Origin of the sequence: Agrobacterium sp. CCNWLW32 (genome assembly GCF_037083425.1) — a bacterium.
Classification (GTDB): Bacteria; Pseudomonadota; Alphaproteobacteria; order Rhizobiales; family Rhizobiaceae; genus Agrobacterium; species Agrobacterium radiobacter.
This window is the reverse complement of record NZ_JBAOJM010000018.1, coordinates 1-52,123: the sequence shown is the minus strand read 5'-3', so window position 1 is coordinate 52,123 and position 52,123 is coordinate 1. Positions and strand designations below refer to the sequence as shown.

Here is a 52,123-nt window from a genome sequence, read left to right as displayed (position 1 = left end):
AGTCCTTGAGTGCTCGGTAGATCGTTGCCCGGTGTACCCCCAGCAATCGCGCCACCTCGGTCGCTGTCTTCGTCTGGCGCAGCTCCCTTGCGTGGGCGATCTGCTCCGGGGTTAATGCAGGCGGTGGCCCGAACTTGACCCCTCTGGCCTTGGCTGCCGCCCTCCCGGATGAAGTCCGGTCGAGGATCAGCGATCTCTCGAAGTCTGCCAGCGCCGCGAAGACAGTGAGGATCATCTTCCCTGCCGGGGTCGTAGTGTCGGCCCATGGCTCGGCCAACGATCTCAGACCAGCTCCGGCCGCCGCGATCCTCTCCCCGATGTTCAGGAGATCGATCGTTGATCGGGCGAGGCGATCCAGCCGGGTGACGATGATGACGTCTCCGGGCCGGATGTGATCGAGCATCTTGCCCAGTTCCGGCCGATCCTTGTTCGCCCCCGAGATGTTCTCGGAGAAGATCCGCGAGCAGCCTGCGGACGTCAGCTCTGCCCTCTGCTGAGCGGTGTCCTGTCCCGATGTCGAAACGCGAGCGTAGCCGATCTCCATAGCCGTCCTTCTTGTCGCAAATCATGTCGCAAGTATTGATAACCTGCGACAGACTTGTGCGACAGCCCAAGGGACTTGAAAACATGTTGCCGAGCCTGTGTCGCACAACTTCCAAATTATGCGACATCATCCCCAGTCCTCCGTCTCGAGAAGTTTGGCGAGCGTTTGTCGACTGGCTTCGCTCAGAGACGGCACGCTCTCCATACGTTCAACCTCTTCTCGACCGATCTCGCTTATCGGCTGAGCGGGTCCGCTCTCTGGAACAGGACCGTATTCGTCCTTAATAACTTTCCCGAGCGTGCCGCGCAGCGCCCACCGGAACATCATGTCGTGTGTCTTCCTGCGGAGATCGGCTTCCGTTGAAGCGTCGTCATCCCAGCATCCGCCCAAGCGATCCATTGCCATGTTCGAGAACGTTAGTGCGCGTCGCTCCTGAGCGATCCTCAGCAGGAAGTCGCTTCTGGCCTCACCCGGCAACTTTGGAAACTTCAAAAGCCAGTCGTAGAAGATCGCATTGGTTTCGACGAACGACATCTTTTCTATGTCCTTCATGGTGCCTCTCGGGACAGATTCGAGAAACGGGATCTCGGTCTCGATCAGTAGCCACAGGAACCTGTAAGCTTCGCGGAAAGCCTCTTCGACGCCCTGATTGGTCGACAGCAGCAGGGTGGGGACCGCGAACCATCCATGCTTGCCGAGGCGAGCGTCAAACTCAGTTACCGCGAACGACTTCTGCAGGATCATCTCCCCATTGCTGTCCGGCAGATAGAGCCGGGGCGCGACCTTAATCCTTGCCGTCGGCAAGATTCTGCGGACCTCGAGCGCGAGATCGAACAGCGCTTGGTGCATGTGCGGATTGCCGGGGCCGACATCGAGGTGATAGTTGCCGTCGGGATCGACGATCGGAAGCTCGCTCGGGCTGTGCATCGTCCAGTGCGGCACCTCGGCCGAATGGACGTTGTCGAATGTGTAGACACCATTCGGATCCGGGAACACGCGCTCCCAAGGTTCCTGCGGGAAGTCTTCGACTGCGATAGCTGTATTCATGATCCGCGGCCTCCTCTCCGCTGGATGGCAATTTCGGGAGTAGAAGGAAGAGGGCCGAAACCCGCGCTCGTCTATTCCTCAAGACAAGGATGCTTGTCGGCGGAGACTACCGCAAGCGTAGCAATGAATAAAATTGAAGCCGGATCGGAGATGCTGGAAATCCGGGAGAAAACCGCTCTGAGATCTCTCGCAGGGTCAACAAAATGGGTTCGAAAATAATTTCGGCCGGACACGCGAACCCCGCCGACAGCAGGGAAACCATCGGCGGATCAGGAGCCTCGTCGTGTATGGTTGACAACGCAGACAAGTCAACGATCGTTGGCGTGGGTCGGCTTGGTGTCGATCAGGTACTCGTATTCGGTCCCGAACACGTTGCGATGCTCGGCCTCGAACTTGCCGATGTAATGGATGATTTCCTGAACCAGTGGGAACTTCACATAGCCCTGCTTGTCGGCCGGGATCGGCGCGACGCCCGGGAGCTTGGTCAGGCGGATCCCCCGCGGCTTCTTTCCAACTAGGAAGCGGAGTTTGCAGGAGATGCCATGGGCCTGCAGCAGGGCGACGGCATCAGCGGCATGGATCGCATCCGGGTCCATATGCTCGATGTCGATGACCTGGATGCCGTCGTCCTTGTGTTGCAGCTTGCCTCCGACGATCTCGAAGGGGGAGCAGAAGGGCAAGTCGTTCAACATGGCCGCTCTCCCCGATTGATCTGACGATAGCGGCGCGGATCGAACACGGTCCCGGCGAGGGGGAGGGGATTGGAAGGATCCAGCCTGAAGCGGCGACGACGATTGGTGACGTTGAAGAATACATTGTGGCAGTAAAGCAGCTCGTCCCCATGGATCGATGCGGGATAGTGCCTGAACACAATCGGTTCTGGTTCCATCATCGTGGCACCGCCGTCGATCGCAGCCTTGATGGCTTCCCTCTGACGGTTGACCTCTTCAGAGTCGATCCACTTGCCATCTCCTTTTGACCAAAAGGCATATCCGACCTCACGGCGCTCCCTGCGGATCTCGTTGTTGATCCGGCGAGCCTCAACGTTCGTCCTGGCTTCGACCATGCGGATGTAGCCGGACATCGCGGCTGATTTCCCTTCGCCTTCCCGGAGGTCGTAATACTCGAGACCCTTGGTCTCAGCTTCGGCGCGATCCTCTGGCGACAAGAAGTAGCCGCCGCTAGTGATCAGGGCATGACCGCCCTTCGTGTCGTCCTCGCTCCCCTCAGCATGGTATTTCGTGGATGCGATCAGGTTGTCGAGGAATGCGGCGGCCTGTTCGATGCCCATGCCGCCCTTATCGCTGACTGGGATCAGAAACACTTCTTTGCCAAAGCTGGTCGATGTCCTGTTGTCGTTCGTCTTCTTGCCCATCTGATATGTCCTCCCTCGTGATGGTGAGGGCGGCTCCTCCTGCCGCCCTGGATGATGTCGGTTAGAACGAGCCACCCAATACGGTGCGCTGCTCGGCAGCTTGCTCGGCCCGGAGTTCCCTGTTGGCTGCGGACCATTCGGCGCGGGCGGCATCCGGTGCCTTGACAATCGGCAGCAGGCGCTCGGCTTCCATGCAGACGGCGGCCCATTCTGCTTCCGTCAGATTCCAGTCCTCGTCCTTGAAGCATCCGAAATCGTCGATCCCGGAGGCCTTGCTGTCGATTGCCAAGTCCATTGCGATCTGCTGCAGGTTCCCGATCAGCTCCATGTCGTCTCTCCTTCTAAATTCGAGGCAGCCATTGCCTTCGTCCTGAATACAATCATTGCTGTCGGCGCGACCTACCGCAAGGGAAATAATGAAGACAGAAGACGTGCAGAAATCCGGCCGTCGATATTGCGAGCGCGGTCAACAAACTTTCTTCAGCGGAGATGAAAAAACCGCCCCGGAAGGCGGTTCTGTCGGCGGATTGGTCGGCGGGATAAGTCGACGAACGTCACCAGTGGACGGAAGCTATCGCTTCGGCTTCCTTGCGGGATTCGGGATCGAAGGCATGTCGGATGATGTTGGCGACGCCATCAACCAACTCGCCGCGACCGTCTTCCTTGTCGATGAAGGGACAATGGTGGCTATCGATCTGCCCGTAGAAGGTCGTGATGATTGCGTTCGCAGCGAGCCGCTCGGGGGTCATCAGCGATTCTTGTCGCGCGTCGTCATAGACGGCGTCGTAAGGTTCCCGGAGTGCGTTTGCGAGATGGACGATCGCTGGGCTCGAAGGCCGCGGTGGCGAGAACGACTTTGTCTGCTTCGCGCTGTCGTCAGTCGTGTAGGACTGGATGATCTGCAGGGGCTTGATAAGGGTGTTCATTTATTTCTCCTTCTTCGAGGTCGCGGCGCCGACTAGGACGGCTGCTGCAAACATCGGAACGACGGCGGCGATCTGGTTGGCGGCGGATGCGATCTTGAGGATCGGCGGCAGCTCGGGTTTCTGGGTGGGCGGTTTCATGACGTAAGTTCCTCCTCGTGGAAATGATGGGCGGCTCCTCAAACCGCCCGGACGGTAATCAGGCGGCCTTGCGCCGGATCTTTTGGAAGGCCCAGACTAGAACGCTAACCATCGCCCTGAGGCCGGACACGAACGCACTGCTGCAGAAATTGGCCGTCTGTGTCGGGTACCAAAAGACGCGATTTACGAAGACTGCTGTGACTGCGAGAGCGATGCAGTCGACAATGTTCTGGGGCGGAGCTGTCACAATGATGGCGGCTGCAATGGATCCCGTAGTGATCATCATGGCGAGATCTCTGACAGTGAAAAACTTGGACATGTCCCCTCTCTTCTATTCCTCCGAAGGCGTTGATCGCCCTCGTCTGAATACAAGGATTGTCGTCGGCGGAGCCTACCGCAAGCGATAAAATGAAGGACGGGAGAGGGTAGTTTAAAACCGGAAGTGACACGGCTGACCGACACTGGCGTGGTCAACAAAATGGCTTCGAAAATAATCTCGGATCGGCCATGAAATATCCGCCGACAGGGATTTCATCGGCGGATCAGTAGGTCAGTTGATTGACCGGGTTGCCTCCGGCAAGGTCCAAATCGTCCGGTAGCTGACATTGCCATCGCCATCCGTCATCCGAACGTCCTTCTGCCGGGAAAAGTGGCGGGTCGGCAATCCGGCCTGCTCAAGTAGCTGGATTCGGTTATCGCTTACCTGCAGGAGGAAACCGCGGAAGAGCCGCCTTCCACCTCCGCCGACAGCAATCCGGTCGAGATGCCAATCACGATCGGAGTAGAGGAGAGAGAGCTTCCAGCCGTTGTAGGGGCCGACAGGCGGGGCAGGCATGAAGTAGGCGCCGGAGACGCCTTGCCAGACGACTTCCGGCAATCCCGAATCCTGCAGGGAGAGCAGCGCGTCTTCCTCGATGAGCCGGAGCTGGTCATCGGTCGGCACCTGGAGGGCGAACTTACCGAGCTCGCGGTTCCGATCGTCGAAGAGAGACCGGACGGCTCTGAGGTCGGAAAAGGGTGCGCCCAAAGCAGGGGTTTCGATGTCGAAGAGTTTGTAGTCGTCCCATTCCCAGCGATCCCAGGCATCTCGTTGATCGACCTGGAGCTTCCCGACGGCGATCTCAAAGAGGGTTTCGATCTTGCCCTCGTCGCCCTCGTTGGCGACCAGAGTTCGAAGACAGTGCAGATCGTGGATGACATATTCCGAGATGAAGCCGAACTCATTAGTCCGGGCGATCGTCTTCTCGACATCGAATAGGGCATGAAGGTTCTTGGTCATGGCGGCCTCAGTGCTTCACGGCAAACCGGGAAGCGAATGTCGCCTCGAACGGCTCGAAGTCGTAGGCAAGCTGACCGTCGCGATCGAGCGGCATGTCGAGCGGAACAGGCATGACGCGGATCCAATGAACGCCTCGCGCATCCATCATCTGTAGCCAGGCGGCGATCTTCATCTCCCTGCTGTCGTCGAGGGGCTCGAAATGGAAAAGCTGCATCTTGCCTCCGGCTGCTAAAGACGACTTCACGATGGGCGCAATGAACTCCCGGAGACCGGGAACAAAATCGGCATCAATGGCCTCGCGACCGTCTTTGCCGTCGCGGCCGACGATGAGAACCTGATCCTCGGGGTTCGTGCTGACGAGCATGTAACCGAAATCGAGTGTCTGAATCGTTTCCGGTTTTCCGGACTGCGTGAGCAGCTCCTTAGGCTGCGATGGTCCTGAATACATGAGTTCCTCCTCTGGAATTGTTGGAGCTATCGGAGTCGAAGCGGGCGCAGGCCGCCCGATCGATGTCGCTCGCTATCTCGGCTGCCGCCGGCGCAGCCGGATAAAGCGCGGCATCTAGTGGACAGCGATCGACGACATCTCCGGCCAAGGCCGCTCGATCTCGATCAGGTCCATCGGGCGTTCATCGATCGGTGGTGCATCATCGGGCATTTTGAAGCCGAGATCGGATGCCCAAACCTTCGCCAGCCGATACATATGCGAGACATTCTCGTCGTCCTGCTCCTCGATCGTTGCAAAGAAGTCGGTCGCCATCCTCTTCTGATCACCTCCGGCGAAGGGAATGAGAACTGGCAACAGGATTCCCAGCTCACCGCGCTGATACCTGGCTGCAATCTGACGGAGCTGTTGCGATGTCTCCTCGGTCGGATCGCCCGCATGACGGCGGAGGATGTTGTTCTCATCGACGGTCGTGACCTTGCCGAAAACGTAGTTTTCAAGCTCCTTCAGCTCGTCGTCGATGCTCGACTGCCACTCAAAGTCGAACTGGCTGGTCAGGTCCTCTTCCATGCTCACCAGCCCAGCCCGTCGAAGTCGGCCAGATCGAGCCGCTTGGCGGGATCGAAGAAGAATCCCTTGGGGCTGCGGGTCTCGTGGGCTTTCCGGAAATCCGGCGCACCCGGATTCGCTTTCCTTGCCCTGGCTGCGGCCTTTTCGATCTTCGCGAAGCTGTCGATTGCGACATTCCTCGGCTTCGAAGGGATGACGTCGTCGAACTCCGCGACGAACTCGTTGATGTGTGCTGCTACTGTGGTCATGATCTCTCTCCTTCTATTTCGAGAACCTGATGTTGACCCGCCGATATGGGTTGTCGTCGGGATCCGGGATCTGCTCCCACTGCTGAGCGGTGAAAGGCTGGAAGCGGGGACTGCCGTCCTCGGTCTTCGCGATCGCGCACTTCTCGGCGTCGACCAGGTGCCATTCGCCGTCGATACGCCGCACCCTCGCCCAGACGCCGACGACAGTGTTGAAGGTGTAGCGGCGACCGGGGCCGTTGCTATAGGTGCTGAACTCGACGCCGTCCCAACAGGACTCCGGAAGCCCGAGCTGCTGCAGGATGCTCTGAGCCTTGAGGCAACGGCTTTTGAGGCCGTGGAAGTGCATCAGATAGCTTGCGTTCGCGTTCTTCGTCGAATGCAGAACCGCGTTCACCGCGACCATGTTCTCGTCCGTGATCGGCTGCGTGCCGCCGAGTTCGATGAGCGTCTGCGCGCGGTTCATCTCAGCCCTCCAACTTCGAGAGGAAGACAGGGCGGATTGTCCGGTAGCTTGCGGGCTCTTCCCCAAGTCCGAACAGGTGGCCGATGTGAATGTCGGCCAGTCCGGACTCGTTGTACGTCACGCCGTAGTCCGGCAGGTAGTCCGACTCTGGGAGGTCGTCGATGATGTTCTCGGGGAGGTTCAGCATGTCAGTTCCGATCTCTACTTTTGAGGCTCTTCGGCCTCTCCTGTATCAATGATTGCTGTCGGCGGAGCCTACCGCAAGGGCCTGAATGAACGAAAAAACGGGATGCTATGAAACTCGAAATAATCGGCGCGGGGATCACTGAGGTCGTCAACAGAATGAGTTTGAAATAATTTCTGGCCGGACATGAAGAAGGCCGCCGACAGGGATTTCCATCGGCGGCCTCGAGGGGGTCAGCGACCGAATGAGCGGCCTGCATCCTGCTGCTGCTCGCGGCCGTAGTTCCGACCGTCCTCCTGTGCCCGGAGCTGAGATTGATAAGCGCGGAAGGCGTCTCGCTGAGCCTGCGATCCGAATTGGGCAGTTTCCGACTTCTGGCGTTGCTGCTTCATGATGGCGAGGTTGGCCGTTCCGATCTTCATGAGAGCGGCCTGCACGTCACCGAGGCTGTGCGTCATCATCGCCTTGCCATCCGGGGTCAAGAACTTGCGATCCATCTCCCCGAGGGAGCCATCCGGATTTATCCTCTGACCGACGAGGTAGGTGACAGCCCGGTTCTTTACGCCGTCGTACTGCGCGGGGATCTCCTCGAAGCGGTGGCCGTTCGGATCGATGCCTTTGGGCGTGAAGTTCGCCCTGCAGACATGAACAACGCTTCGGGATCCGTCCTGCGCGACATGAAGCATCCGACCGAGAATGGTAGAAGCCAGGTGCGGCATTCCGGGGATCGTCTTTGGGATGTCTGAGCCGATCTTGAACTGCTTGGCGATCGGCTCCGGCAGGTGCGACACAAGGGCATCGTATTCCTTCTGTCTGTCGATCTCCATGCGCCGGATCGTCGCCTTTTCGACGGTTGCAGAATCAAGATATTCCTTATGAGGGGTCGCGGGCTTCAGTGCCTTCGCGCTTTCTTTGAATTCCTCGATCGACTCGCCCCGCATCCAACGAGCGGTCGTCGTGTACTTGAGTTTCCCGGCAGCTTCTGCCTTCGCCTTCTCCTCCCGCGCACGGAATGCAGGGCTGTTGTAATAAGCCAGCTCCTCGGCCGTCTGTTGTCTTCCAGCACTCATTGCTGTTCCTCCTCTGATCACGCCCTTCATGAGCGCGTTGTCGAAATCGTCGGCGGCCACCTCGCAAGGAACAATGGCGACCGACATCTGGGAGCAGCGCAGGAACCTCCTCTTCCCTCTACTGCTCCCTGTTCCTGGTCACGCCGGGAAGTCGGTGAGGTCGAAGTTGAGCCCGACCGTCTCCGCCTCAATGGGCCTTCCTGCAGCACCCTTGGGCTTCGTCCTGCGCAGATCTCGCGGCGACATGGAGCCGCTTTTGAGGCCATTGGCAGCATGCTCGACGGTGCGGGAGATGGCCGTCAGGGTCGCCCAGTTCGATGCCTGCGCGAGAGCGATCTGGCGCTCCATCAGCTTGCGATCGCCTTGGGGAAAGTCGGTGAGATCGATCGTCGAGAACTTAGTCTCGATTTCGCGGGTGAGCAGTTCGAGCTTATCGATCATCGCCGCGGCCTCGCGAAGCTGCTTGAGGGCGGCGTCCGTCTTCGAGACTCTCGGAACCGGGGCGATCTTGTGAGCGCCGCCGACAGGGCGGGTGACTGGCTTTGCCGCGGGGCGAGCTGTTTTGGTCGTGGTCATGACTGGAATCCTTTCGTGAGATGTCATGGGGAGTAGAAGGGGGAGCTGAAACTCACTCCGGATGGTGTCAGGCGGCAAGGAGTCGCCGCGCTCTCTCGAGCCCTTCAGCGATCCTGTCAGGGTGCATGAACCATTCGCGTTCCTGTGGAGCGGCCTTGCGAAGGATCCGGATGTCCTCGGCACTGACCGAGACCTTGCCGATGCAAAGCCGGATGCCTGGACGAGCGAACCATGCCGCTTCGACCAGCCCGTCCACAGTCGGCTCCCATTCAGAGGTGGGCTTGCGGCTGCCTGTCGGGAACAGGCCGATCACGGTCCGCTCGCCCTCGACGATCGCTTCCGGCGCTGCTGCTGTCGTCGTTGGCATCGGCAAGCCCTCTGCAGGGTAATCCATCGCCACGCGGTACGCGACGACTTCGGGGGCATGGATCTCGCGGACGCGGCCATTCGCGCAACCCCTGCACAGCGCGTCCTCGGCTGAATCGAGCGGCCCTGCGTGCAGCCATTCGTTGTCGCGAGGCAGCATGATGAATAGCTCGCCGTCTCGAGTGATCTTGACGCGCTCGGCCTCTGTGGCAGCCTTGATGGCGGCGCGTAGCATTTTCTGGATCTTGGTCATGTTGAATTCCTTGGATGTCGGGGAGGGCGTGCGCGCGGGCATCGGGAGTCCTCTCTGTTGGCCGGGAGGGTCCGTTGCGTCCTCCCTTATGAATATGATTGCTGTCGGCGGAGCCTACCGCAAGAGCGTAAATGAATAAAAATGACGAGCCGAAAATGAACCCTCGGAATAGCTCGCAGGGTCAACAAACTTTTTTCTTGCGGCCATGAAAAATCCGCCGACAGCAGGGATTTCCATCGGCGATCCATTGAAGGGCAGGGGGAGCGACAGTCCCTACGACTGTCCCGGTAGTCGTCCTCGATCGACGATCGTGTCCGGCGTGCTCTGAACCAGTCGGCGGCTGGCATCAAGGATGCGGCGGCGCTGCTTATCCTGGTCGAAGCCGAACTGCCCGATCAGCGGCCGGATGAAGGGACTGTCGATCCGGAGGCGGAACATGCGCTCGGATCTCGATGTCAACAATTGCCGGATCTCCGGCAGGGGCAGCTTCAGGATGTCGTCCCATTCGACGAGCTGGCCGTGGTCGCCGTACTGCTCCCGGAGGCTGTCGTTCTCGCGTTGCGCGATCTCGACCAGTTCCGGCCGATCCCGGAGGACGCGAGCGATCATGCGATGCCTGAACAGGCTCTCAAGGGCGCGTCGATAATCGGCGGGGAGGTGTCTGGACATAGGGCAGGCTGGCTTCCGATAAGTTCCGAGCCGTGCCCGGGAGGAGAAGGGAGCAGGATAGCTGCTTCCCCTCGATTCCGGAATCCCCCCGGAGATCAGGCGGCGATGAAGTCTCGGACGTATGACCAGTCTTCGCCGTGGAACATCGTCACCTTCCGGTTCGAATAGTCGCGCCTCTGCTGAAAGAGCGGGACTGCCTCGCGGGCACTGAGGGAGATCGGCGTTCGGGCTGGTGTCCGATACCAGATCGGCGGCAGGGGATGCCTTGTTGGGCATGAAATCGCAGGAATCGACATCGCGAAGCGGCCTGAAGGGCTATTCTTTAGCCATTGTTTGCCCCGATCTTTTCTTTCAAGAAACCTGATGCCCACAGGGCATAGGGAACGGCTTCGTTTTTGAAAGCCATTCTCGCACCACCGTCTCGCCCGTACTTGAACCAATGGCGGGTCAGGCTGGCAGGGGCAAGGGCCGCCCAGACCCACGCACAGGGGCCGAAGGCCGCGAGCATGGGGAGGACGGAGCGAAGCGTCCCATTGAGGCCGAAGGCCGTACCCTGACGGAATGATCTGCCAGCAGTGTTCAAAGGGCGTGATGGGGGTGCGAGAATGGCAGAGAACGATAACGAGAAAATCAAAATCGAAATCGAATCTAAGCCGCAAAGACAGCTCTCTGCTCTTCCTCCGGCATCTCGATTCCGTTTTCCTGCTCCCGGATCCGGGCCTGATATTCCCTGAAGGCGTTCCGGTCAGCCTGCGATCCAAACTGGGCTGTCACGGGAGCCTCTTCAGCCAGCGCCGCAGCCTTGAGGCGGAGAATGGAGGCGGCGTCACGTCCGGCGCGGTCGGCGGCCCTCCCTGCAGCATAGGCGGCTTCCTCGCGGGTGGCTCGATCGTGATCCTGTCGGGACATGCCGCAGAGTTCATCCCATGAAAGGATCTGGCCGTTCATGTAGCCGCTCCTGCAGACGACATCATACCCCTGATCGCGAAAGGCATCGACGATCGGGCGGGGGTCTACGGCGGCATAGGGGAATGCCGAGATGAAGCGACGTATGCTCTGATCGACACCTGGAACCCAGCGGTATCCCTCCCGGATCGCGGTGGCCTCGATGTCGCTAGCGAGCTTGAGCCGCTCCGGGGACTGCTTGTCGTCGCGGTGGTCGATGTACCGGGCGTTCCTGATGCTGACATCGAATGCGATCAGGCCGGGGAAGCGCTCGGCTGTTTCGAAGATGATTTCCAAGCGTTCTGCGAGCATCGGGTGTTCCTCTCTCTTTCTATTTCCCCGATGGTCCAGACTGATGACGCAAGGCACAAGTTAGGGATCAGGAGAGGGAGAGGAGAGCGGAGCGCACACGAGCTGAAAGACTTTCGGCTCCCGGTGTTGAAATCCACGTCTGCCATGCCACATGCGATGCTCGGGTCTCTAACAAGCGTCCGGCAAATAGCCCCTGCGCAGCCGCTTTGGGCAACGCAACCGCGTCATGGAAATCGAAGTCTCGGGTCCATCGAACGGCGGCAATCCAGTCGGATTTGTCGAGATTATGCGGCTTGAGAGAGACTCTAGGGAACGGTCCGTCGGTTCCCAGGATCCGGGATTTGACCTCGATCTTGCCGTAAGTCGGTGACACTACGTCACTACCGCGGTTATTGCCACCGACGACCTCTCCGTTCGTTGCGATGGCGACCACCAGTTCGGCAAGGAGCTGGTGGCTGATGCTGTCGTACCGCTTGATGCAATTGGCTGTCCGCAGGATGTTATACATCTCCGTTGCGTCTTGCAGGGCATGCGCTGCTTTCACTTCAACCTCCGGCTCAAGGGTTGGCAACCTGATATTTGGCGGCTTCGAAGTCGCGACCGTGAATCAGGAACATGCGTTTCCCGTTGCTCAGGCCGCCTCCTTCCTTTTTCAGCATCAAACCGGGATGTGTGGTCGAGGTGACGTTGAACCTGACCACGCCTTCACGGAAATTCGGAAGAGGGGTGATAAGTGCGATCTCAAAAGCAGTTCCGGAAGGCAAGGTGACCTTTGACAGGAACATCGGAGCCCAGACTTCATCGAGTTCCTTATCGACCGCCTTCATGCGCTTCTTATCTCCCGGCGCGGGCTCTTTTGCGAAGATTTTCGTCGTCATAGTACCGTGCTCATCAGGTACCTCGACCGGGCCTTTCGGTCCGACTCCCCGTTCAAGGATCGCGTGCTTCTCCGCTATCAGTTCCCGCCATCGCGCGTTCGCGGCTACATAGTCCGGATCTGATCCACAGCCTGCCGCCTCCCAGATGCGATCGCTGACGCGGTTCTGCTCAACGGGAAACGTCCAGTCTTCCTCTAGTGTTAGTAGCGATCCAACCTGAAACGGCATGTCGGTCAAAATAAAGCTCCGGGTACAAAGTCATGCACCCTCTTAGGCTACGATCTATTCCGGTTGAAGCGATTTTCCGCGTTGTCCAAGCGCGAACTCAGGTAGCCAACGGCTACAGGGCGGGTAGAATGAGGGGAGTAGAAAGGAAGAGGTGTTTGGTCGTGGCGGAAAACAGAACCATCAGCGATGCTGAGGATATGTGGCATGACATGATCGAGATCGATCGGAAGAAGGCCGGGAAGCTAACGAAGGTGAAGGCGGCGACGATCCGCAGGATGCTGACCGACCACGACTTCCGTATTGGGTGGATCGCGGAGCGACTGGATGTCCCGGTCGCGGAGGTCGAGAAGATCGCGGCCGAGCTGTGACCCAAAAAGAACCACGCAGGGTGAGCCGCGGGGTCAAGGTCACAGAGATAGAGGAACGGAAGATGCCCGAGGGCTTGAAGGCCGTCTCCCGCGACCTGTTGAATCCAGTGTTGCCGTCGGCGGAACCTGGCACAAGCCCGATTTGCAGCCGATGGCCGGAAGGGCTATATTAAGGGCAACGATAGGAGATCGATGATGCTCTTGCAGAAATACCGCGAGAACAAGGAAGCCCTGATGCAGATCGGCAAGGAAGCCCTTGCCGAGAGCCGCCGTCTGGGCCTGCCGATCTCTGCCAAGGATCTCGAAAACGAGGCCAAGGATCGGGCTGAACACGAACACGACGAGCCAGCGCCTGCTGCCATGAGGCAGTAATCGCTTCATGCCGGAACTGTCGTGCATTATCCTCGGCGGGCCGAACGGCTCCGGCAAATCATCCGCCTTCTCGAAGCTCAGGCTCGAAGGCGTCTGGATCAACGCCGACGAGATCGCTAAAACTCTCCCTGAAACCGACGATGGCAAATCGAGGGAGCGGCGCGCGTCCGAGATCGCTCTCCGCCAGATCGCGGAGATGATCGAAACCCGGAAATCCTTGATCTTCGAGACGACGCTGAGCAGCCAGCAATCACTCAGGCTGATGCGCGAGGCAAAGGCGGCCGGGTTCTCGGTCGGCCTCTATTACACCGCCCTGGATTCCGTCGAGACGAACATCGAGCGCGTCAGGCAGCGCGTCCGGAAGGGCGGTCATGACATTCCCGAGGCCGACATCCGCAGGCGCCACAAGGGATCGCTGGAAAAGCTGTCGGAAGCTCTCAAGATCGCGGATGAAGTCGTCCTGATCGACAACAGTGGCCTTGAGCCTCATGAAGTCTTCCAGATCCGGAGCGGGGTCGTCCAGTCCTTCGACATCGACAATCGGCAGGAGCTACATCGCCTGTTCTCGGCCAAGGTCTGCGAGGCCTATGGTCTCGTTCGGTACGATAATGGATTCCGGAAGGTGCCCAAGCTGGCAGCTCGCCGCGGCGACGACGTGTCTTCCGATACTCCGAATCCGTCACCCGGACACAGGCCCAAGCCTCCGGGCATGAAATGAGAGCCGCATGTTCGAACTGATCAACCTGCTCGACACCGTGTACCGGACCATCTCGTCGGACCTCGAAGCATGGTTTGAACCGTTTCCGCAGGGTATCGCGTGGAACGTGTTCTCCGATTACTGCGTCGGGGACGTGAACAAGGCGAACGACACCTTTGCCTTCGCGATAGTTCTCAACCATGACACTCAGGCCAACATTGAAGAGTACATTGCGGCGGTAGCGCCGAGCGACATCAAAGGATCCCGCACGTCGTCGGAGGGCCTCATCTCGTACCTGAGAAGCCCTGTGGTCTTCAGCATCAGCTATCTCGTCGAGAAAAAATCGAAGCTGCTCCGGGATTACATGACCGACGACAACATCCGTGGCGCTCTTGACGAGATGCGTGGCATCGTTGCGCAGTTGATCGACATGGTCCCCCAGAAAGCGGGCCATTACCGGGAAGTGGACAGGCGGCTGGCGAGCTTTCAGACTGAGATGAAAAGGCGCTCCGCAAATTCCAATCTGGCTCGACAGATTCTTCTCTGTGCTGCCTTCGCGTCCATCGTCTGTCGGCACCTGGCAGCCAAGAAGAAGCCGAAATTCATCCGCTGGATCAGCGATCGCGACGCCATATTCGACAAGCACGACAAGGTGGCATTCGACCTCGCCTTCCTCTATTTCCATCTTCACCGGATGATGAACGGCCAAGATGCCCTCGAGCCGGAGTTCCTTTTCGGGTTGCCGGGGTGGGATGGCATCAATCAGTATGCCGAGTTCATTCGACTTCCCGACTATCTTGCTGGCACGCTGGCCGACATCAAGCTGCCTGAGATGACGTTCTCACATGCGAAGTTCGAGCCCGTATTTCACAATCTCTTCGTGAATGGGCCGAATGCTGCCCTCGTCGAAGTCCTTGCTCGCGAGGGCGGAGGGATCACGGCCCGTCGCCTAGTCCCGAGAGCTCCTGTCACCGGGTAAAGAAAAAGGCCGCCCCCGGAAGGCAGCCTTTTGATGTCGCGCAACACTTCACCTCGAACCCTCGGGGTCAATGAACTGCCTCCAAGAGGCTTGCCGTCAGGGACATCTATCGGGCGTGGGGTCCGTCTCCACGTCAACATCATCGCCGCCGGCGACGAACGACGCAAGAGCATCCGACCCCCTGCCTCATTTGAAAACATGATGCTACTGTCCCGGAAACGAGGGGGCGAGCATGTTCTGGAAGAAGAAGCAGGAGGATCAGAGATCGGCTGAGCCTGTCGTGGCGGCCGAGCCGATCAAACCAACGAAGTCGAAGCAGGAAGATCTTTGGGACGCGGCGAAAAAGCTGGCCGCCTCGTTGAGATCCTATGCGGATGCCTCTTATGCGGCGCAGCAGCCTTCTCCCGATGAAGAGCTGAAGGCGGCGCATCGCAAGGTCGAGATCGCACGCAAGATCGTCCGAGAGGGTCGGATAGCCTACGCTCTTGGGCGCTGCTTACCGGAACACATGGCCCACTGGCACGCATGGAGCCAGCGCCCCGACTTCATGAAGTGGGTCGGCTTCGAGGCCAGCAAGATCACGTCCTCGCGGTCGACTGAGGAGATCGGCGTTCGCCGGATCGAGGTGACGACGAACGACTTCACCTTCAAGGATCGCCCCTATCGCCTCGTCTTCCGTGACGGCGGGCTGTCGTCAGCGCCGGGGGATAACACTTACAGAGGCGAGGTCCATTTCTTCTCCGGCGAAACCTGCGTCGCAAAGTTTGACGTCTCCAAGGATCTGATGAACGAGTTTGCGGAGTGGGAGTTCGTGGACGTGACCGGATTCCGCGTCGGTGCCTGGATGCAAGACGTTCTTGACATGGCAGCGCAGATCGAGGCTTACCGAGAGCGATCCATGAACAGCTTCCTCGACGATCGCGCTCGCAAGGCGGCTGACGAAATCGATCTGGGCTGAAGAAGATGCTGAGGTTCCTTGCGAGCGTGCTGGACCAGATGGATCTTGCTCTCGAGCATATCCAGAAGGGCGGCGTCCACGATGCCCGGTTCGGGCTGATGCTGACCGACAATGCCATCGAGCTCGCGATGCACGAGCTTGCCAAGACGAAGCATGGCGAGCTGAAGGCGTCGTGGTTCCTACAAGAAAATTATCAGCACAAAAAGGAGCTGGAGGAGGCGATGGGCCGCGTCTTCGAGGCGAAGCTCAAGTTCGCGAAGCTCGAAGGTCTCCTGACAGAAGAGCAGGCGCGGACGGTCGCGATCATGCACAATTTTCGGAATGAACTGTACCACGTCGGCCTGCAGCATGAAGCGATCCTGCCAGCCCTCTCTCGCTTCTATTTCTCTACGGCCTGCGCTGTTCTGGGGGCCTACCGGATACGCTACTTCAGCTATTGGCAGGGAATCGAGCTTCCGGAGAGATCGAAGAAGTATTTCACCAGCCGCGGCGACTACTCCCCAGCCCAGCCGGGTGATTTCGCGAAGGCCTGCCAGACGATGGAGGCGCTGTGCGATCATAAGAAGGCCGATACGATCCGGGCGCTGGCTGACAATATGGAGCAGATCATCAGTGAGCAGGACACCAATCTCGATATCGTGGCCGAGGGCGTATACGTCAGTCAGCGACAGTCGCGCGATCAGGCAACAGTCGAATGCCAGACGTGGCCGCTCGCCTTCTCGGATGAGGGGCGGAAATATGCGAAGGAGAGGGGCTTCTCGGGTGAGAAGCTCCCTGAACTGCTGGAATGGCTTGGGGCTAACTACCCATTGCGTTTCAAGAAGGATCCGATCCCAGGATGGCGGAGGCAAGTTGCTCGGCTCCGTTCAAAGGGAAATCCGCATGTGGCGCTGGCAAACTACGCCGCGTTCATGGAGCATACAGCGCAGCTCCGCGAGGCATTAAACGAAAGCGCAATGGCAGCCGAGGCCGAGATCGATCGTCAAATCGATCAGAGGCGCGGGAAATGACTTTTTCATTTCTGGGTGAGCATGTCCGCAATTGAGGAACCGCAATCATTGGAAAAACTATCGCGTCTACAAGCAGGCACGCTGGGCGAGCTGCTGACGGTAGCTAAGCTCAATACGCTTGGGCTTGCTGCATACATGAGTCCGGAAGGCGCACCCGGCCACGACGTGATGGTCGTGGTTGAAGGTCGGCCGCGATCGGTCGAGGTGAAGACAAGGCAATTTCTGCGGAGCGCGACGACAGAGATTACGCGTTGGCCAGTGGACATGGAGACCAAGGGCGATGCGGACTTCTTCATATTCATCGAACTCGATCTGAGAACGATGGCACCAACCTTTTATGTCCTGACGAACGCGCAGGCTCGGGCTACCTTCAGGGACTATCTCGGCGGAGGAAACTGCTACCCGCCGGAGGTCAGGAAATTGATCCGCCCGAACGACTTCTCGGCGCTTTTGCCGACCCCGGAGGCCGCCATTTCTGAGTTCCGATAAGGAAGCTTATCAGCACTCAGGCGGTTGGAAGATCAGTATGGGAGATCGGTAGCGAGGGGGGTCTAGGTTCAACTCCAATAAGATAAATGAATAATATCAAAGGCTTAGCTGCATAATACTAATTATGGAACTTTTGGCCGCTACCGAGGCAGCATTCCCGTCCGCCACTCGCTATTTCCCTTCACGCCGCACTCGCAGCGGAGCTTCGGCAACAGGCTGGTGATGACGGTCTGCTTTCCCTGCTGGCGCGACATCTCCCACCGATCGACAGGCTTCACCCGGTCGCAGCTCAGACAGTGGATGGCGAGCGTGTTCCACTCCGGGAGATTGCCGAACGTCCATTTGGGATCATTCAGGACTTCGGGGAAAGGATCCGGCCCGGTCCTGACCTTGGGCGGCGTCAGCGGGACAGGCGGATCGGGCGCGAGTTCGCACGTCATCCGGTTCTGGCCGTTCATATGGACGATGTACTTGCCGGGGCGCTCTCGGATCGCTGCTTTACAGGCCGCTATCGAAACCGCGAAGCTGGACGATGACGAGATCACTTCGATGATCGAGCCGCCACCATCCGGAGGATCGTCCCATACCTCGACGCGGTATCTGTGGTTGGTTTCCATGACAGGGACTATGCGCGAACGACAGGAAGATCGGCAAGCCGGGTCGTGTATCGCGGCGACCGCATCTGCGCCTTGGTCTCGAAGGGCTGCTTGAATCCTTCGCTCGCTAGGATCAGCGTCTTCTTGCCCCATTTGTCGTTGATCGCGTCCAGCGCGGCCGAGAGCTTGGCTGACTTCGCCTGCTCATGTGCGAACAGGTCTACTGGGGCCAGCTCCTCCGGCACCAGGTCGTCGAGCATCACGCCAGCTTTTGTGTACGCGAAACCGTTTCCTTCTCTACTCCCTTTCCATGCCTTCTCGGCGCAGCGGAGCGCGGTCTGTACCAGCGCCATGGTCGTATTCGAGGGCGGGGACATCTTGGCGGTCCTCGAGGAGCTGTCCCGAGCGGATCCATTGAAAGGGTTGGTATGGAAGAAAACAGTCATGTGGGCGGCGACGAGGCCATGCCTGCGCAGCTTCTCGGCTGCTCTCGTCGCATGGGCCGTGAGCGCCTGCTGAAGGACGGCGAGCGATGTCATCGGGCTTCCGGCCGATCTGGTGACGGCCATCCCCTTCCGGGTCGGCTCGACGTCCTGGATCTCGATGCAGGGGATCCCGCGTAGCTCGGCCACGGTCCTCTCAAGAACGACGGTTCCAACCTGTCGAGCCAGTGGCAGCGGCATGTCGCGAAGCTGGGCGGCGGTATTGATGCCGATCTGCCGGAGCTTGGCCGTGGTCTGGCGGCCGACACCCCATACCTCGGAAACTTCGGTGCGCTCCATAGCGAAGGCTGCAATGGTCGCGTTCGTCATGTCGCAGATCCCGCCGAAGACCGGGTTTTTCTTGGCGATGAAATTCCCGAACTTCGCGAGCGTTTTCGTGGAACCGATACCCACGCATGTCGGGATTCCAACGTTCTGCCGGACTGTCGCCCTCATCTCGGCCGCATGGTCGAGCATCCTGCCCCCGAACCCGGATAGATCCACGAAAGTCTCGTCGATCGAGTAGATCTCGGTCCTCGGGCTGAAGTCGGAAATCGTCGCCGCCACGCGCCGGGAGATGTCGCCGTATAGGGTGTAGTTGCTGCTGAAAAGCCGGATGCCATGGTCTTTCGTCTTCTGCCGGAAGAGATGCGCTGGCTCGCCCATCTTGATTCCGAGGGCCTTCGCCTCATCGCTTCTGGCGACCGCACAGCCGTCATTGTTGCTCAGAACGACGACAGGAACGCCCCGAAGGCGCGGGTCGAACAACCTTTCGCACGAGACATAAAAGTTATTGCAGTCAATCAAGGCAATGGGATCGGCCATCTCATTCGACCGGGTAGCGTCGAGCGATCCCTGCGACCACGCCCCAGATCTCGGTCGTCTCGAGGACAGGGAGCGGCGGGTAATGATCGTCGGATCTCGCCTCGAGCCACAGTCGGCCGTCGCGCTTCGCCAGCACCTTGAGGGTCATGTCGCCATTGTGGAGGGCGAGAACTGTGCGACCTGGCTGAACCTTCCCTGCCCGGTCGATGGCGACGAAATCGCCGTCGAGGATTCCGGCGCGACACAGAGAATTGCCGCTGACCCTGTACCAGAAGGTCGCGTGTTCGTGGCGGATCATCCATGCGATCAGATCCACGCTGTCTTCGAGATCATCGCCTGCAGGCGATGGAAACCCGGCGGAAACATGCAGACCAGCGGTCCTGACCTCACGTATGAGATAGTCCACGGAAACAGGCTCGACGATCGATAGGACATGTTTCATGGAACGGCTCGACTTCAGGAGGCTTGTTATTTCGTTCTCATTATGTTCTCGTTAGACACCGAGTCAACAGGATGGCTTGAGGAACATTTGGATTGCTCCGTCCTAAGCTGATGCTATCGTGTCGGCATGAACCCTGTTGGGCGGCGCTGATTGCTGAGGCGGCCGACTACGAGGCTTCGCCGTCATTTCGGATCTGATTAAGCTTGACCGCCCACTGCTCGGCCTCGTGGCGCGGGAGCTTCCAGAGCACGTAGAACTCGCCCTCGACCTCGATCTCAGCAGGACCGCCAGTCCTGGCATCGATGACATGCCAAGAGCCGTCCTCATGCTGACTGAGATGGTATCGCGAGATGCTCTCCATCCGCCGATATTCTCATATCTGCGGGTTTGAATCGAGCTGTAGATCAGGGTACCTGTCCTTCAAACGAGGCTCAACGAAATTGGGTAAACAACGTGGTATATAACAAAGCCGATTTCCGGATCCTGAAGGACAAGTTCTCTCAATCGCTGGTCACCCAATACGGGGAGCCGTTGTCATGCGAGCTTTACGGCGCCTCCTTCTCCCACGGCGCGCTGGCAATTGAAACGCAACATGGAGATGCGCATGAAATTCATGTCGCGGAGGCGTGCAACATCGCCGCCGTCATATCCTCAATCGGTCGCATCTTGAGCCTACCTCGATCAGACATCGCATGTGAGGAGATGTCGGAGGTCCTGTTACTCCGTCTGGATGTTCTCAGGGAATACATACGCTCGGCCGTCGAGACATCACATGAAGGCGCATATACCGAAAGCAATGCCGACATGACGATCAAACGGTGGGCTGGGTTTCTGAAACATCCATCGGATTACGTCTTCGCGCACAGGTGCCTGTCATCACCGGAAGTTACCTATGAACCGCCAACAATTGAAATAGACTGCGCGTTTCTGACCGCTTGGGACAAGCTCAAGCGAGGCGAGCGCGATCAAAAAAAATCCGATCTGGCCCACCGGGTCGTCTCGGTCAAACTTCCAGATGTCGGGAAAATCGAAGCATTCTTCTCATCGTGCGCCGATCACATCAACAAGCTAATTGCCGCAAACACTCAGCAGAGGGCTGCTCCCTAATCGAGCTTGACGACCCTCGGCATTCATGGTGCGACATCCAGATTGGCAGCATAGTTGGCGAATGCCATCGCTCCTGCCCATGTTTCTGACATTGCTCTCATGCCATCGGTTCATTATGCCAAAAATCAACTATCGAAATCAGGCTAGGGAATACCTGAAGCGAGCAAAGGCCGAGCTGGAGACAGAAGAGGATCATCGCCTCCGATATGCCGCTCTCGATCTTCGCTTTGCGATCGAAGCGCTAACCTATGACCGGGCGCAAGCCTACAAGGATGAGCTGCCGTCTTCAGAATACGAGACGTGGCAACCAAGAAAGCTGCTGGCCCTGCTGCTCGAGATCGACCCCATGGCTGACAAGGGCGGTTCCCTTGCTGTGGGAGTAGAGGAGACGGAGGGAGAGCCTGCCCCTGAAATGGTTCCATTCGGAAGCGAGACCGTTTTCGATCTGCGGTTGCTGAAAAAGCACTACGATGCCATCGGCAATTTCCTGCACGTGCCGACGCTGGCGCAGGCGGAGAAGGCACCACCCCCGCCCGAGAAATTCCGTCAGCGTTGCGTCCAGGTCTCCGAGTATGTCGGGAAGGCCTTGGCCTCCGCGGTATGGAACATCACACTCGGTAGCTTCGCGACGATGGAGTGCGAAAACTGCGGCGCGAAGATCAGGAGACGGATGCCTCATGGCCAAAAAACGGTCTCGGCGGCATGTTTCGAATGTGAAGCGACCTACACGATAACCGACCGGGGAAACGGCAAAGTCGAATGGAAGATGGACATGGTGGATGTCCGATGCGGCAACCCAGATTGCGATAAAGTCATCCACATATTGAAGAAGGAGCTGAAGCCGGGTTCCCATTGGGTTTGCGAGGTGTGCCATGGAAAGAACGTCATCGCATTAGCGATCAGGCACGAACCGGGCGAGCGAGCAGCTTCGGCCTCCTGAAGCAAGGCACCCGCCAAACCGCACCAGCTCCCAGATCCGCCCTCTTCTAGGCAAACGTCAATGCCTGCGATCGTGACGGCTGTGCCGACCGGGGCCGTAGTGACTGCGAAATGAGGAGTTGGCGCTAGCTCCTCCTATCCAATTCGGACTCGACCTTCTTCCGGCTATTTCCCACGTCGCGAACTGCTTCCTTGACGTCCTCCTTCGAAACACCTTCCTTCTTCGCTTCGTAGCGGACTTCGTGATCCTGCCCTCCTGCTACGCGAGCTCGGTCCTGATTTCGACCTCTGTTGCTGTCCGGCATGTGTATCCTCCTGAAGTGGCTGTCACCGGATAACGGATTGAGATTCCCTCAGGTTCCGGAGGATCAGTGGATCTTCTTTCCGGGGCCCGGATAACCGAGCGGAAAACCTTGGAGAGATCAGGCGGCTGATCGGGGTCACCCTCCGGCTGACAACGAGGGCAAGGCATCCCGGCAGCCCTGCACTCGCACGAACCTTCACCCGACCACGGCTTGTCCGGATGCGCTTCGCAGACCCAGCAGGTATCGCGGCAATTCGGGCATGTGGTCATGGCTCAGGTGTCCAGCTTGCAAACCTCGGCGTTGTCCTGGATCTCGCGCAAACCCTTGTAGCTGGAATGCCGCAGCTTGCCGTCGCCAGTCCAGCCGCGATATTCGATCTCGGCAATCAATGTCGGCTGGATCCACGCGACATCGCGTTTTCCGGAGTAGAGAACGGGAGGCTGTTTTCGCTTCCACGGCAGCTTATCCATCATCGATCGGAGCTGGGCGGCCTGACGCTGTTTGAAGCCTGTCCCGACCGAACCGACATAGACAATCTGGTCGCCGCGATATGCGCCGAGCATCAGGGACCTGAAGCCGCCTGTCGTCGATCGCTCGTAGCCGACGATAAAGAAGCTTTCGCTCTGGATACACTTGATCTTGAGCCAATCGCCCAGTCTGCCGGAGCGATATGAGCTGTCGAGCTGCTTGGCGATGATGCCCTCGAGTCCGTGATCGCAGGAGGCCTGCAATAGCTGTTCTCCGGTCGCATCGAAGGATTCCGAGAACCTGATCGCGCCCTCCCGGCTTCCGATCAGATCTTCAAGGAGATGGCGGCGAACTCGAAGCTCGGTCTTCGTCAGGTCGTGACCGTCCAAATACAGCAAGTCGAACGCCATGAACTGCGCAGGCGACGTCTTCTTGCCAGCTCGGCCGCCGAGTGAGGCCTGCAAGAGATTGAAGTCGCTCCGGCCTTGCTCGTCATAAATGACTGCCTCGCCGTCGATGATCGCGGACGCTACCCCGAGATCTCGCGCTCCTTTCTCTATTTCCGGAAAGCGACTGGTCCAGTCGTGGCCGCCTCTGGTGATGATCCGGATCCCGGTCGGCTCAATGTGGATCGCCAGCCGATAGCCGTCCCATTTGATTTCGTAGGCCCAGCCTTCGCCCTCGGGCGGCTTCGACTTGAGCAGAGCCAGACACGGCTCGATCCTGGGCGGCATGGGGTCGAGGAGAAGGTTCGGCTGCGCCGGGTCACGGCGGCGCCGAGGCTTCGACCTTACAGGTGCCTCGGCATCTCGTAGAAGAGGTTTCGAACGCGGCGGCTTGGACATGAGACTATTCAGCCGTAAAAACGTTAAGAAGCTTGAGATGAACAGATTCACAGAGACCGAAACTGCCCTGATGGAGCGTCTGCGATCGCTCAAGGCCACGCCTGACATGTCGATCAACCTGTTCGACATCGGCGTGCCGATGACTGCTGCAGGCTTCACTCAGGACGAAATCATGGCCGTCCTGGATGCGCTCGAGCAGGACAAGCTCGTGGCGTACGGTCCGGGAAATCGGCTCCTGATCCTCAAGGACCTGCCCGAGGGCTAGTGCCGGGTCTCCGATGTCATCTCGCGGTCGAAGTCGTCCATCAGCTCAAGCGCCCGATAGACGACTTTCGCTGGCTCGTCGGAATAGTCGGCCGCCAGCTCCTCGCGCTCCTCATCGATCTTAGATCCGAGCTGTTCGAAGTCCTCGCTGCGATCGTCGCTCAAGGTGCGAGCCAGCAGGGCCACGTAGTGAAGCCGTTTCGAGACCTCGCGCAGCACCATGTCGCGCTGATCGACGGTGAGCTTGGAGAACGAGCGGGTTGTGAGGATGTCAACATCGCTGGGCATTACTCATTACCTCTTCCAACTGATTCGCGAATCAATCGAATCACTTTGGAAATGTTCCGAATCGGATTTCCGGCCTCGATTTGAACAATCTGGCTGACGGACTTATCTCTGGATGAAAGGGAGGCGCTCATGGCCCACATCTACATCCTGAAATTCTATCGCGTGGAGTTCGACGACACTGCTGAGACAGATGTTCCGCTCATCGGAGACGATCTGGCCGAGCTGAAGACGCAAGCCTGTGAAGCGCTTTACACTCGCTTCGAAGACAAGGCCTCCGCTCGCAGGAAGCGATCTAAGGTCCCGCATCATGCGGCAATGCTCGGCGAAGGAGATTTGGTGGTCGCCCGGTTTCGGGTTGAGGCAGCCAGCAACCGCCCGCAGGGCGCATACGAGATCCCGCCACACCTTTGGTTGGACAATATGCCTGGTACACCCTCGCCCGAGATCCGCGAACGCCTGCAGGCTCAGTAGTCTTCGGCATACATCAGCGTCATCACTCTGATCGTGACGGCCGGATCCTCGGGATGCTCGGAGCCGTGGGCCTCGTCGAGCGAATAGTAGTCGATCTTGAACATGAAGGCCTCGCCGTCGACCTCAAACTTCCCAAAATCATGCTCGCCATAGGGATCGTCGCCGCTTTTCCAATCGGTGTGCCGTCCGGCCGCGATGGCAACGCGGAGCTGCTTCGCCGGATCGTCGTTGATAAGACCTCCCATGGCGACAATGCGACCGTTCCGGGCATGGCCTCGCGTGCGCAGCTCGTCGTTCAATTCGCGAATGCGGATGGTCCTCTCGTCGTCGGTCATGTCAGTACCCCAGATACTCGACGATATTAGACCCGGCATATTCGCCATGCTCATCCGGCTCGGCAATCGTCCCTCCGGTCTCGATGTCGATGATCACCCCACGAACATCGACGATGAACGCGACCTGGTGTCTGCGTAACTCAGCCTTGGCCTCGTCGAGGGTCACGGTGGCTTCCAGTGCTTCGAAATAGTTCACGGCCTTTTCCTCTATTCCTTAGGAGACCAATACGGACGTTTGCTCAAGTTGCGGGACAGATAGGGACATCCACATGGACGGCGACACCGCTTGCGCGACAGCGAGCTTCTTCATAGCGCGCCATCCAGATCGATCGCGACCCGGAAGCAGGTTGGGATGTGACCGTAGTGAACGGCCTCGATCCCTTCCCTCCTGAGGACCTCGTTGAGCCTCTCAGCCGTGGCCTCCCCCGGCTCCGGTGCCCGCCAGTCACGATCTCGGCTGACAACGCGACGGAAGCCGGAGCTGTCGATCAGCTTGCGGAGCTGGTCGCGGTCCTCGGTGGCGCCTGCAGGAACCCGGTACGCATAGAAGCCGAACGTCGGATCCTTGTCGTAGTCGGCCGTCAGGTCGTCCATGGTCGGCTCACGGCCCTCTGTGACGGCCTGCACCTGAGCTTTGTTCCCATAATGCTCCTCCCACTGGAACACGACCTGGAATGCTTCATCGCGTTTCCGACCGGGCAAGCTCTGTTGGATCCGTCGGCGCTCCATGTCAGCGATCCCCACCAAAAGGCTTGGGTGCCTCACCGCGCTCATATCGCCCGATCGTCGAGCGGATGATGACTTCGGCCTCTTCGAGCGGCATCTCGTCTGCCCCTTCATAAGCTTCGCTGTAGATCCATTCCGGACTGCGGAAAGGGTCGCTGCCACCGACGTTGAGCTGCCAGCAATTGCCTTCGGCGCGGAAGTAGAAAGGGGAGGCATTGATCCAGCCCCGGGCTTGAACCGGAGCGGATCCGCCGAGCCATTCAAACAGGAGGCCCTTGGGTGCCGATTCAGAGATGCTGAAACCCTGCTCCCGGACGCGCTGGGAAACGTGAGCAGTCCCGGTGAAGGGGAACCAGATCACGCCCTCCTCGTCGCGCACGCCCCCGAGCTTCTCGAAGATGGCATCGAGCTGCTTCGCCTTAAATTCCGGCGTTAGCTGGTTGGTGGACACTTTGAGGCCGACATGGCCGTTCTCGCGCGGCTGCTGCCAGAAGAACATGACGAAGGCCCTGAGGATCGTCGGAACGGCGATCTGATGATAGAGATCTCCGAAACCTTCAGTCAGGATTCTGTCGGCCTCGCGGATAATTTCCTCGGGCGTTTCCTCATCCTGCTTGCCCCGCTCGTCGATGAAGTGAAAGAAGCCGCTGTCCTGCCGGATCCAGCCGATGGCAGCGAGCTGGATGACGGCCCACGACCGAGCATCGGCATTATGGCTGCGATCCCACTGCGGATGAAAAAAATACGCAGGATCCTGGCCTCCGAATGTCGGCCGACTATACCAGTGGACCTTGAGCATCAGATGCCTCCGTCGAGCGGCTGTTCTGGATGACCGCCGAGATACTGCTGGATCGCGTGACCGATGAGCTGCTCGGCTTCCCAGAACTGCATGTTTGCGGCCGAGAACGTCGTGTCGCCATGGCGGCCGCCGTAGCACCAGCGCGGCCAGAGAGCCGGGTCAGCGCCCCCGATGCGGAGTTCCCAGAAGTCGCCTTTTGTCTGGAATACCCACTCTTCGCGGCCGATCATCCCGGATACCCAGATCGGGGCGCTCTCGGAAATCTTCGCGAAGTGCGGCTCATCCGACGGGAAATCCTGATAGACGCAAAAGCCAGCCATTTTGAACGTGTCGACGATCTCGCCGGAATGGATTTGCGGGAAGGTCAAGGAGGAGCCGTTCAGGAAGCCATCATGGCGCTCGACCGAGGACTGAAACTGCTGGCGCTTCTCCGCCGTGAGTCTATCGAGACCGCTGACAAGGCAGTTGATCGCGTGGGAGTCCGAATGCCGTCTGTTCCAGCGCAGCGTCACGGATCCCGAAAGCTGCGGCGGTGGATCGCCCACGTGAAAGATGTTCCTGACCTCCATCCGGAGCATCGTTTCGAGATGTCGATATGCCTCGTGTTCTTCGACATCACCCATATAGGTCCACGCATTCCAGCGCTCCTCCCAGTCCAAGGCCCTGAGCGCGACGACGATCCGCTCCTGGGCGTGTTCGCTCAGTCCTACCGGGTAGGAGATCTTGAAGCTGTAAATATCCACCGGGCTCAGGGACATTCCGCGAAACCAGCGGAGAATTGCGGACTTAGGCAATCCGGCACGCTCCTCTGCGATACCGTCCGGATGCGGGTTGCTCTCGGTCGGGGCTGGATCGGAGTCCTCCTCGATGTCGCTTCCGTCATCACGCTCACCCTGCAGCTTCGCCCAGCGCTCATCCATCAGACGGCTATTGTCGCGCATACGACGACGGCGCTCGAGAACCTTGGCATCAATGACGGTCATGGCAGGCTCCTTAGTGGATGGTACGTGCGACTGCAGCCGTGGTTTCAGGCCACTGTGCGCTACGGTCAGAATGATGGGGCGCTTCTGCCGAGCAAAATAGGCGATGGCCGGAAGCGTTGCTTAGGAGCTTAAACGTCCACCCCCTAGCGAAAGCGGCCCTGAGGGCATCCTCAGCATCAAGCATCGTATCCCCGCTGGCCGGGTCCAATCGCTCTTGGAGCCACGAATCCAACTCGATGAAGGCTGTGCAGATGCCCGTCAGATACATTTCTGTAGCCCTGCAACACCGCTTGCTGGAAACGTCGGCAATTTCATCCAAGAGTTCGAGATACCGCTGCTTCCGTGCAGAGACATAGATGAAGGTGACCCTCCCCTGCAGCCAGACGACCTCCCAGCCCGACGAGGACAGCTTGGAATTTATGCTGGGCAGTAGAGAGAGGGCATCCTCACCGAGGGCTGCGCTGGCCAGCACAGACATCCGCCGCTCCTCTTCGGGGTTGTGTGGAACCCGTAGATAGTAAGAGATCAAATCGACAATCCGCTCACACTCACCTGCTGCGGTCGTCACTGCATCCACCAAGGGTTCCTCAGCTATGGTCTTCCGAGACAAAAGGCGGATGATCTTCTTCAACATGACCTCTCCTTCAGATCGGATCGTGCTTGCGGGACAGGAACTCGTCGGCCGTGACGCGCGAGACGATCTCGGCTTCGTCAATAAGGGTGGCGATACGAGCGGCGCGAGCTTCCCGCACCATCTCGTCATTGCGATCCATGCGCGCGAGTGCCTGCTGACGGCGGGCTTCGAGTGCAGCGGCGGATACGGACTTAGGCATGGGTTTCTCCATGATTGCCTACTGGGAGGAGAGTTGCATCCTCCTCCCCGATCGGTGCCTTTGTGGTTTTCATAGCGGACAGCACCTGGACACGGCCGCGAGCAACATGCCGGAACTGGTCAATAGCCTCTGCCGCCTGCAGTGCCAGCGCCTTGAGTTCCGGCGTTTCCCCGACCATCGAGACCAGCCCGTAGAGCGAGATCTGCAAGTCGGAAGCGCGGCCGATGGACTGGTTGCACTCCGAGATCTGCTCTGCGATGTGCTGGCGGGGGAAGGACTGGGTCATGCTGGTATTCCTTTGAACGCTGAACTTAGAAGGAAGTAGAAGAAGAGAGGGTTTAGGCGTGTGGTTAAGCAGCCCTTGTCCCCTCCTCGTCGCCGGGGTCATCGGCATCCTTTGTGCCGAATAACTTGTCCGTGATGCGCTGCGCCTTCGTGGCGGCCCGGTAGAACGCTCGGTCGTCTTTCTGCAGGGCATCGATCCATCCGGATAACTTTCCCTGATGACGGAAACTTGCCGCCGCTCCGCTCCTCCACGACACCATCGCCATCGCGAGATCGGCCGCCAGGTGGTCGCGGGTGCCTTCGTCGATGCGGGTAAGAATACCCTCTGGATTTTCCGAGACGGAAACCTTCGACAGATCGAGGTCGTGTTCGGTCACCTGGTCGATGTTGAAAACGGCAAAGCCCTTCAAGAACACCTGCTCGACCTTGCCGCTGTCGTTGACACGGCGAGCCTCCCCTGCCCGCGGCTCTCGCTCGTAGGTGCTGGAATAGTAGACGTGCGACGCCTTCGCGCCCTTCACGATCTTCCCGCCTACCTGCTTTCCACGGATCTGGTTGAAGGTGGCAAACGCGGGAATGCTGAAGCCGTTCTCGATGGTGCTGATCATCGTCATTACCGCATTGATGCCGCGGAAGCTGACCCCTGTGGCAAAGTTGATCGGCGGGATTACGGAGGTCACCGCCCCCTGCCCTGCCCACGGAATGTTGTTGGATTCGAGATGCTGCAAGACCTTCTCGGTCATGAGCGCGTACGGGGTTTTGAAGCCCTCGGTCATACGGTTTTTCCTCTTTGATCGGGAACGCCACTGCGTTCCACCCCTTCAGATGTGCCCCTTTATAATAGTAGCCAATGGCTACCATTGTCAATATTATTGTGTTACGGATGAGGAATAAGTTCGCGGGGCGGATGGACCTTGACTGCCTGAATTGGTCCTGATCCTTCTGTTCCTCTACTCTCAACAACCGCTTGGAAAAGCGGGCGGAACAAGGAAGACGGCCTGATGGCGAAGCTCTGGATCGCGTCCGACCAGCACTATGAGATCTACGGTGTCCCTCGGAACTTCCCCATGCCGGAGGCAGATATCTTCGTCTGTGCTGGCGATCTCATGCGCGAGCCTGCTAAGGCCATCCAGTGGCTCGACTCGATGCTGCCGATCCCTTCGGTCTACGTCGCCGGAAACCATGAATATTATAAAGGCATCTATACGACCTGGCGCGATGACGCGGCCGCCGAGAACGAGCTGCGCCCTAAGGTCAGCTATCTCGAGAACGCGATCGACGAGGTTGGCGGCATCCGCTTCATCGGCTGCACGCTCTGGACGGACTTCGCGCTCTATGGTGCGGACACCATCGAAACTTCGAAGTGGTTCGCTGAAAAGCGGATGAACGACTTCGGGCTTATTCGGTATGCACCTCCGTCTCGGGGCGATTGGCGAGAGGTTCGGCTGAATCCGGGTCATATGGTCGGTTTCCACAAAGCCTCCCGAGACTTCCTCGATCGGGAACTTTCGAAGAAGGTCTCCTGCCCGACGGTCGTCGTCACCCATCATGGGCCGCATCCGGGATCGATTCATCCCAAGTATGCCGGGAGCGATCTCAACCCGGCCTTCGCCTCCGATCTTTCGGAGCTGATCGAGCGGCACCAGCCCGATCTCTGGATCCACGGCCACGTCCACTCGAGCTTCGATTACATGGTCGGCAGGACACGGATCATCGCCAATCCCAAGGGCTACGAGGGCGAGAACCTCGACTTCGACCCGGCCCTCATCATCGAGTTGTAGGGAGTACGACGATGGGTTTCACCACGAAATGGTACATGGCGGATCCGCATTTCGGACATGACCGGATCCGGGAAATGGTGGCTGCGCGTTCTGCTTTCACGTCTTACGAGGCCATGGATCGCACGATCATCGACAACGTGAACGACAGGCTGCGCGACGACGATCTGCTCTTCATCATCGGTGACTTCGCGCTCTCGCGGAATCCTGAGTATGTCGCACATTGCTTCCATGCGATGCGCGGCCGGAAGATCCTGCTGCTCGGCAATCACGACCTGGATAACAAGGGCCATCTCCTCCCGGAGGTGGAAGCTCTGCCATGGGATATCCCTCCTGTTCACGCCATGGAAACCAAGGATGGCGGAAAGAGGATTTGGCTGTCTCACTACGCGCACCGAGTCTGGCCCGCCGGACATCACGGTAGCTTTCACTTCTACGGCCACTCTCATGGATCCCTGCCCGGTATCGGCCGCTCCAGAGACGTCGGCGTGGATCTCCCCGACATGGCTTTCGGCCCTCGTCGCTTCGAAGAACTCATCAAGGGTATGGAATAATGCCTGTCGTCACCGCCCTCGTCTGTTTCTCTACTGCCTGCGTTCCGCAGCAAGTCGTCGTCATCGACGGCGACACCATCATCGTCCGCGGCGAGAAGATCCGGATCCTCGGCATCAACGCTCCCGAGCTCAAAGGCAAATGCCGTGAGGAAGGCGTCCGCGCCCTGCGTGCGAGATCGCGCCTCATGGCACTGCTCGAGGCGGCAAAGATCGACATCGATCGTAGCGGTTTTGACCGACATCGCCGGACCCTCGCCACGGTATCCGTGGGCGGGAGGGATGTGGGCGATGTCCTGATGCGCGAAGGCCTCGCTCGGAAATGGGTGCAGACTTACAATGGCCAGCAGGAGCCGTGGTGCCAGGCGAATGTCGACGCCGCTCTGCAGGCATGGAATTAGAAGGAACGAGGACATGAGACCACAATTCGAGATCCTGTTCCGAGATCATTCCTTCAATGTACGGCCCGGATCGTTCTTCAACGTCGGGACTGGCTGGCAGCATTCCATTCAGCAGGCCTCGGCTGCCCTTCTCGGGTTCCCGTCGAAGGTCTGGATCAAGGGGGCGCGGAAGGAGGACGGCGCGCTCGTCCTCGTTGTCGATTTCGAAGGCGAACCCGATCAGGAGACGACGGACGGCGTGCGGAAGCTCCTGCGGGACGTCCGCTCCAAATCCCTTACCCTCTGCGAGGCCTGCGGCAAGCCGGGATCCCTGCGAGGCGCCAACGCAGTCCGCTGCGATGAACACACGGACCTGATCTCGCTCGAGGAGGCCGGGAAACTCCTTGGCATGTATCAGACGGCGCTCTGGCACATTATCGATGTCGGGGATGTCATCCCAGCCCTGACGATCCTGCACGATGGCACGGTCTGGCACGAAAAAGCCGAGTTCGGCTTCACCTCCGAGGACATCATCCGCTTTCTGGAAGAGCGCGACCGTCGCAAGTTCAAGCACGTCCACGAACAGTTCGGATATGTGGTGCCGGCGACGGCCGAGTTTGCCTGCGGACCCGGCTGGGAAACCGTCATCAGAAGGTTGGCTGACAGGCTGGGCGCGCTCCCCGGCCCGCCAAAGCTGGTCGGCGGCAAGGAAAAGTTCGGCAGCTTTCAGAGCCGAATCGTGACGCATTCGCCGGAGCATGACGAGCGGATCGATGAGCTGGCGCGCGAAGCCCGGAAGCTATCTCTGACGATCTGCGAGGAATGCGGAGCACTTGGTCGGCTCCGAATGGGCGTGAACATCGCGAAGACGACATGCGATCGACACGCCCACCTTGCTGGGCCGCTGCGCGACGACGACGGCTGGATCCTCGATCTCCCGCCGACGGGAGGGCCGATCTATGCCGACGGTGTGCAGGGAAAGTATGGCCGGGATCGACCTCACCCCGAAGTCGAACGATGGCAGCGGACGAAGGCTGCGCTGGCAAGGTCGGAAATAACCGACATTGAACACGATAAAGGGCGGAAATAACCGACAGGATCGAAGCGATGACTGAGGATCTCGGCGCCGAGCTTGGGCAGAAGCAATCCCTTGCACGCGACATTGCCCAGCAGATGGCGGATCACAATCTCACACCACTACATGTCGCGGATAATCCGGAAGCGCTTGCCCGGTTCGAAATGATCTTCAAGGGGGAAGTCAATCTTATCCCCTTCATCACCCTGCTGAGGGCGGCCGGGTCAGTGCAGAAGGCAATCGCACCTTTTCAGGTTGTCGAAGACGACTGATCGGCTTCGGCCGTGAGCTGAAGTACCAGACGCACCATTTCCGTATCATCGATTGCGCCAATCTCCGCCAGCCTGCCCAGTAGACGGAGATCGCTCTGGATCTCGGCCGGGACATCGGATTCGAGGCTGCTGATTGCTCTTGCAAGCCTGTCCGTCCCGTCCTCTACTTCGGAAATGCCGTTGTCGGCAGCGAGCTGGCGGATATGGTCGGAAGTAGAAAGAGAGGGCATTACCAGTCCTTGGGCTTCTCGGTTTCGACGAAGGCATCCAGATCGAAATCGTATCGCTGCCAGCCGTCCTTGCTGCCGATCATAACCGGATGGTCATCGACAGGGACAGCCTTGATGTCACCAATTTCGGCGTGGAAGGCGCAGATGGTCGTGAGATAGCCCCTTCGGCTGGACAGGCGGCCACGCTGACCGCACTGCTCGCAGATGTAGTGGCTCCGAGCCTCAGCACGGTCGCAGGCATCGCGGATCGCGGTTTCGGCTTCAGCCGGGATGTCGCCTTCGAGATCGTAATAGATCCTGAGACTGCCGAGCTTCTCCTTGATCTGCCGGAGATGAAACGTGGCCTCGGCCGGAAGCTCGCGGTCGACGACGGCGAGGAAGTCTTCGAGGAGCTGGATCCAGCCGTCTTCACATTCGAATCCGAAACGCTCGGGGACCAGACGCGGGTAACGATCCCGGAGGATGGTGTGGGCGATGGTCATCGGCTGATCTCCACCAGCAGGATCTTATGCAGTTTGACGGCACGTTCCCGGTCGATACGGTTCGTGCGGACCAACAGGAGCAGGATACGCTCGGCCTCATCGAGGTGCTTCCGGCGCTGGCCGCAGAACTCACGGAACTGGCGCAGCTCGGTGGGAGACACTTGCTCCCGCCATACCGCAAGGCCAGCAGCCTCCAGCTCCTTGCGGATATGGATCTCGGTACGCCCCATGCGCTTGCCCAGGTTATAAAGACGGCTTTCCGTGCGGAGCCAGAGCGGCTTCGAAGAAGGGTCGATCTGAACGAGCTCAGAAGTGCGGATCCACTCGCCATCAGGCAAATGCGGATGTCCACGGACAATGCCATGGACGTCGAAGCCGTTCCGGGCCTCCTTGAGCAGCCAGCGATACAGCACCGGGGCGGCGCGCATTTCAGCGTTCGTCGGTCCAGCACCGTTGAAATGTTCGATCATCGTCAGCACTGGGCGCGTTCCTTCCGGTATGTCGTCAGCAGGGTCTGTCCTGCCTCCGCGTTGACAAAACCGCACAGCAGCAGCAAGGCGATGAGCTGCTCGATGATGTCGATCTGTCCTTCGCCGTGGCCTGACAGCCCCTCGATAGCTTTGGTGTACGCGAGAATGTCCCATTCGCGTGGCCGGACACCGCGATCTCGCGCCAGTTCCCGCACCTGACTTTCGACAGCTCCTGCAGAGCGGCCGAGGCGATAGACGCGGTTCCTCGAGCGGACCCACTTGGGCGGCGTCGACGGATCGATCTGCACGAGCGCGGATGTCACAGCGAAAGCGCCGTCAGGGATGCTGTGATGTCCCGAAACGAAGCCAGAGACATCGGTGGTGCCATTGTCATTCGGCAGGAGCTGCCAGCGATCGACGACGGGCGCGACCGACAACTCGGTCTCGCTGGGCGGGGGTCCGTTGAACTTCTCGATCAGCATCATTCGTCTCCGGTAGCCCAGTCTTCACACCAGCTCGGCATCTTCTTTCGTTCTTCAGGGGTGGCATCGAGCCAGCCTTGGCAGACACGCCACCCCTCTCGGTTCCGATAAGCCGGATCGCCCCATTCCGAGGCCGTCTGAACGACAGCAACCGCCCCGAGGATTCCGGCGACGATAATGATGAAGGGCTTCATCAAATCTTCTCCGGGTACGCCTCGCACCACGACAGAAGCCGGGTCTCGAACTTGAAGGTCCGGTTGATCCAGCCTGCATCGCGGTAGCCGGGGCAGACAGTCGATGCGATCTTCGCCCGATAAGCCGGGTCATTGTAGTGGCGAAGCCGAGCGTGGCTCGCGACATGAGAGTTCCAGCTTCCGGCGATCATCGGGATTGCCGTCGATCCTGCGACGTACAGGCAGACTGCAGCCGTTCCAGCCAGCGCGGTCAGGGTCGCAATGGAAATGGCACCGCTGACGATGCGCGGGGCAACCATGAAGGCGCCCACGCCGATAGCCGTCCACGTCTGCCAAGAGAAGTCGGGAATGTATTCCAGCATGGGGATCTCCTTCAGAGGCGGTCGCGGTAGTCGTTGCACCAGCTCAGAGTGCTGAGCTGACGGTCGATCCACTTCTGCTCGAAGAAGTCCGGACAGACGGTGCGGAAGGCCAGCTCCTGACCATCCTTTTCGATGGCAGCGACACGAACCTTCTCGGCCTTGATGCGAGCGTAGTGGGTGGACCAGCTATCCCAAGCGGAGCCAAGGAGTCCGGAATACCAAGCAGCGCCGACGAAGGCGAGGACCTGCAAAACTGGGGGGACTTCACGGCTCATGGGCGATCTCCTGTCGATCTAGGAGCGCAACGGGTAGTCGCGCCTTCGCCTTATAAAATAGTAGCCATTGGCTACCATTGTCAACAATATTCGTATACGGGCAGTGGGTAGGACAGTCCCTGCGACAATCCCTGCCCTCCTCCTGTTCTACTGCTCCTCGATCGACGATCGGAACCAGCTCTGCGGTCATGAAAAAGGCGGCCCTGAAGCCGCCTCTGATGTCGTAAAAAGGGTGCGATCAGAGATCGAGCTTCTTTTTGGGCTTCTTGACCTCGACAGGTTTCGCGGCTTCGAGATCGACCTTAGGTTCGGCTTCAACGCTCGCCGTCGTCGCGGTGAGATCGACAGGAGGCGCATCTTTGGTCTCGGCGGGCGTCGCCTGCGACGGCATAGCTGGGACAACTTCGGCCGCCTCCAGCTTTTTCTCAGGAACGGCGATCTCGGCCTGCGGGACATGCTCGGCGGCAGGAAGGTCGACCTTCGCCCTCTGGATCGGCTCAACCCCCTCAGCGGCGACGGCTGCAGTTATATCGGCCTCGGCCTCTGCGGCCTGCTGTGCCGTCGTGTCCGTGGACGCGATCAACGGCACCTGCTCCGACTGCTTTTCGACTTCGGGCAGCTTGAGCCCAAGCAGGTCGGGAATGACCGTGGACGGCTTCATGCCGAGCGCGACAGCCTGCTCGACCTTCTGAGCGTCGGCCGGGGCGACAGCACCCCAAAAGCGGCCCTTCTCGTCGTAGAGAGGCACGCTCTCGTCGATCTCATCTTCCGACACAGAAGAGGCGGCGAGATTGGTGGCGTATTCGGTCATCTGCTCGGCGGTGGGCTTGGCGATCGGAACTGGGATCTGGTCACCCTCCGGAAGCGCAAATGCTGCCACGGCTGCGCCTCCGGCGACTGCGGCGGCACCCCCGGCAACCTTGTTCCGATTACGGGCACGGTTATTCCGGGTAGGCTCCTCACCGACGCGACCGATGAGCTGGTCGCCCTTGTTGCGCTTGCCTCCGCCCTTCTGGGCTCCTTCGATAGCCTTACCGAGGAGATATACCCCAAGCCCGATGCCAAGCTCCTTACCGCCTGCATGTGCAGGAGCTGCGATAGCCGTCGAGATCAGGAGGGCAATAACTGCGGTCGTCTTCTTCATGGCCGTACTCCTACTGAACGGTCGGGTGGATGCGGTGTGTCGGCGGCTGGATGCCGTGGATCCGGCACCAGGTGTCTGCGATCTCCCGGAAGTCCGGAAGATCATCATGGAGGTAGGCGCGGCTGCCGTAGAAGTCGTTCGCGGCTTCGCAATTCTCTTCGACTTCCAGCCACTCACGGACCTGATTTTCGAGGCTCTTGGACATCAGGCGGCCATCCCCCTGTTCCGTTCCTCTTCCTCCTCGTGCTGAACAGCGGGTTCCGGTGGGTTCGCCTGCTGCTCTTCGAACTTGGCCTTGCTCACTTCGAAGTCCGCGGTGAGGTTGTCCTCAGGTTCGTTCGACACCTGCTGGCTCGTCTCGGACTTGACAGCCTCCTGAACCATCTGGTCGGACTGCTTCGCGTCGTATGCGTCCTTGCTCTGCTCGAAGTCCGACCGCAGATCATCCTCGACGACGGCCTTCTGCTGAACGTCGGTACCGACCGCGATCTCCTGCGCTTTCTCCTGCTCTGGCTGCTTGGCTTCATAAGCAGCCTTGCTCTGCTCGAAGTCGGCAGTCAGGTCGTTATCGACCGTCTCTTCGGCACCCGACTTCACCTCGGAAGCCTCCTCGGCTTTCATCTCAGATAAGTCCACGGGGAGAGCCAAGTCATCCGTCTTGGAGGTTTCGAAGGAAACCTCATGCGACGTGAACTCGCTAAGCGCCTCCTTGTCGACAACAGGGGCGGCCTTGTCCTGCTCCTGCGCAGCTTCCATCTCAGGCTGCTCAACAGCGGATACGCCTTCATTGTTAGTGGCGACCTCCTGCTTGATCTCGGCAGCTTCCTGCGGAGTGGCCTCGACGGCTTGAGACTGCTGGACTTCCTGAAGATCGCCGCGGAGAAGAGCCGCGGTCTCCTTCTGGCCTTCCGTGGCAGGCTGGCTCGCCATCTGGTTCATGTCCTGGACCGCCTCGTCAGCGTACTCCTTGGACTGGCTCCAAACGGCCTCCTCCTGTGTGGGAAGCTGCTCCCCCTGCATCACTTCCTGCTTTTCGGCAACGATCTGCAGGGTGCCGGTATCAGCGCGGTTCAGCTCGACGGCCTCTGTCCCCTGCTGCTGCTCGACCTGCGGAGCTGCCTGCAGTTTTTCCTCCTGCTTCTGGTCGAACTCGACCCCACGCTTCTCCTGAAGAAATGCCTGCACGTCCTCGACAGGCTTCCGGCCAGCGATCTGCAGATCGGCATCAAAGCGGATCAATTCCTTGCCGTCGGCCGAGAGAGCATAGGTGTAGCCGCTCTCGCTGGCGGCGAACGCACCAGTGCCGAGATCCTGCAGCTTATCGAGAGCCGTCGGCTGACCGTAGACGTATTCCGTCTTCTCCCATGCCGTCTGATCCGCACCTTCCGGCTTCAGGCCAGTCTCCGTGTAAATGTCCTTGAGGTCACGGCCTTCCTCGAACATGTGGTTCGCATGCCACTGATACTGCGCCCGCAGGCCTTCGACGGTGTCAGCACGACCTTCCCTTGGCAGGGCATCGCGGACCCGTTCTGCACCCTGCTCGGCCGCCAACGCGGGCGCCTGGTCGAACGCATCGACGACAGCCTTGTGATCCTCGGGCGAGAGGACCTGAGGAACCTCTGCGGCAGGAGTAGAAAGGGAGGGGAACTGCTCTCCAGCCACCTCGGCATAGGCGCGCTGATGACGCTGGCCTTCCTGCGGCTCGCGCTGCTCGACCTGTTCGACTGCACGCTCATACGGAGTCAAAACCGAGACATACAGGCGATCAGCGACGGCATGCTCTCCGGCTCCCGAAAGGACGGCGCGAAGTTCATTCAGATCCTCGACGGCATCATTGCGCCACGGCAAGCTGTCGGTGAACTGCAGGCGCTCATTGCCCTCATGACTGAAGAAAACGGCATGACGATCCCCACCCGGGAAGGTGGCGGCCATCTGCTCCTGAGATTCCGGCTTCGCAGCAACGGCATCATAGACACCCGCGAACTCATGCCATGTCGGGTCAGTTCCGGGACGATAGCCGACGAGGAAATCGCCGTCCTTGGTGTAAGTCGTGCCGTCGCTGGTGATGGTAGCGCCCTGCTCGCCCTCAGCCGTCATCATGGTCATGTCCGAGAGCGAGAACTGCTGAGCCACGCCCTGCCATTCGGTCTTCTGCTGATCGAAACGATCCTGAGCGAACGGAACACGGTCTTCGATCACGCGGAAGTCGTCAGGATGGACATGGGACAAGTCCGCGGCTTCACGGCCTGCGTCGTAGTCACGAACCGACTGCATGGCGAGCCTGTCGATCTCGAAAGGCGTCAGGCGAACGAACTCGGCCTGTTCGATTTCAGGCTCAGGAGCAGGCGACGATCCCATGCCACGAGGCGCGGGGCTAGATGGCTCCGGCGCGTTTCCTTTCATGGCATCGAGCCTTGCGCGTTCACGGCGGCTCATCTGGGGGGTCGTGTGGGAAGCCATCTGCTGCTGGCGCTGGAAACCCTGCGCAGCGTTCAGATCCGTGCGGCCTGCCTTGGGCGGCTGCGGCGGCTTGGGTGCGGACGGCGTGTAGGCCTCATCAGCGAGGCTGGGAGTGCCGTCACTGGCGCTGACGCTGTTGCTGATCTTGCCTTCGTCGGTGGTCTTGTCGGAGCCTTTGCCGCGACGGGGGAACTTTGCCATGGTTCTATCTCCTTACAAGCTCATGCCGCTCGAACGGCGTCGTTCTTCGGTCTCGTGCTGGCGTTCGCCTGCGGTCTCACTGCGATCGAGCTGGCCGAAGCCTCGCTGTTCTGTCTGGTGAAATTCACGCCATCCGGCATCTTCAGTGCGTTCAAGCTGGCTAGCTCCGGAATTGACCTCGCCTTCGTGCTGGCGGTACCCGGCTTCGATAGCAGCGTTTCTCATACTCTCGCTCAGGCTTTTTTCCCCTCGCGCGATCCCTGCGACGATAGCGTTCATAAGTGCGGTTTCACCCTGTGAAACTGCATACGCGGCATCTGCCTCGCGCTGGTCCTTGTCGCGCTGTCCCTGAATCTGCTCCTGTGCGCCGCGTTCAACCTCGTCGAAGTGCTTGAACATGTCGCTGAAGTCAGGAGCGACCGGGCCGCCATCCTGGAGAGACGATGACGCGGGGTTCGATACGGGAACCGTAGGGAGCGACATTCCCATAGACTGTCCCTGCCCCTGCTCGGCCGCCTTGCGCTCAGCGTCCTGCTTCCGGCGATATTCTTCGGCCCACTGAGCGAACGATGCACGGAGATCTTCATCCGCGCTCACCGGGGCCTTGTCGCAGGCAGGTTTCGTGGGGATGGACGAGGGAGCGGGGCTGCCCTCGGAGGAGCTTCCTGCAGGGGGAGCGGACCAAGGCTTATCGGCATCAGACATCAGGCATTCCTTTTACTCGAACATACAATCCCGAGGTTGAGAACCGACTTCGAAGGGTGGTGAAAAGATCCCTAAAGAGCGTATCCGCCTCGCCCTTAATAATAGGCAACCATTGGCTACCTTGTCTAGCCAAGAATGCTACGAAGGCCCTGAAAAAGCTCGCCTTTTCTCCTCAAAACACTTTAACGAAATGGCTAAGTTTTTACCGATTCCTGGAACTGCTCTTTCACCTTACTGGTGCCTCTTCCTCTATTCCTGATTGTCGGCAGACATAAGAAAGGGGGCCGGAGCCCCCTCTTCGACTTCGTGGATCCGGATTTACCTCGGGATCGCTGTGATGCGGAGATCGATCATGTCGACGCGGGTGGAGTTCGCCCGACGGACCATCGCCATTGCATGGCCGGATCCAGTCTGAAGATCGCTCTGCCGGATCTTTGGCTGGAACTTGTCCATGACCGTTGCACCCTCAAAGCCATTCTGGCCTTCCTGCATGTAGGTCTGGACACCACGCTTCTTGCCCAATGCCTTCCGCAAGGCAGCCTTGGGAGCGCGCATGATGCGTCCACCCCAGCCGTCTTCGACCTGGTCTGTGACAGGGACGAACATCGAAGGGATGATACCGTCGAGGGTTTCCATCTCCGCCAGCTCACTGTCATTGCCGATCAGCATCTCGCGAGCGCCTTGCGTCGAGTAGAACCGCGGATCCGGCTGCCATGCCCACGGCAACTGGCCGGAGGTCTTTTCGGCCCACTTGATGGTCTCTTCCTCGTCGTTTTCCAAGATGATCTTGGTGTTCATCTGGGACAGGAAGTTCGCCGTCGCGGTATCGCCCATCTTGAGGCGAAGAGCCGAAATGTTCTGGGTTGCACAGATCAAATACAGGCCAGTTTGACGGTTTTTGTTCCACGCCTCGACGTCGCTTTGCTCTCCGACGGTCGTGCAGAGCATCTGGAACTCGTCCGCAAATAGGGCGCAGCTCGACTGAGCGCAGACTTCCTTGCCCTCCTTTTCAAGGCGGCGAGCCGCGAGGAGCATCAGGCGCGTCTTGAGCCACGTCGCGATCAGCTTGCCGACTACGCCCAGCTCGGACGAGGATCCAATGGCGATCATGATGATACCGCCCCGCAGCGCGTGATCGACATCGATCGCCTGTTCCGTTGCACCAGCGCAGAACCGCTCGACTACAGTGCGCGAGGCGCGGAGCTTGCCGAGAACGGCCGACACGTTGCCCACGATACCGTCACGCTGTCCGGGAGACATGATGAGGAACGTGTTCTGGAACCACTCGGCGGCTTCAATGCACTGCCTGAAGGCAGCCTTGAGAGCCTTGTCGTCACCGTCCTGAATCGGTCCCGACATCTCCTTTCCGACCTTGTAGAACAACTCAACGGCCTTCTTTGAGAAGTTTGGCTGGGTGGCGATGAGATAGACCGTCAACAGCGAGTACGGACGCACCTTTGCAATCGACTTCCATTCCTGAACAGCGACAGGATGACGCTCAAGAATGTACGCGAGCTGCGCCGAGTAGCAGATGCAGTCCGAGGCCGACACCTTCCAGAAGGGATCCTTGGCAGCAGCGCCGGGGCCAGAAATCTGACTGTCGACAGCCTCGAACATGGCGGCAACTTCCAGCGGCGACATGCCATGGATCAGGTCGATGCCATACTGTCCTTCCTCCGTGCCGATGACAAACACCTCTTCCTTGCGGTGCTCGACCAACGGAAGCAGATCGCGCCACAAGGTCGCTTTGCCGTCCGTTACATAGGCGCCGGACTTGTGGTTGCCCCATACGTTCGCCATCAGGGCCTTGAACATCGGGATGAAGACAAGCGAGGTCTTGCCGGAACCAGTTTTGCCCGAGATATACGTCCCCTGCCGGACGCTCTCAGCATCCACGCACATGAGCTGACCAGGCAGAGGCGCACGGTTGTCGCCGCGAGCATCTGTGATACCGAGGGCTACGCCAATCCCGAACAGGGGCTGGTCAGCGATCCGGAGTGCCTCTGCGATGGTCCCCTTATACGCCTCATAGTCTTTGATGCGCTCCGCCACGTGCTCCTTCCAGAAGTGCTGCGTGTCAGACGACGGAAAGCGATAGGGCATGGACCCTTTTCGCCACATGCGATCCATAAGGCTGGAAAATGCCCACCACCAGACCACCGGGAAGAGGAGTAGAAGAGGGAGGAGCATTGCGGCGGATGAGCTGATCGCCCCAAGAAGACCCGCCAGACGCTCGATGGTTGTCAGGACGAACCACGCGACGACAGGCAGCCATGCGTCATTGGTAGCCGCCCATGTCGGATAGGGAGTGCGACCGTCGAACGCGACGTTGAAGGACTGGATCGACATCAGGGCGATGCACAAGCTGAGGATGCCAGTGATCTTGACGGCCTTCACGCCCGATTTGATCAGCGTATCCGCCACGATTTCGTCGGTGAACCTGGCTTTGGCCAACTCGGCAGGCATGTCGCCATTGAGCAGACGCCCATCCCACGTAATTCGGCGCCGAAGATCCTCAGGGATGTCCATCCACATCGTCTGATACTGCTCGGGGGGGTACTTGCTGCGGCCATACTCGACGAGATCGCCCCGAAGCAGCGGATCCTCGCTCGACGCGAACACGCGGTCGCCCCAGCGCAGGGCCTTGATAGCGAGATTGGTGATGAGCTTCTTCATCGGATTACTCCTTCGTCTCGGCAACTGCCGCGGTCGGCTTGAGGGTGTTGAGAACCTTCGCAGCGTACTGATTGATAGGGCGGCTCGGGGTGGTCGCGTTCTGGCATCCGCTCGCCGCATCAAACGGCCCAAGGAAGGCGGCGCAGTCACGCGGTGCGATGACCGAGATCGACCACTGACCTTCGACATGGGCTACGATTGTCACCGGATCCCTGCCCTCAGGAATGACGACGATACCGTTGGGCAGCTCCTTGGAGTTGTCGCGGATCGCCTTTTCAGGGCGCGTGATCATGGGAGCCGGGTTCAGCTTCGTCACCTCTTCCCAGCTCGCAGCGTCATTTCCGTGGTTGGCCAGATCCGTTTGAACGGCCTTAATCAAGGCATTCAGTTTCGTCACCGAGAGACCGCCATTCGGGGCATGTTCCCCCAGCCAGCGATATTCCGGCCCGGAGCGCAGCCCTCCGCCGAGATCAAAGTAGGTGTCGCGGTCGTAGGTCAACATGGAAGCGATCGCGCTCATGCCGCCGGGGCCAGAGCCAGACATGGCACCAGCAAGCGAGCCGAGAATTACAGTGCCGACGACAACAAAACCCACGTACGCGGCAGCCACCCAAAGGACCGCCCTACTCTCGCTGGATTTGGCACTTTTCAGGATGTGCTTTCCACACCAAAGGATAAGACCAATAACGATAGCGATCTTGAGACCAAAGCCGATCCAAGCGGCCCACCCATTCGGATACCGCTCGGCGTATGCGGCAAACAGCCAGAGGCCGAAGCCGATCACTGCAGGCCCTGCAACAAACGTCCACGGATCCTCACTTAGCAGGCTCTGCCCGTTGGCCATAAAAAGAGCGACGAGAACGACGAGACCCAGCGCTCCCCAGAACATCAGATTTGCGTAGGGGCCAAATGACGCGCCTGGAAAGCTGCGAACGATCAGCAAGAATGAAAGCATTGCCAGCAGGATAGACGGCCAGAATACCTTCTCCGAAATCGCAAATATCCGTTCCAAATGAACATGGCCTTTGGTCGCCACATGGGCGATATCCCAATTGGCATCGATCCGGTCAGCGGCCGGGGTCGGAAGCGGCGGCACCTTCTCCTCGAGGATAGGCTGGAGCGGCAGCTTGCGCTTGGCGGCGGGAGCCGTGATTTCGGATGCCGTCGAAACTTCAGTGATTTCGCCAGTCTCGGGGTCGATGCGCTCGACCTTGGCGACGTCCGTGACATGCTGGTTCATTTCGTGCCTTCGATTTCTGCGAGAAAGGCGGCCTCATGCTGCTCGATCAGTTTTCGGATGACTTCACTGACCGAGGCCGTTGGCATGTCGCCACGCATCATGCGAGCGGCTGCAACCTTTTTCAGGAGACGGCTTTGATCCTCGGTCAGAAGTAAGCTGGTTGTGGTTAGCCTCGTGGATGGCATTGGTTGATTGCCCCATTGCGTCATTACCCTAAGAGCCCATTATCCCCGAGCCCAGGGTTTTGAGATCGATGGCCCACTTTTGCGATCGTGAGGTTTTCAGGTGGTAAACTGTGCAACCTAACCATGATTCAAAATGAACCATTGGTTACCAACGCCCCTGCCCTGCCGCCCCTGTCGCGATAGCTCCGGAGTGCGGCATCCCTCCGGACAGTCCGTACGACAGTCCATGCGACACCCCTTCCCTCTTCGCCTCTATTCCGGCTATGGAAGCCCGAATCCTCAATGAGGAAATTAAGATAAGGGCTGCCGCTGCGGCCGATGTCATAGGGACGGTCCCAGAGACAGTCCGAGGGATGGAGACGATATGATAACGATGGAAACCGCACAGCGGTGGGTGGCAGAGATCCAAGCCGATCCGCGAATGGCGAGCTGGCTAGCTGAAGCCGACAAGGCTTATGAGCTGCAGATCGCGCCCACCAAGGCCGTCGAGTGGTTTTCTCAAGTTCGCGATGGCAAGGCGCAGATCGGCATGGCCGAGACCGAGCGCCCCCTCCCCTCCTTCGCACACGAGATTCTCCATGTGTGTCTGTCGGCGCGCGGGTATCGCCATGTCGTCGAGATCGCGAACATGGATGAACATAAGCGAAATGTCCTGCAGGCCATCGTCACGGCCCTAGACAACGAGCTGCAGCACCACCGAATGTTCGATGAGTTCGTCGCGGCTGGGTTCGACGGCGGCGATTTCTATCACGACGGCGACGACGCCTCGCATACGGACATCCGGAAGGAGATCGATGGGCTGTCCCCTAAGGATCATCCGACGGCAGCCTTCTTTGTCTATCTCACCCTGTTGGCACCAGGTGGAGGCTGGCCCGAGGGCGAGCGTGAGAACCTGACCCACCTCCTCGAAAGCAAGGTGTCGGCCGACACATGGACGAAGCTGCAGAAGATCGCTGCGCTTATCGACGGGTGGAAGCATCAGGCCGACCTCGATCCGACGAAAACCGTGGCCGCCATTATCGACACGCTGGGCGATCTCGAAAACACGTTCATCGGAGAGCCGGGAGCATATCCGGTCGGAGCTTTCATCCCCAAGGGGCTGACGCAGACCGATTTCGAGGCTGCAGCCAAGGCCGCATATGAGGCTCAACATGGTAAACAGTGATTAACCATGTCCGGGTACAGTCGTAGGGACGATACCGGAGACAGTCCCTATGACAATCGAGAGCCTGACATACAAGGAACTGGCCGACCGCCTCGGCTGCAAGCTCGAGTCCGCAAGGAAGATGGTGCAGCGGAAGCGCTGGCCGCGGACAACCGGGAACGATGGCACGGTCAGGATCCAAGTGCCGATGGAAGAGCTGCCGTCCCGAGACAAGTCCGAGGACAAGCCGGAAGAGAGACTGGTCCCGGAGATCCTCCTCAAGGCGCTCGAGGTTCAGATCGACGGCCTCAAGGAAATCGTCGAGGCCGAACGCAAGCGTGCCGACACCGAAGCCCTCCGCGCAGACGCCGAAAGCAAGCGAGCAGACGCCGAGAACGGCCGAGCCACTGCTGAGGGCAAACGAGCTGATGCGGCCGAGATCGACCGTGACGCTTGGCGAGATCTATTCCACGCCAGCCAGAAGGCCAGCAATGACGATGTGAAGCCGCCGGCGGAAACCAAACCGGGTTTCCTCAAGAGGATGTTCGGCTGATCGCAGTCCATGGACAGTCCTAAGGACGATCCGTAAGACTGTCGCGGGGCAGTACAGGGGCAGGGGCATGTTCAAGAGATTCGGAATCTACGTCGCCATCGCGGCGGCATGGGGTGCGGCATATGCGGCAAAGGAGATTTTCGGGATCTCCGACATCTGGACGACCATTGGCGTGATCGCCGTTATCGGGGTCGTGATCCTTATGCAGATCGAGGGCCGCCTGCAGAAGCTCGAAGAGCGGGTCATTCACAAGGACTATTCAGGCATCCGCGCCCAGCTCGAGGGGGAGCGACATGTCCCGAGACACCAGCAGCCGGAAAGCCTCGCTGCAGGCGGTGCGATTACATCCTGGATCCGGCCGGAGCATCAGACGCTCTTCGAAGACTTCAGGTGGTTCGCAGCATCGCTCAACAACCACCTTCCGGATCCGTGGGCTATCGAGGAGCTGCCGAAGACAGATGCCCGAGGCTACGACAGTCCGGACATCGGCCGGATGTATCGGGTTTTTTACAATGCCTGCGAGGTCGGCCGCTTTCAGGTGACGCTCGGGGCAGGGATGCTTCTGTCGCAGGACAAGTCCCCGGACACGAGGTCAGCGTGCCTCGAACTCGAACTCAACTATCTGCGGTTTATCAGATACAGCGACGCTCGCGGCCTGCTGTACGAGCTGGCGCTGATGATCGGGGACTTCGACCGGGACAATGGCGACGCATGTCGCGCCAAGGCTCAGGCACTGGCTGCTGATGCCCTTGGAGGGTATCTGTGGGAAGCAGTCCGAAATCCTGATCTCGACCCCATGTTCGATTTCCGCGTTGAAGGATCCTATTACCTCCTGCGCGATCAGAACGAACACTGGATCAAGCATGGTCACGACCCGATGGCAAACGGCGGCGACAGGGAGAGGGACTGATGACGTACTGGACCGACAAGGGCGTGAAGCCGGGATCCGAACTCGATCAGCACCTTGAAACGATCAAGGCGGAAAAGAAGAAGCGCGAGCGCGACAACATGATCAATACGATCATCGCCTCGCTGGTCGGGGCAGGGCTGGCATACTGGGCATGGCAGACGATCGCGCACGCTGCTTTCGGCTTCAGCCTGTTCTTCACTGTAACGGCGGTCGGCAACCGCATTTCGTTCGAGCTCTTCCAGCTCCGGGCGCAGCAGAAGGCCACCGACATCATGAGCCGTGAGGGGCTGTAGTCCTTGGACAGTCGTGGACTAGAGGGAGAAGGGGCTACTCCTGATACCAGCCGCGATGCTGCTCGATCCGGTAGAAGCCATCCCAGCCCTGCTCCACGAGCTTTGCCTTCTTGGCGGCTGACCGCGCATATCGCAGAGCCGCCTTCTCGAAGATCGGGTCCGACCTCGAGACATCGAAAACGCATTCCGTCTCGTCGGACACCTTCAGCTCGTCGAGCATGGCAACCGTCTGATCGAGCTTCCGGGGTTTCCGGAAGGTGTCGTGATCGGCCACGAGTGACCGTATGAGGGCGGCCGCCTCGTCCGGAGGGCAATCGAACAGCTCGCCCCAGAACCAGCGCCCTTGCCTCCACAGGTGGATTTGCGCGCACTTCTCGATCTGATGGGCGTCTTCCATGAGGAAGAGGTGACGGATGTCGTAGGGCAGGGGAAGCGAGTATCGGCTGGCATCGATCGCCGTAAGCCGCTTCAGCGGATCACGTGCCACCCCGATCTTGATGCGGTCGGGCTTCGAGGCGGATTCGATCACGTAGAGATACGTCGGCTCGATCTCGATGATGCTGTTGCCCCAGCCTGTCACGAAGTCGGGGAGGGCGGTCGTTTCCTGTGGCATCGCAGCTCTATGTCCATGGACTATCCGTACGACTGTCATAGGAATCGTCCCAGTACAAGAAAACCCGCTCGCGGCGGGTTCTCCTTTGTTGATCGATAGGGCAGGGCAGGGGCTACATGCTCCTTCCCTGCTGTGCGCGGCGCCGACGTTCCTCCTCGGCCGCCGCCTGAGCTGCTGCCACCTCGACTCCGGTGTCTTGCTGAGGGGCAGGCTCCGGCTTTGCTTCCGGCTCCCGCTGCTGCACCGTTTCCGTGGTGCGGCGCTCGTCCTTCTGCTCCTCCGGCTGCATGTCCTTGGACTTGTCCTGCGACACCGCCATGTCGGCTTCCTGTCTCTGCCTCTCGACGGCATGCACCATTGAGGCAGATACGCGCTCCTGGATCTCGACACCCGGATTGCCCTCACGGATCGCAATCCTCATCTGAGCGGCAGCCTGGTCAATCATGACAGCTTCCTTCTGCTCATAATTGACGGTGCCTTCAGGGACGAAGTTCCACTTGATGTCCGGATGCTGCTCGGCCGCCTGCTTCAGGATGATCGACTGCTCTTTGGTCAGCTTGCGATCGACGCCCAGATCGGCAACCAGCAGCGCGGCATTCTCAGGAGATCCATCCTTCTCGTAGGCCTGCAGGACTTCGACAGCGTGCTGGCCGGAGTAGAAGACAGAAGGAGCCTTTTCGTTGCCCATGCGGATCATGCCCCCACGGCTGTCGAGGCTTTCGACCTTGCGGAAGGGCAGGGAGGTCGAAGGATCGATCTCGTCACCGTACCGGGCAAACCCGGTCATGAAGTTGTCGCGGTCGCGCAGCGCGAAGATCACGCCGCCAGCATTCCGGCCGTCGATGCCCTTCTGCTCGAGGTGCATGTCCTGTTGGAACGCGAACTGGGTCTCCGGAGAGACGCCCTGTCGACGAAGGTAGCCATTGTTGCCGGGAACCGTTTCCGTCCAGACAGCGTCGATCTGCTCCCGGGTGCGGGTAGCTTCCATCTCCTTCTGCACCTGCTCCGCCCAGTCCTTGGCGACCTCAGGATGACGCGCCGTGATCTCCGCATTCGGGTTGCCCTCGCGGATCGACTGGAACGCCTTCTCCTGGATCACGTCCGCAGGCTTGATCCCACGATCGTTCACCTTGTCGTTCTGGCCCGCCCAGACCCACGCGGCTTCCGGATGCTTCTTCGCCAGAGCGTAGTAGTCGGCCTGCTCGTTGTCGCCCATGTTGCCAAGCGTGGCGGTGACCATCGCCTTTTCAGGATGACCGTCGCGCTGATAAAGGGCGGCGACATCGAGAGCAGCTTCACCAGCATAGATGACCTTCGGATCTACCATCTCGCCAGCGCGCCACAGATGCTTCTCGCTGTCCTTGGCGGCGAAACCGAAGCTGGCTCCATCGGTAATCGGTGTCGGTGGCCCCTTGCGGCCGAGGCCCGTCAGGTTGCCGAGATGGTCTGTCATGGGGAACATGATCCCACCCGGGTTCTGAGCAGCCTGAGGACCGCGGCCTTCCGGCTCATTGTGGAACCAGCCGAGCTTCTGCTGAGTGAACTCGGTGATGCCGCGCTTCATGGCATAGACCGACTTGCCGACGGTCGATGACTGCAGCCATCCCTTCATCTGCTGGAACTTCGACGGCTCCGCCTTGGCTGTCGCCTCGCGCTCAGCCAGCAACCGCTCATGGCGCTGGATCCGGGTTTCCTCGACCTTCGTCTCCTTGGAGTAGGAAGAACGAGACAGCTCCTTGTCTCGCAGGTTCAGCTCATCGCGCAGGGTATCGCAGGCGGATTTGAAGTCGCCGCCGTCGCGCCAAATGACGAAATGCCGGATGTCACCCTTGGCGGATCCATCACGCATGAAGAAGCCCCAGTTGCCGTCCTTTGACTGAGAGACGACACATCCCTGACCTTTACCGAAGGAAAGGGTGTATTCCGTTCCGCCAGCAAATCTCCCAGTGGCATTGCGGCCTATCTCTGGGTTTTTCATGTCCTTCGAATAGCTCGCGCCGTTCCTCAGCATGTAATCGCGGAGATCGTGCTTCACCATCTCATCGGATTCATCCTGCAAGCGCTGCTTGAACTCAGCCTGTGCCTGAATACGAGCAGCGGCGGCCTTCTGAGTGCCTGGCATCGGACGGTTCGGCTTGGGCACCGATCTACGATCGGAACTGGTGGCGCGCTCCTGCATCTTATGGGCAAGCTGCTCGCCGACGCTCTTGGATTCCGTCTGGGTTACCACCTTGGCACCGAACTGGCCGAGACCACGGACACGGCTACGAGCAACCGCAGGAGTAGCCTGCGCTTCAACCTTGGTTTCAGCCTTAGTCTTCGTCTCGTTTTCTTCCTTTGAAACCATCTGGGTATTTTCCTGCGTTTTTCCCTTTCGAAACGCTACTTTGTCGGCCTGATAGTCACTAACGTTTTTCTTCGCCTCGTCCTCGCTCATCTCCTTGATGAGTTCCTTGAGGATCTCGCCATCCGTGATCTCGGCTTCTGGATCCTTGTCATCCTCCTTGGTGGCGGCACACTTGTTCATCTGAACGTCCATGCCGGAGCGAGACGAGATCTTATCCACGATCCGGCTGGCATCGCAAATCAGCTCGAAGCCGAGACGCTGACGGGTCATGCCGACAAGCGATGTCTGGATACCCATGCCGACTGAATTGACCATCGTAGAATAGTCGCACGTCATTCCCTGCGCTGCGTAGATGGTCATGGCGTAGGCGAGGGCGATGTGCGGGATACGCTTGCCAGTTTCCTTATCGACGCTTTCTTCGTTGTACTGGTTCGTCAGCTCCGACGGCACACCCTCCCAGAGGAAGCCATTTTCAAACTCGATCTTGAGCCATGGTTCTCCTCCATCTACTCCCTGCCGCGTCTCGCGCACGGTTCCGAAGCTGTTATTAGGCAGCCTGTCGGAACCGATCTTGATGTTGTCGCCAAGGATGATCCGGTCGCCAGCCGACAGTTCGATCTCCGTCTCATACGGGTCCTGGCCTCTGGTCATGGCGCGGAGCTTGATGCTCTCCCGCTCTAGCTCGCCGCGCTCGATCTTGCCGTCACGGATACGGTCGTTGGTCTCGCGGACCTCAGCGTTCGTGCGAGCGATGATGACATGGCTTTTGCCCGGATGCTCACCAGTCACCTTGAAATGGCGAGCAACGGTGCGGTCAATCATGTCCTCATATGAAAGGGCGAGGGTGATACAACCAGCCTCATTGTAGATGTCGACGCACTTCTCGACTTCCTTGCGGACCAGTGCCTTGCTCGCATCGAGCATCCACGGCACATCCTTCTGGCGCGAGATTTCGGTCATGATGCGGTAGTCGACGACGTGCATCATTGATCGCATGGTAGCGCCGAACGGCACAGGCTGAATCTGGTCGTCGTCCCCGAGGCCACGGAAACGCGCTCCGGCAGCTTGGATTAGAGAGAGGAGCTTCTGACCATCTTCCAATCCGACCATGCCGAACTCGTCACAAAGCACGACATCGTTCGGGCCGAGTGTTGTGCGGCCGGACTGGATGTCATGGATGAAGCCGAAAACCGACCGGGTGTGTTCTGCCTCGATGTGGGCATCATTCTTCAGAACGACGGAAGCGCGGTTGGTAGGGGCAATACCAAAGACGCGACGGCCGACGGCACGCTCTCCTCTAACATAGCCTTCCATGGCGGCTGACTTGCCTGCGCCCGGAGGGCCTTTTCCGATCGCTACCTGGTCACCGCCGGAGAAGTATCGAATGATCTCCTCTTGATCGAGGTGGTATGCGAACGCTTCGCCAGTGGCAGAGGAAACAGATCCCTTTGCGATGATCGCATCGATGATTCCTTCAGGAACAGCCGATGGAGCGTTCGGGTTTTCGAGCATCTCGGCCGTCATGTTCATCAGAGAGCGTTCCAGCTCAATGATGCGCGGAGTGGAGAAAACACGCTCACGCCCATTCATGCCGATCTCGACAACCTTCTCCGACTGCTTCAGCTCGTCCAACAGACCGAGGGCTTCATCAGCGCCGCAGAACATCGACAGCTCTTCCAGGATGGCGGCATTAAGCTGACGCTCCTCAAAGGTAGCTGCGGTCTGGGTGAGGCCGCCAATAGCGCTCTGCCGGATCTCCTCCATATCGAAGCGTGGACGCTCGGCAGGCAGCTCGATACCATCGGCAGCAGCAGCCTCGACCTTCTCGGCCCACTCCTTTGCCTCTTTCTCGAACCTGAGATCAGTGGCCGACTTCATGCCTTCCAGCAGCGTGAACAGGTTATGGCCCTCAGCCTTCGCTTCCAGACCCCAGCGAACGATGAGCTGCTCCAGCTCCGGCAGCTCCGACTTGGAATTGCGGGTCGCAAGGACGATAGCCTGCTTGAGGGCCGCTGAGGCGTCGCCGCGCGTGTCGATCCCATACTGATCCTTGAGGACTTCGAGCATCTTGTTCGAACGCTTGCTGAAGTTCGTCTCAAGCGACTTCACCGAACCATCAACGGTGTAGTTGTGGCCCTCCTTGGTGACGGAGATGCCGATCTCAGCAAGGCCGCGAATAACGTCCGCGTTAAAGACGGCATTGACCGAGTGGATGTTCTTGAGCAGCCGGATGTTGTCGATCGTTCCGGTCGATCCATCAGGACGGCGGCCGGAATTATAGAAGACGTTATGGAAATGGGCCTGAGGGTCGCCCTCGCGAGACGAGAAGTGCTGCCACTGGACAGCAGAGATGTCGGCCGCAGCAGCCCGGAGATCTTCCTTCGTGTCGGGGTCACGATACCGAACCTCGAAGAAGCCCTGATCATAGATGAACTGCATGGCGCGGTTGTTCGCGGTGCGGAGGACCGTCTGGATCTTATCAGACATCTCACGAGCAAACTTGGCCTCGTTACCAGATCCAGTCGCTGCCATGGCCTCGGCCTGGCTAAGAAGAACGGACACTGCCTTCGGCGGCGCGAGCATCACGTCGTAGCCCTGCGATGTCATCCGGCGATTGTTCTGAGCGCGAACCGAAACACCAGTTACAGGATCGAGACCGTCACCATTTTTCATGATGTCGAACGTCTTCGCCGCTTCACCGTTCTTCACATTCGAGAAC

Annotated in this window: 73 protein-coding genes (1 of these 73 cut by a window edge); 20 read left to right on the top strand and 53 right to left on the bottom strand. The window is 59.3% G+C overall.

Translation table 11 applies throughout. The annotated features are described in order from the left end of the window. From V6R85_RS24220 to V6R85_RS24120, 21 genes are all read right to left on the bottom strand, one after another. Window positions 1-544 carry the 5' portion of a recombinase family protein gene (locus tag V6R85_RS24220; RefSeq protein ID WP_336377301.1) on the bottom strand. 2 nt of this gene lie to the left of the window's left edge, so only the first 544 of its 546 coding nucleotides appear in the window; the start codon lies at window positions 542-544; the stop codon is cut by the window's left edge — 1 of its three bases falls inside, at window position 1. Window positions 545-670: 126 nt separating this feature from the next. Further along, complete coding sequence (locus V6R85_RS24215) at window positions 671-1,591, bottom strand: hypothetical protein (RefSeq protein ID WP_336377300.1); 921 nt, start codon at window positions 1,589-1,591, stop codon at window positions 671-673. A 308-nt stretch (window positions 1,592-1,899) separates the two neighbouring features. Further along, a complete protein-coding gene (locus V6R85_RS24210; protein WP_336377299.1) occupies window positions 1,900-2,283 on the bottom strand; it encodes a hypothetical protein in 384 nt (127 codons plus the stop codon). Further along, on the bottom strand, window positions 2,277-2,966 hold the full coding sequence (locus tag V6R85_RS24205; protein ID WP_336377298.1) for a hypothetical protein: 690 nt from the start codon (window positions 2,964-2,966) through the stop codon (window positions 2,277-2,279). Before V6R85_RS24205 ends, V6R85_RS24210 begins: the two co-directional genes overlap by 7 nt. Window positions 2,967-3,027: 61 nt before the next feature. After that, window positions 3,028-3,294, bottom strand: coding sequence for a hypothetical protein (locus V6R85_RS24200; protein ID WP_336377297.1), 267 nt, complete (start codon window positions 3,292-3,294; stop codon window positions 3,028-3,030). Window positions 3,295-3,520: 226 nt separating this feature from the next. Then, entirely contained in the window at window positions 3,521-3,892 is a 372-nt protein-coding gene (locus tag V6R85_RS24195) for a hypothetical protein (RefSeq protein ID WP_336377296.1), read from the bottom strand. Continuing rightward, on the bottom strand, window positions 3,893-4,030 hold the full coding sequence (locus V6R85_RS24190; RefSeq protein WP_336377295.1) for a hypothetical protein: 138 nt from the start codon (window positions 4,028-4,030) through the stop codon (window positions 3,893-3,895). A gap of 58 nt (window positions 4,031-4,088) precedes the next feature. Next, window positions 4,089-4,349, bottom strand: a complete 261-nt coding sequence (locus tag V6R85_RS24185) for a hypothetical protein (RefSeq protein ID WP_336377294.1) — start codon at window positions 4,347-4,349, stop codon at window positions 4,089-4,091. A gap of 231 nt (window positions 4,350-4,580) precedes the next feature. After that, the gene (locus V6R85_RS24180) at window positions 4,581-5,309 is read right to left on the bottom strand and encodes a hypothetical protein (protein ID WP_336377293.1); all 729 of its coding nucleotides are present in this window, start codon (window positions 5,307-5,309) and stop codon (window positions 4,581-4,583) included. Window positions 5,310-5,316: 7 nt separating this feature from the next. Next, window positions 5,317-5,757, bottom strand: coding sequence for a hypothetical protein (locus tag V6R85_RS24175; RefSeq protein WP_336377292.1), 441 nt, complete (start codon window positions 5,755-5,757; stop codon window positions 5,317-5,319). A 114-nt stretch (window positions 5,758-5,871) separates the two neighbouring features. After that, window positions 5,872-6,324 (bottom strand): hypothetical protein, encoded by a 453-nt coding sequence (locus tag V6R85_RS24170; RefSeq protein WP_336377291.1) that lies wholly within the window; start codon window positions 6,322-6,324, stop codon window positions 5,872-5,874. A gap of 2 nt (window positions 6,325-6,326) precedes the next feature. Then, a complete protein-coding gene (locus V6R85_RS24165; protein WP_336377290.1) occupies window positions 6,327-6,572 on the bottom strand; it encodes a hypothetical protein in 246 nt (81 codons plus the stop codon). Window positions 6,573-6,585: 13 nt separating this feature from the next. Beyond that, window positions 6,586-7,035: a hypothetical protein gene (locus V6R85_RS24160; protein ID WP_336377289.1), complete on the bottom strand. Its 450-nt coding sequence runs from the start codon at window positions 7,033-7,035 to the stop codon at window positions 6,586-6,588. Window position 7,036: 1 nt separating this feature from the next. After that, entirely contained in the window at window positions 7,037-7,222 is a 186-nt protein-coding gene (locus V6R85_RS24155; RefSeq protein WP_336377288.1) for a hypothetical protein, read from the bottom strand. A gap of 230 nt (window positions 7,223-7,452) precedes the next feature. Continuing rightward, complete coding sequence (locus V6R85_RS24150) at window positions 7,453-8,376, bottom strand: hypothetical protein (RefSeq protein ID WP_336377287.1); 924 nt, start codon at window positions 8,374-8,376, stop codon at window positions 7,453-7,455. A 51-nt stretch (window positions 8,377-8,427) separates the two neighbouring features. Next, window positions 8,428-8,865, bottom strand: a complete 438-nt coding sequence (locus tag V6R85_RS24145; RefSeq protein ID WP_336377286.1) for a hypothetical protein — start codon at window positions 8,863-8,865, stop codon at window positions 8,428-8,430. 67 nt (window positions 8,866-8,932) lie between these two features. After that, window positions 8,933-9,484 (bottom strand): hypothetical protein, encoded by a 552-nt coding sequence (locus V6R85_RS24140; RefSeq protein WP_336377285.1) that lies wholly within the window; start codon window positions 9,482-9,484, stop codon window positions 8,933-8,935. Between the two features lie 273 nt (window positions 9,485-9,757). Next, window positions 9,758-10,153, bottom strand: coding sequence for a hypothetical protein (locus tag V6R85_RS24135; RefSeq protein ID WP_336377284.1), 396 nt, complete (start codon window positions 10,151-10,153; stop codon window positions 9,758-9,760). A gap of 648 nt (window positions 10,154-10,801) precedes the next feature. Then, window positions 10,802-11,410, bottom strand: a complete 609-nt coding sequence (locus tag V6R85_RS24130) for a hypothetical protein (protein ID WP_336377283.1) — start codon at window positions 11,408-11,410, stop codon at window positions 10,802-10,804. A gap of 67 nt (window positions 11,411-11,477) precedes the next feature. Then, complete coding sequence (locus V6R85_RS24125; protein WP_336377282.1) at window positions 11,478-11,954, bottom strand: hypothetical protein; 477 nt, start codon at window positions 11,952-11,954, stop codon at window positions 11,478-11,480. A 13-nt stretch (window positions 11,955-11,967) separates the two neighbouring features. Further along, on the bottom strand, window positions 11,968-12,525 hold the full coding sequence (locus V6R85_RS24120) for a hypothetical protein (protein ID WP_336377281.1): 558 nt from the start codon (window positions 12,523-12,525) through the stop codon (window positions 11,968-11,970). A 200-nt stretch (window positions 12,526-12,725) separates the two neighbouring features. Here V6R85_RS24120 and V6R85_RS24115 point away from each other — a divergent pair, with 200 nt between their 5' ends. The 7 genes from V6R85_RS24115 to V6R85_RS24085 all read left to right on the top strand — a co-directional run bounded on the left by V6R85_RS24115 (window position 12,726) and on the right by V6R85_RS24085 (window position 17,389). Then, a complete protein-coding gene (locus tag V6R85_RS24115) occupies window positions 12,726-12,884 on the top strand; it encodes a hypothetical protein (protein WP_336377280.1) in 159 nt (52 codons plus the stop codon). Window positions 12,885-13,079: 195 nt separating this feature from the next. Then, window positions 13,080-13,256, top strand: coding sequence for a hypothetical protein (locus V6R85_RS24110; RefSeq protein WP_336377279.1), 177 nt, complete (start codon window positions 13,080-13,082; stop codon window positions 13,254-13,256). A 7-nt stretch (window positions 13,257-13,263) separates the two neighbouring features. After that, window positions 13,264-13,974: a zeta toxin family protein gene (locus V6R85_RS24105; protein ID WP_336377278.1), complete on the top strand. Its 711-nt coding sequence runs from the start codon at window positions 13,264-13,266 to the stop codon at window positions 13,972-13,974. A gap of 7 nt (window positions 13,975-13,981) precedes the next feature. After that, window positions 13,982-14,932, top strand: a complete 951-nt coding sequence (locus V6R85_RS24100) for a hypothetical protein (RefSeq protein WP_336377277.1) — start codon at window positions 13,982-13,984, stop codon at window positions 14,930-14,932. A 232-nt stretch (window positions 14,933-15,164) separates the two neighbouring features. Further along, a complete protein-coding gene (locus V6R85_RS24095) occupies window positions 15,165-15,890 on the top strand; it encodes a hypothetical protein (RefSeq protein WP_336377276.1) in 726 nt (241 codons plus the stop codon). Between the two features lie 5 nt (window positions 15,891-15,895). After that, a complete protein-coding gene (locus V6R85_RS24090; RefSeq protein WP_336377275.1) occupies window positions 15,896-16,900 on the top strand; it encodes a hypothetical protein in 1,005 nt (334 codons plus the stop codon). Window positions 16,901-16,948: 48 nt separating this feature from the next. Continuing rightward, window positions 16,949-17,389 carry a hypothetical protein gene (locus V6R85_RS24085; RefSeq protein WP_336377274.1) on the top strand — a complete coding sequence of 147 codons (441 nt, stop codon included), beginning with the start codon at window positions 16,949-16,951 and terminating at the stop codon, window positions 17,387-17,389. Between the two features lie 140 nt (window positions 17,390-17,529). Here V6R85_RS24085 and V6R85_RS24080 read toward each other — a convergent pair whose 3' ends face one another. From V6R85_RS24080 to V6R85_RS24065, 4 genes are all read right to left on the bottom strand, one after another. Further along, a complete protein-coding gene (locus V6R85_RS24080; RefSeq protein WP_336377273.1) occupies window positions 17,530-18,006 on the bottom strand; it encodes a hypothetical protein in 477 nt (158 codons plus the stop codon). Between the two features lie 8 nt (window positions 18,007-18,014). Continuing rightward, window positions 18,015-19,292, bottom strand: coding sequence for a Y-family DNA polymerase (locus V6R85_RS24075; protein ID WP_336377272.1), 1,278 nt, complete (start codon window positions 19,290-19,292; stop codon window positions 18,015-18,017). Window position 19,293: 1 nt separating this feature from the next. After that, complete coding sequence (locus V6R85_RS24070) at window positions 19,294-19,734, bottom strand: LexA family protein (protein ID WP_336377271.1); 441 nt, start codon at window positions 19,732-19,734, stop codon at window positions 19,294-19,296. Between the two features lie 166 nt (window positions 19,735-19,900). After that, window positions 19,901-20,095 carry a hypothetical protein gene (locus V6R85_RS24065; protein ID WP_336377270.1) on the bottom strand — a complete coding sequence of 65 codons (195 nt, stop codon included), beginning with the start codon at window positions 20,093-20,095 and terminating at the stop codon, window positions 19,901-19,903. A 92-nt stretch (window positions 20,096-20,187) separates the two neighbouring features. On the opposite strand from V6R85_RS24065, the gene V6R85_RS24060 reads away from it, so the two are divergent. Both V6R85_RS24060 and V6R85_RS24055 read left to right on the top strand, forming a co-directional pair. Next, complete coding sequence (locus V6R85_RS24060) at window positions 20,188-20,841, top strand: hypothetical protein (protein WP_336377269.1); 654 nt, start codon at window positions 20,188-20,190, stop codon at window positions 20,839-20,841. Window positions 20,842-20,902: 61 nt separating this feature from the next. After that, window positions 20,903-21,781: a hypothetical protein gene (locus V6R85_RS24055; RefSeq protein ID WP_336377268.1), complete on the top strand. Its 879-nt coding sequence runs from the start codon at window positions 20,903-20,905 to the stop codon at window positions 21,779-21,781. Window positions 21,782-21,905: 124 nt separating this feature from the next. Here the strand turns inward: V6R85_RS24055 and V6R85_RS24050 are convergent, their stop codons facing one another. Continuing rightward, window positions 21,906-22,085 (bottom strand): DUF3606 domain-containing protein, encoded by a 180-nt coding sequence (locus tag V6R85_RS24050; RefSeq protein ID WP_336377267.1) that lies wholly within the window; start codon window positions 22,083-22,085, stop codon window positions 21,906-21,908. Between the two features lie 272 nt (window positions 22,086-22,357). After that, window positions 22,358-23,398, bottom strand: a complete 1,041-nt coding sequence (ligD, locus tag V6R85_RS24045; RefSeq protein WP_336377266.1) for a non-homologous end-joining DNA ligase — start codon at window positions 23,396-23,398, stop codon at window positions 22,358-22,360. Window positions 23,399-23,435: 37 nt separating this feature from the next. On the opposite strand from ligD, the gene V6R85_RS24040 reads away from it, so the two are divergent. Continuing rightward, entirely contained in the window at window positions 23,436-23,663 is a 228-nt protein-coding gene (locus tag V6R85_RS24040) for a hypothetical protein (protein WP_336377265.1), read from the top strand. Here V6R85_RS24040 and V6R85_RS24035 read toward each other — a convergent pair. Continuing rightward, window positions 23,660-23,950: a hypothetical protein gene (locus tag V6R85_RS24035; RefSeq protein WP_336377264.1), complete on the bottom strand. Its 291-nt coding sequence runs from the start codon at window positions 23,948-23,950 to the stop codon at window positions 23,660-23,662. The two genes, V6R85_RS24040 and V6R85_RS24035, sit on opposite strands and share 4 nt — an antisense overlap. Window positions 23,951-24,079: 129 nt before the next feature. Between V6R85_RS24035 and V6R85_RS24030 the strand changes: the two genes are divergently transcribed. Further along, window positions 24,080-24,421 carry a hypothetical protein gene (locus V6R85_RS24030; protein WP_336377263.1) on the top strand — a complete coding sequence of 114 codons (342 nt, stop codon included), beginning with the start codon at window positions 24,080-24,082 and terminating at the stop codon, window positions 24,419-24,421. Here V6R85_RS24030 and V6R85_RS24025 read toward each other — a convergent pair. From V6R85_RS24025 to V6R85_RS23985, 9 genes are all read right to left on the bottom strand, one after another. Further along, complete coding sequence (locus tag V6R85_RS24025; protein ID WP_336377262.1) at window positions 24,415-24,756, bottom strand: DUF3768 domain-containing protein; 342 nt, start codon at window positions 24,754-24,756, stop codon at window positions 24,415-24,417. The genes V6R85_RS24030 and V6R85_RS24025 overlap by 7 nt on opposite strands. 1 nt (window position 24,757) lies before the next feature. Next, on the bottom strand, window positions 24,758-24,952 hold the full coding sequence (locus tag V6R85_RS24020; protein WP_336377261.1) for a hypothetical protein: 195 nt from the start codon (window positions 24,950-24,952) through the stop codon (window positions 24,758-24,760). Between the two features lie 110 nt (window positions 24,953-25,062). Continuing rightward, window positions 25,063-25,350 carry a hypothetical protein gene (locus V6R85_RS24015; protein ID WP_336377260.1) on the bottom strand — a complete coding sequence of 96 codons (288 nt, stop codon included), beginning with the start codon at window positions 25,348-25,350 and terminating at the stop codon, window positions 25,063-25,065. A 136-nt stretch (window positions 25,351-25,486) separates the two neighbouring features. After that, a complete protein-coding gene (locus V6R85_RS24010; RefSeq protein ID WP_336377259.1) occupies window positions 25,487-26,281 on the bottom strand; it encodes a hypothetical protein in 795 nt (264 codons plus the stop codon). Continuing rightward, window positions 26,281-27,264 carry a hypothetical protein gene (locus tag V6R85_RS24005; RefSeq protein ID WP_336377258.1) on the bottom strand — a complete coding sequence of 328 codons (984 nt, stop codon included), beginning with the start codon at window positions 27,262-27,264 and terminating at the stop codon, window positions 26,281-26,283. Before V6R85_RS24005 ends, V6R85_RS24010 begins: the two co-directional genes overlap by 1 nt. Before the next feature lie 10 nt (window positions 27,265-27,274). Beyond that, the gene (locus V6R85_RS24000) at window positions 27,275-27,898 is read right to left on the bottom strand and encodes a hypothetical protein (RefSeq protein WP_336377257.1); all 624 of its coding nucleotides are present in this window, start codon (window positions 27,896-27,898) and stop codon (window positions 27,275-27,277) included. A 10-nt stretch (window positions 27,899-27,908) separates the two neighbouring features. Beyond that, a complete protein-coding gene (locus V6R85_RS23995) occupies window positions 27,909-28,097 on the bottom strand; it encodes a hypothetical protein (protein ID WP_336377256.1) in 189 nt (62 codons plus the stop codon). Next, window positions 28,090-28,383, bottom strand: a complete 294-nt coding sequence (locus tag V6R85_RS23990; RefSeq protein WP_336377255.1) for a hypothetical protein — start codon at window positions 28,381-28,383, stop codon at window positions 28,090-28,092. The genes V6R85_RS23995 and V6R85_RS23990 overlap by 8 nt, the downstream gene beginning before the upstream one ends. Before the next feature lie 64 nt (window positions 28,384-28,447). Continuing rightward, entirely contained in the window at window positions 28,448-29,158 is a 711-nt protein-coding gene (locus V6R85_RS23985) for an ArdC family protein (protein WP_336377254.1), read from the bottom strand. A 225-nt stretch (window positions 29,159-29,383) separates the two neighbouring features. On the opposite strand from V6R85_RS23985, the gene V6R85_RS23980 reads away from it, so the two are divergent. The 5 genes from V6R85_RS23980 to V6R85_RS23960 are packed head-to-tail and all read left to right on the top strand — an operon-like array spanning window position 29,384 to window position 32,438. Further along, window positions 29,384-30,163: a metallophosphoesterase gene (locus V6R85_RS23980; RefSeq protein ID WP_336377253.1), complete on the top strand. Its 780-nt coding sequence runs from the start codon at window positions 29,384-29,386 to the stop codon at window positions 30,161-30,163. A gap of 11 nt (window positions 30,164-30,174) precedes the next feature. Next, on the top strand, window positions 30,175-30,714 hold the full coding sequence (locus V6R85_RS23975; protein WP_336377252.1) for a hypothetical protein: 540 nt from the start codon (window positions 30,175-30,177) through the stop codon (window positions 30,712-30,714). After that, window positions 30,714-31,112 (top strand): thermonuclease family protein, encoded by a 399-nt coding sequence (locus tag V6R85_RS23970; RefSeq protein WP_336377251.1) that lies wholly within the window; start codon window positions 30,714-30,716, stop codon window positions 31,110-31,112. The genes V6R85_RS23975 and V6R85_RS23970 overlap by 1 nt, the downstream gene beginning before the upstream one ends. After that, window positions 31,081-32,181 (top strand): hypothetical protein, encoded by a 1,101-nt coding sequence (locus V6R85_RS23965; RefSeq protein ID WP_336377250.1) that lies wholly within the window; start codon window positions 31,081-31,083, stop codon window positions 32,179-32,181. Before V6R85_RS23970 ends, V6R85_RS23965 begins: the two co-directional genes overlap by 32 nt. 17 nt (window positions 32,182-32,198) lie before the next feature. Beyond that, window positions 32,199-32,438: a hypothetical protein gene (locus V6R85_RS23960; protein WP_336377249.1), complete on the top strand. Its 240-nt coding sequence runs from the start codon at window positions 32,199-32,201 to the stop codon at window positions 32,436-32,438. On the opposite strand, the gene V6R85_RS23955 is transcribed toward V6R85_RS23960, so the two are convergent. The 14 genes from V6R85_RS23955 to V6R85_RS23890 all read right to left on the bottom strand — a co-directional run bounded on the left by V6R85_RS23955 (window position 32,417) and on the right by V6R85_RS23890 (window position 43,568). Next, on the bottom strand, window positions 32,417-32,668 hold the full coding sequence (locus tag V6R85_RS23955) for a hypothetical protein (protein WP_336377248.1): 252 nt from the start codon (window positions 32,666-32,668) through the stop codon (window positions 32,417-32,419). The two genes, V6R85_RS23960 and V6R85_RS23955, sit on opposite strands and share 22 nt — an antisense overlap. Further along, a complete protein-coding gene (locus V6R85_RS23950; protein WP_336377247.1) occupies window positions 32,668-33,150 on the bottom strand; it encodes a hypothetical protein in 483 nt (160 codons plus the stop codon). Before V6R85_RS23950 ends, V6R85_RS23955 begins: the two co-directional genes overlap by 1 nt. After that, window positions 33,147-33,620, bottom strand: a complete 474-nt coding sequence (locus V6R85_RS23945) for a DUF6634 family protein (RefSeq protein WP_336377316.1) — start codon at window positions 33,618-33,620, stop codon at window positions 33,147-33,149. The genes V6R85_RS23950 and V6R85_RS23945 overlap by 4 nt, the downstream gene beginning before the upstream one ends. A gap of 2 nt (window positions 33,621-33,622) precedes the next feature. Further along, complete coding sequence (locus V6R85_RS23940; RefSeq protein WP_336377246.1) at window positions 33,623-34,102, bottom strand: DUF6634 family protein; 480 nt, start codon at window positions 34,100-34,102, stop codon at window positions 33,623-33,625. Further along, window positions 34,102-34,296 carry a hypothetical protein gene (locus V6R85_RS23935; RefSeq protein WP_336377245.1) on the bottom strand — a complete coding sequence of 65 codons (195 nt, stop codon included), beginning with the start codon at window positions 34,294-34,296 and terminating at the stop codon, window positions 34,102-34,104. Before V6R85_RS23935 ends, V6R85_RS23940 begins: the two co-directional genes overlap by 1 nt. After that, window positions 34,296-34,658, bottom strand: a complete 363-nt coding sequence (locus tag V6R85_RS23930) for a hypothetical protein (RefSeq protein WP_336377244.1) — start codon at window positions 34,656-34,658, stop codon at window positions 34,296-34,298. The genes V6R85_RS23935 and V6R85_RS23930 overlap by 1 nt, the downstream gene beginning before the upstream one ends. Before the next feature lie 11 nt (window positions 34,659-34,669). Beyond that, window positions 34,670-34,933 (bottom strand): hypothetical protein, encoded by a 264-nt coding sequence (locus tag V6R85_RS23925; protein WP_336377243.1) that lies wholly within the window; start codon window positions 34,931-34,933, stop codon window positions 34,670-34,672. Between the two features lie 238 nt (window positions 34,934-35,171). After that, a complete protein-coding gene (locus V6R85_RS23920; RefSeq protein ID WP_336377242.1) occupies window positions 35,172-36,077 on the bottom strand; it encodes a hypothetical protein in 906 nt (301 codons plus the stop codon). A gap of 10 nt (window positions 36,078-36,087) precedes the next feature. Next, window positions 36,088-36,282 carry a hypothetical protein gene (locus V6R85_RS23915; protein ID WP_336377241.1) on the bottom strand — a complete coding sequence of 65 codons (195 nt, stop codon included), beginning with the start codon at window positions 36,280-36,282 and terminating at the stop codon, window positions 36,088-36,090. Next, complete coding sequence (locus tag V6R85_RS23910) at window positions 36,282-38,738, bottom strand: hypothetical protein (RefSeq protein WP_336377240.1); 2,457 nt, start codon at window positions 38,736-38,738, stop codon at window positions 36,282-36,284. The genes V6R85_RS23915 and V6R85_RS23910 overlap by 1 nt, the downstream gene beginning before the upstream one ends. A gap of 12 nt (window positions 38,739-38,750) precedes the next feature. Next, entirely contained in the window at window positions 38,751-39,443 is a 693-nt protein-coding gene (locus V6R85_RS23905) for a hypothetical protein (RefSeq protein ID WP_336377239.1), read from the bottom strand. Between the two features lie 318 nt (window positions 39,444-39,761). After that, window positions 39,762-42,119 carry a type IV secretion system DNA-binding domain-containing protein gene (locus tag V6R85_RS23900; RefSeq protein WP_336377238.1) on the bottom strand — a complete coding sequence of 786 codons (2,358 nt, stop codon included), beginning with the start codon at window positions 42,117-42,119 and terminating at the stop codon, window positions 39,762-39,764. 4 nt (window positions 42,120-42,123) lie between these two features. Beyond that, a complete protein-coding gene (locus V6R85_RS23895) occupies window positions 42,124-43,359 on the bottom strand; it encodes a hypothetical protein (protein WP_336377237.1) in 1,236 nt (411 codons plus the stop codon). After that, window positions 43,356-43,568, bottom strand: a complete 213-nt coding sequence (locus tag V6R85_RS23890; RefSeq protein WP_336377236.1) for a hypothetical protein — start codon at window positions 43,566-43,568, stop codon at window positions 43,356-43,358. The genes V6R85_RS23895 and V6R85_RS23890 overlap by 4 nt, the downstream gene beginning before the upstream one ends. A 340-nt stretch (window positions 43,569-43,908) precedes the next feature. Here V6R85_RS23890 and V6R85_RS23885 point away from each other — a divergent pair, with 340 nt between their 5' ends. The 4 genes from V6R85_RS23885 to V6R85_RS23870 all read left to right on the top strand — a co-directional run bounded on the left by V6R85_RS23885 (window position 43,909) and on the right by V6R85_RS23870 (window position 46,444). Next, window positions 43,909-44,709: a hypothetical protein gene (locus tag V6R85_RS23885; RefSeq protein WP_336377235.1), complete on the top strand. Its 801-nt coding sequence runs from the start codon at window positions 43,909-43,911 to the stop codon at window positions 44,707-44,709. Between the two features lie 49 nt (window positions 44,710-44,758). After that, a complete protein-coding gene (locus V6R85_RS23880; RefSeq protein ID WP_336377234.1) occupies window positions 44,759-45,241 on the top strand; it encodes a hypothetical protein in 483 nt (160 codons plus the stop codon). 67 nt (window positions 45,242-45,308) lie between these two features. Next, on the top strand, window positions 45,309-46,151 hold the full coding sequence (locus tag V6R85_RS23875; RefSeq protein ID WP_336377233.1) for a hypothetical protein: 843 nt from the start codon (window positions 45,309-45,311) through the stop codon (window positions 46,149-46,151). Beyond that, entirely contained in the window at window positions 46,151-46,444 is a 294-nt protein-coding gene (locus tag V6R85_RS23870; RefSeq protein WP_336377232.1) for a hypothetical protein, read from the top strand. Before V6R85_RS23875 ends, V6R85_RS23870 begins: the two co-directional genes overlap by 1 nt. Before the next feature lie 34 nt (window positions 46,445-46,478). Here the strand turns inward: V6R85_RS23870 and V6R85_RS23865 are convergent, their stop codons facing one another. Next, window positions 46,479-47,057: a GIY-YIG nuclease family protein gene (locus V6R85_RS23865; RefSeq protein WP_336377231.1), complete on the bottom strand. Its 579-nt coding sequence runs from the start codon at window positions 47,055-47,057 to the stop codon at window positions 46,479-46,481. 112 nt (window positions 47,058-47,169) lie between these two features. Beyond that, window positions 47,170-52,077, bottom strand: coding sequence for a MobF family relaxase (gene mobF / locus V6R85_RS23860; protein ID WP_336377230.1), 4,908 nt, complete (start codon window positions 52,075-52,077; stop codon window positions 47,170-47,172). Between the last annotated feature and the right edge of the window lie 46 nt (window positions 52,078-52,123).

Bases quoted from the DNA above. Each gene is read 5' to 3' on its own strand.
- V6R85_RS24215 (WP_336377300.1), bottom strand. From the start codon at position 1,591: ATGAATACAGCTATCGCAGTCGAAGACTTCCCGCAGGAACCTTGGGAG.
- V6R85_RS24210 (WP_336377299.1), bottom strand. From the start codon at position 2,283: ATGTTGAACGACTTGCCCTTCTGCTCCCCCTTCGAGATCGTCGGAGGC.
- V6R85_RS24205 (WP_336377298.1), bottom strand. From the start codon at position 2,966: ATGGGCAAGAAGACGAACGACAACAGGACATCGACCAGCTTTGGCAAA.
- V6R85_RS24200 (WP_336377297.1), bottom strand. From the start codon at position 3,294: ATGGAGCTGATCGGGAACCTGCAGCAGATCGCAATGGACTTGGCAATC.
- V6R85_RS24195 (WP_336377296.1), bottom strand. From the start codon at position 3,892: ATGAACACCCTTATCAAGCCCCTGCAGATCATCCAGTCCTACACGACT.
- V6R85_RS24190 (WP_336377295.1), bottom strand. From the start codon at position 4,030: ATGAAACCGCCCACCCAGAAACCCGAGCTGCCGCCGATCCTCAAGATC.
- V6R85_RS24185 (WP_336377294.1), bottom strand. From the start codon at position 4,349: ATGTCCAAGTTTTTCACTGTCAGAGATCTCGCCATGATGATCACTACG.
- V6R85_RS24180 (WP_336377293.1), bottom strand. From the start codon at position 5,309: ATGACCAAGAACCTTCATGCCCTATTCGATGTCGAGAAGACGATCGCC.
- V6R85_RS24175 (WP_336377292.1), bottom strand. From the start codon at position 5,757: ATGTATTCAGGACCATCGCAGCCTAAGGAGCTGCTCACGCAGTCCGGA.
- V6R85_RS24170 (WP_336377291.1), bottom strand. From the start codon at position 6,324: ATGGAAGAGGACCTGACCAGCCAGTTCGACTTTGAGTGGCAGTCGAGC.
- V6R85_RS24165 (WP_336377290.1), bottom strand. From the start codon at position 6,572: ATGACCACAGTAGCAGCACACATCAACGAGTTCGTCGCGGAGTTCGAC.
- V6R85_RS24160 (WP_336377289.1), bottom strand. From the start codon at position 7,035: ATGAACCGCGCGCAGACGCTCATCGAACTCGGCGGCACGCAGCCGATC.
- V6R85_RS24155 (WP_336377288.1), bottom strand. From the start codon at position 7,222: ATGCTGAACCTCCCCGAGAACATCATCGACGACCTCCCAGAGTCGGAC.
- V6R85_RS24150 (WP_336377287.1), bottom strand. From the start codon at position 8,376: ATGTCGGTCGCCATTGTTCCTTGCGAGGTGGCCGCCGACGATTTCGAC.
- V6R85_RS24145 (WP_336377286.1), bottom strand. From the start codon at position 8,865: ATGACCACGACCAAAACAGCTCGCCCCGCGGCAAAGCCAGTCACCCGC.
- V6R85_RS24140 (WP_336377285.1), bottom strand. From the start codon at position 9,484: ATGACCAAGATCCAGAAAATGCTACGCGCCGCCATCAAGGCTGCCACA.
- V6R85_RS24135 (WP_336377284.1), bottom strand. From the start codon at position 10,153: ATGTCCAGACACCTCCCCGCCGATTATCGACGCGCCCTTGAGAGCCTG.
- V6R85_RS24130 (WP_336377283.1), bottom strand. From the start codon at position 11,410: ATGCTCGCAGAACGCTTGGAAATCATCTTCGAAACAGCCGAGCGCTTC.
- V6R85_RS24115 (WP_336377280.1), top strand. From the start codon at position 12,726: ATGATCGAGATCGATCGGAAGAAGGCCGGGAAGCTAACGAAGGTGAAG.
- V6R85_RS24110 (WP_336377279.1), top strand. From the start codon at position 13,080: ATGCTCTTGCAGAAATACCGCGAGAACAAGGAAGCCCTGATGCAGATC.
- V6R85_RS24105 (WP_336377278.1), top strand. From the start codon at position 13,264: ATGCCGGAACTGTCGTGCATTATCCTCGGCGGGCCGAACGGCTCCGGC.
- V6R85_RS24100 (WP_336377277.1), top strand. From the start codon at position 13,982: ATGTTCGAACTGATCAACCTGCTCGACACCGTGTACCGGACCATCTCG.
- V6R85_RS24095 (WP_336377276.1), top strand. From the start codon at position 15,165: ATGTTCTGGAAGAAGAAGCAGGAGGATCAGAGATCGGCTGAGCCTGTC.
- V6R85_RS24090 (WP_336377275.1), top strand. From the start codon at position 15,896: ATGCTGAGGTTCCTTGCGAGCGTGCTGGACCAGATGGATCTTGCTCTC.
- V6R85_RS24080 (WP_336377273.1), bottom strand. From the start codon at position 18,006: ATGGAAACCAACCACAGATACCGCGTCGAGGTATGGGACGATCCTCCG.
- V6R85_RS24075 (WP_336377272.1), bottom strand. From the start codon at position 19,292: ATGGCCGATCCCATTGCCTTGATTGACTGCAATAACTTTTATGTCTCG.
- V6R85_RS24070 (WP_336377271.1), bottom strand. From the start codon at position 19,734: ATGAAACATGTCCTATCGATCGTCGAGCCTGTTTCCGTGGACTATCTC.
- V6R85_RS24065 (WP_336377270.1), bottom strand. From the start codon at position 20,095: ATGGAGAGCATCTCGCGATACCATCTCAGTCAGCATGAGGACGGCTCT.
- V6R85_RS24055 (WP_336377268.1), top strand. From the start codon at position 20,903: ATGCCATCGCTCCTGCCCATGTTTCTGACATTGCTCTCATGCCATCGG.
- V6R85_RS24050 (WP_336377267.1), bottom strand. From the start codon at position 22,085: ATGCCGGACAGCAACAGAGGTCGAAATCAGGACCGAGCTCGCGTAGCA.
- ligD (WP_336377266.1), bottom strand. From the start codon at position 23,398: ATGTCCAAGCCGCCGCGTTCGAAACCTCTTCTACGAGATGCCGAGGCA.
- V6R85_RS24040 (WP_336377265.1), top strand. From the start codon at position 23,436: ATGAACAGATTCACAGAGACCGAAACTGCCCTGATGGAGCGTCTGCGA.
- V6R85_RS24035 (WP_336377264.1), bottom strand. From the start codon at position 23,950: ATGCCCAGCGATGTTGACATCCTCACAACCCGCTCGTTCTCCAAGCTC.
- V6R85_RS24030 (WP_336377263.1), top strand. From the start codon at position 24,080: ATGGCCCACATCTACATCCTGAAATTCTATCGCGTGGAGTTCGACGAC.
- V6R85_RS24025 (WP_336377262.1), bottom strand. From the start codon at position 24,756: ATGACCGACGACGAGAGGACCATCCGCATTCGCGAATTGAACGACGAG.
- V6R85_RS24015 (WP_336377260.1), bottom strand. From the start codon at position 25,350: ATGGACGACCTGACGGCCGACTACGACAAGGATCCGACGTTCGGCTTC.
- V6R85_RS24010 (WP_336377259.1), bottom strand. From the start codon at position 26,281: ATGCTCAAGGTCCACTGGTATAGTCGGCCGACATTCGGAGGCCAGGAT.
- V6R85_RS24005 (WP_336377258.1), bottom strand. From the start codon at position 27,264: ATGACCGTCATTGATGCCAAGGTTCTCGAGCGCCGTCGTCGTATGCGC.
- V6R85_RS24000 (WP_336377257.1), bottom strand. From the start codon at position 27,898: ATGTTGAAGAAGATCATCCGCCTTTTGTCTCGGAAGACCATAGCTGAG.
- V6R85_RS23995 (WP_336377256.1), bottom strand. From the start codon at position 28,097: ATGCCTAAGTCCGTATCCGCCGCTGCACTCGAAGCCCGCCGTCAGCAG.
- V6R85_RS23990 (WP_336377255.1), bottom strand. From the start codon at position 28,383: ATGACCCAGTCCTTCCCCCGCCAGCACATCGCAGAGCAGATCTCGGAG.
- V6R85_RS23985 (WP_336377254.1), bottom strand. From the start codon at position 29,158: ATGACCGAGGGCTTCAAAACCCCGTACGCGCTCATGACCGAGAAGGTC.
- V6R85_RS23980 (WP_336377253.1), top strand. From the start codon at position 29,384: ATGGCGAAGCTCTGGATCGCGTCCGACCAGCACTATGAGATCTACGGT.
- V6R85_RS23975 (WP_336377252.1), top strand. From the start codon at position 30,175: ATGGGTTTCACCACGAAATGGTACATGGCGGATCCGCATTTCGGACAT.
- V6R85_RS23970 (WP_336377251.1), top strand. From the start codon at position 30,714: ATGCCTGTCGTCACCGCCCTCGTCTGTTTCTCTACTGCCTGCGTTCCG.
- V6R85_RS23965 (WP_336377250.1), top strand. From the start codon at position 31,081: ATGTCGACGCCGCTCTGCAGGCATGGAATTAGAAGGAACGAGGACATG.
- V6R85_RS23960 (WP_336377249.1), top strand. From the start codon at position 32,199: ATGACTGAGGATCTCGGCGCCGAGCTTGGGCAGAAGCAATCCCTTGCA.
- V6R85_RS23955 (WP_336377248.1), bottom strand. From the start codon at position 32,668: ATGCCCTCTCTTTCTACTTCCGACCATATCCGCCAGCTCGCTGCCGAC.
- V6R85_RS23950 (WP_336377247.1), bottom strand. From the start codon at position 33,150: ATGACCATCGCCCACACCATCCTCCGGGATCGTTACCCGCGTCTGGTC.
- V6R85_RS23945 (WP_336377316.1), bottom strand. From the start codon at position 33,620: ATGATCGAACATTTCAACGGTGCTGGACCGACGAACGCTGAAATGCGC.
- V6R85_RS23940 (WP_336377246.1), bottom strand. From the start codon at position 34,102: ATGCTGATCGAGAAGTTCAACGGACCCCCGCCCAGCGAGACCGAGTTG.
- V6R85_RS23935 (WP_336377245.1), bottom strand. From the start codon at position 34,296: ATGAAGCCCTTCATCATTATCGTCGCCGGAATCCTCGGGGCGGTTGCT.
- V6R85_RS23930 (WP_336377244.1), bottom strand. From the start codon at position 34,658: ATGCTGGAATACATTCCCGACTTCTCTTGGCAGACGTGGACGGCTATC.
- V6R85_RS23925 (WP_336377243.1), bottom strand. From the start codon at position 34,933: ATGAGCCGTGAAGTCCCCCCAGTTTTGCAGGTCCTCGCCTTCGTCGGC.
- V6R85_RS23920 (WP_336377242.1), bottom strand. From the start codon at position 36,077: ATGAAGAAGACGACCGCAGTTATTGCCCTCCTGATCTCGACGGCTATC.
- V6R85_RS23915 (WP_336377241.1), bottom strand. From the start codon at position 36,282: ATGTCCAAGAGCCTCGAAAATCAGGTCCGTGAGTGGCTGGAAGTCGAA.
- V6R85_RS23910 (WP_336377240.1), bottom strand. From the start codon at position 38,738: ATGGCAAAGTTCCCCCGTCGCGGCAAAGGCTCCGACAAGACCACCGAC.
- V6R85_RS23905 (WP_336377239.1), bottom strand. From the start codon at position 39,443: ATGTCTGATGCCGATAAGCCTTGGTCCGCTCCCCCTGCAGGAAGCTCC.
- V6R85_RS23900 (WP_336377238.1), bottom strand. From the start codon at position 42,119: ATGAAGAAGCTCATCACCAATCTCGCTATCAAGGCCCTGCGCTGGGGC.
- V6R85_RS23895 (WP_336377237.1), bottom strand. From the start codon at position 43,359: ATGAACCAGCATGTCACGGACGTCGCCAAGGTCGAGCGCATCGACCCC.
- V6R85_RS23890 (WP_336377236.1), bottom strand. From the start codon at position 43,568: ATGACGCAATGGGGCAATCAACCAATGCCATCCACGAGGCTAACCACA.
- V6R85_RS23885 (WP_336377235.1), top strand. From the start codon at position 43,909: ATGATAACGATGGAAACCGCACAGCGGTGGGTGGCAGAGATCCAAGCC.
- V6R85_RS23880 (WP_336377234.1), top strand. From the start codon at position 44,759: ATGACAATCGAGAGCCTGACATACAAGGAACTGGCCGACCGCCTCGGC.
- V6R85_RS23875 (WP_336377233.1), top strand. From the start codon at position 45,309: ATGTTCAAGAGATTCGGAATCTACGTCGCCATCGCGGCGGCATGGGGT.
- V6R85_RS23870 (WP_336377232.1), top strand. From the start codon at position 46,151: ATGACGTACTGGACCGACAAGGGCGTGAAGCCGGGATCCGAACTCGAT.
- V6R85_RS23865 (WP_336377231.1), bottom strand. From the start codon at position 47,057: ATGCCACAGGAAACGACCGCCCTCCCCGACTTCGTGACAGGCTGGGGC.
- mobF (WP_336377230.1), bottom strand. From the start codon at position 52,077: ATGAAAAATGGTGACGGTCTCGATCCTGTAACTGGTGTTTCGGTTCGC.